Source organism: Streptomyces sp. NPDC090445 (genome assembly GCF_044769385.1).
Classification (GTDB): domain Bacteria; phylum Actinomycetota; class Actinomycetes; order Streptomycetales; family Streptomycetaceae; genus Streptomyces.
On record NZ_JBIVXV010000041.1, the window covers coordinates 1 to 53,684 of the forward strand.

A 53,684-nucleotide genomic window follows, 5' to 3' on the forward strand; every position below is an offset into this window, starting at 1 on the left:
GCATACGCCGCCGTCGTCACGTTCGCGGCAGCCGCCAGATCGGCAGGCGGAGCAAACCGCCGCTCCTCCTTGAGCAGATTGGCCAGGCTCTCGTTGCTCACGACATCTCCCTTTCCCAGGGTGTCCGTTGCGTCCCCGGGCATAGCTCATCAGTCAGAGGCCCAGGTGACAAGGGTTAGCCCAGAATTGGTTTAGACCTATGGCACGCCGGGGACACGCGCGCGAACGGCCCCTTCCCGCTGCAGGATGCGGAAAGGAGCCGGCCGGTGGCGCGGATACGGGAGGGTATCGGTTCAGGCGGCCCTGGATTCAGGCGTGTTGGCCGACAGTGTCAAAAACCCGACAGTCGAAAAAATCCTCCCCCTCCGACAGCAGGTAGGCCTGGGCCTCGCCCACGTGGAAGTACATTCCGTGCAGCTCCAGCGTGCCGTCGGCGAGTCGCCGGGCCACCGATTCGTGCGCCCTGAGGTGCTCCAGCTGCTGCACCACATTGGTCAGGCAGAGCTGTTCGACGGCGTCCGCGGGGAGCCGGCCCGCGATCCGGGCCCAGGCGTGGTGGCGGCTGTCCATCCGCCGCAGGCTGGGCCGGCCGTGCTGCAGCCACCGGTTCAGCGGGGTCGCCGGGTCCCCCGGGGCCGAGTTGAGCAGGGCCTGCATGGCACCGCAGCCGGAGTGCCCGCACACCGTGATGCTGTCCACCCGCAGCACGTCCACCGCGTACTCGATGGCCGCCGCGACGGAGTCGTCCGAGGTCTCGGCGCCCGGCAGCGGGACCAGGTTGCCGACGTTGCGGACGGTGAACAGGTCGCCCGGACCGCTGGCCGTGATCATGCTGGTCACGAGGCGGGAGTCGGCGCAGGTCAGGAAGAGCTGCGAGGGCCGCTGCCCCTCGCGGGCCAGCCGGGCGAGCTCGTCGCGGACGTGCGGGGCGGTGTCGCGCTGGAAGGCGGTGATGCCGCTGGCGAGCCGGCTGGCGCCGCGGCTGCGGGGGGCCGGGGCCCGGTGGTCGCAGTGGTTCTTCCACGGCGTCCAGGGCCGGCAGCAGTGGTGGCCGTGGGCCCCCTCCGCCGGGCGGCCCGTCATCTCCAGCGAACCGCCGTGCGCCAGATGGGAGTCCTGCCAGTCCTGCAGCGTCTCGTACGCGGCGTGGTCCATGAACGAGCCGTCCAGCTCGATCACGACGTGCCCCTTGTGCGGGATCTGGTTCAGCGTCCGGCTCAGCCGCGGCACCGCGAGGAAGGTCAACTGCCCGCGCACCCGCAGGTGGCGGACGCCGTCCAGCTCCTCCACCGTGATCCGGGTCCGGGTGAGCCGGTGCAGGGCCACGGCCACGGCGACCGCGATCCCGAGGGCGACACCCTCCAGGACGCCGCCGAGCACCACGGCCACGACCGTGGCGGCGTACACCAGGAACTCCCGGTGCCGGGTGATGTTGCGCATGTGCGTGATGCTGACCATCTGCACCCCGACCGCCATCACGAGGGCGGCCAGCGCCGCCAGCGGGATCAGGACCAGGGCCGGGACCAGCAGCGCGGCCGCGAGCACCACCCACAGGCCGTGCAACATGGCCGATTTTCGGCTGGTCGCCCCGGACTTGACGTTGGCCACGCTGCGTACGGCCACACCGGTGATCGGCAGTCCGCCGCAGGCCCCGGAGACGATGTTCGCCGCGCCCTGGCCGCGCAGCTCCCGGTCGAGGTCCGCACGGGGCGGCCGGTCGGCCGTGGACCGCTCGGAGGCGATCAGCTTGTCGGTGGCGACCGCGGAGAGCAGGGACTCCACGCTGCCGACCAGGGTGATCGTCAGGACGGCGGCGACGAGTCCGAGGACCGGGCCCTCGGGCAGCCCGGGCAGGGCGTGGCTGCTCCAGGACGGCAGGTCCACCCGCGGCAGGCTGAGCCCGGCCAGTGTCGCGCAGGCGGTGGCCGTGGCGACGGCGGCGAGCGCGGCCGGCACCTTGCGCAGGGCCCGGCCCGGCCGCCCGGGGAGCCGCGGCCAGCCGAGCAGGACGGCCAGGGTCAGCACGCTGATGCCGAGCGCGGTCGGGTGGATGTCGGCCAACTGGCCCGGCAGTCCGCGCACATTGGCCACGGCGGAGCTCTGCGGGGTGCCGCCGAGGACGATGTGCAGCTGGGCGAGGGCGATGGTGACCCCGATGCCCGCGAGCATGCCGTGCACGATGGCGGGGCTCACCATCAGGGCGGACCGGGCGGTGCGCAGGGCGGCGAGTCCGAGCTGGCAGAAGCCGGCGAGCACGGTGATGGCGCAGGTCGTGCGCCATCCGTAGCGCTGGATCAACTCGGCGGTGACGACGGTGAGTCCGGCGGCGGGACCGCTGACCTGGAGCGGCGCACCGCCCAGGCATCCGGCGACGATGCCGCCGGCGGCCGCGGCCACGAGGCCGGCCTGGAGTGGGGCGCCGGTGGCCAGGGCGATGCCGAGGGAGAGCGGCAGGGCGATCAGGAACACGGTCAGGGAGGCGGAGAGGTCCGCTGCGAGGCCGGTTCGGGGCTTCTTGCCGGGCGTGTTGCCGAGCTCGTCGGAGGGGCGTTTGGGGAAGGTGGCTGTCACGGGTCCCGTCTCCTCTGTGAGGGATGAAGCGGCGGGAAGTGGCGGAAAACTGTCAGAAGTATCAACACTCAGTAAATGAAAGGTAATGGAGAGTAAAGCTCCGCGAAAGGAGATACGAGCGAATGGCCTAGAGAATCCCACCCATGGGTGATTAAGCATTTTGTACGGCTTGTCACACCTTCTCCAGGGCGGACTGCGTGGGACGTTGCGGCGCGGAAGCGAAGTCCCGCGGTGCAACTGGAGGAGAGGTGGACGGATGATCGCCGCCACGAAGAAGACCGCCGGCGGCCTGGTCGCCATGGCCCTGGTGCTGGGGGCGGCCGGCTGCAGCAGTTCGGAGTCCGCCCGCCCCCCGGCGAAGAAGGGCGCCGCCGCCCCGCAGGCCCCCGACAGCGTGAACCGGCCCATCGGCGACGGCTCGACCGCGTACACGGGCCCGCAGCCGAACGTGCGGAAGGCGCGGAGGCTGAAGCCCGGCGAGAAGCCGCCGCAGTTCGTGGTGTTCTCGTGGGACGGGGCCGGCGAGGACGGTCAGAGGCTGTTCTCGCACTTCCGCGGCGTCGGCAAGAAGTACCACGCCCGGATGACGTACTTCCTCAGCGGCGTGTACCTGCTCCCGGAGGGGAAACGTTCCCTCTATACCGCCCCGCAGCATGACGCCGGCCGCTCCGACATCGGCTTCGGCGACCTGCAGGGCATCAAGGACACCACCGTGCAGCTCCGCGCCGCATGGCTTGAGGGCAACGAGATCGGCACCCACTTCAACGGCCACTTCTGCGGCTCCGACGGCGGCGTCGGCACCTGGTCCGTCGAGGAGTGGAAGAGCGAGATCCGCCAGGCGAAGTCCTTCGTCAAGAACTGGAAGACCAACGCGGGCCTGGAGCAGATGGAGGCGCTCCCCTTCGACTACGACAAGGAGCTCATCGGGGCCCGCACCCCCTGCCTCGAAGGCCAGAAGAACTTCATGCTCGCGGCCAAGGAGATGGGCGGCTTCCGCTACGACTCCAGCGGCATCAGCAAGCAGATCTGGCCGAAGAAGACCGACGGCCTGTGGGACCTGCCGCTGCAGCTGGTGCCCCTGCCCGGCCGCGCCTTCGAGACGCTGAGCATGGACTACAACTACATGGTCAACCAGTCCGGGACGACCACCCAGGGCGACCCCTCGCAGCACGCCTACTGGGGCAACCAGATGCGCGACGGCCTGATCCAGGCCTTCGAGCGCGCCTACGGCGGCAACCGTGCGCCCCTGATCATCGGCAACCACTTCGAATCCTGGAACGGCGGCACCTACATGCGCGCCGTCGAGGAGACCATCAAGACCGTCTGCACCCGCCCGGAGGTCCGCTGCGTGCCCTTCCGCGAGCTCGCCGACTGGCTGGACGCACAGGACCCGAAGGTCCTGGAGCAGCTGCGCACCCTCGACGTCGGCGAAGCGCCGAAGGAGGGCTGGACGAAGCTCCTGACGGCGGGGCCGCCGGCCGGGCCGGCCGCCCCCGCCGGGGTCAAGCCGGCTGCGGAGCCGGCCGGAGCGGCCGAGGGCGAGGACTGAGCGCTCCCGCCGCGCCGCCGGCCTCCTCCCGCAGGACGAAGCCGGGGTCGACCTGGGCCGCCAGGTCGACCCCGGTCTTCGCGTTGCCCCAGCTCTCCGCGTTCCGCAGGTGGAAGTGCACCATCTGCGCCGTGTACCGCTCCCAGTCGCGCAGGGCGTACGAGCCGTCGGCCGCCTCCCGCAGCACCTGCAGGGCCTGCCGGTTGTCCGCCTCCAGCCGCCCGAACGCGGGCGGCCGGCCCTTCTCCATCGCCCGCACCCAGTCCGACTGCCCGACCGTGACCAGCAGGTCCTCGCCGACCTCGTCCCGCAGGAACGCGACGTCGTCCGCGCCCTGCACCTTGTTGCCGACCACCTTGAGCGCAATCCCGAAGTCCCGGGCGTACTCCCTGTACTGGCGGTAGACGGAGACGCCCTTGCGCGTCGGCTCGGCGACGAGGAACGTCACGTCGAAGCGGGTGAACATGCCCGAGGCGAAGGAGTCCGAGCCGGCGGTCATGTCGACGACGACGTACTCGTCCGGCCCGTCGACCAGGTGGTTGAGGCAGAGCTCCACCGCCCCGACCTTGGAGTGGTAGCAGGCCACGCCCAGGTCCGACTCGGTGAACGGCCCCGTCGCCATCAGCCGTACGGGCCTCCCGTCGAGCGCCACCGGGCGCGCGCAGGCCTCGTACACCGGGTTGTCCTCGGTCACCCGCAGCAGGCGCGAGCCGGTGCCCGGCGGCGTCGTCTTGATCATCGAATCGGCCGACGCGATCCGCGGGTTGGAGCCCCGCAGGTACTCCTTGATCAGCGGCAGGTGCGCGCCGAGGGCCGGCAGCGCGGCCGCCTGCTCCTCGTCGAGGCCGAGCGCGGCGCCCAGGTGCTGGTTGATGTCGGCGTCCACCGCCACGACCGGAGCCCCGGCCGCAGCGAGGTGGCGGATGAACAGGGAGGACAGCGTCGTCTTGCCGCTGCCGCCCTTTCCCACGAAAGCGATCTTCATGTTCACGAAGCGTAGCCGCTCGATCGCTTTGGGTTGCGCAACCGAGTGAAGAAGGCCACTCCAAGGAGGGGTCGGTGCTATGGGCGTCGAGTGCGTAGGCTCCCTACCTATGAGTAGCGCTGCCGACCCGCTGGCCGCCCTGGGTTCGCTCCCGGGCGTCGCCGAGACCGTGGACTCCGTACGCAAGGCCGTGGACCGGGTCTACGGGCACCGGATCATGCGCCGCCGCAGCGCGGAGCTCACCTCGGAAGCCGCCCTGCGCGGGTCCCGCGGGAGCGCGGCGCTGTCCGGGGCGGACTGGGCGCTGGAGGAGGTGCGCCGCCGGACCGACTTCGGCGCGGACCCCGAGGCGCGCACCGTCGGGGCCGCCCTGCGGCTCACGGCCGAGGCCGGGCAGCTGCTGAGCATCTGGCGGCAGTCGCCGCTGCGCGTCCTCGCCCGCCTGCACCTGGTGGCCTCCGGGTCGACGGCCGACGGCGACGTGGTGGGCCGCCCCCGCCTGGCCGGCGAGCCGGTCGACGAACCCCTGGTCGAGCAGCCGCTGCCCTCCGCCGACGAGGTCGCGGGCCGGCTGGACGGCCTGTCGCGGCTGGTGATCGCCGGCTCCGCGGCCCCGGCACTGGTGCTGTCGGCGGTGGTGCACGGGGAGCTGCTGGCGCTGCGCCCGTTCGCCTCGTACAACGGGCTGGTCGCGCGGACGGCCGAGCGGATCGTGCTGATCAACAGCGGTCTCGACCCGAAGGCGATCTGCCCGGCCGAGGTCGGCCACGCGGAGCTGGGGCGGGAGGCGTACCTGGAGGCCTTCGCCGGCTATGTGTCCGGGACCCCGGAGGGCGTGGCGCGGTGGATCGTGCACTGCGGGCGGGCCGTGGAGCTGGGCGCCCGGGAGACGACGGCGGTCTGCGAGGCCCTGCAGCGCGGCGCGGCGTAGGGCGCTCACCCGCGGGGGAAGGGCGTAAAGGCCCGTACACAGGGTTGCGGCGACACCGTCTTGCTGTGGTGTCGCCGCTGGCATTCACGCCCAGTTACCAAGCGTCCTCGATATGTGCCCATCAGGTCGGGGTCTTTGCCCGGTTACCTGGTGCGGCTGGCCCGTAATCGACGGGTCGACGTCGCGTGGGTGCTCGGCGTTCCTGCATGCGGTCCGTGGGCCTCTACTGCGTTCTAAAGATGATCCTCTCGGATGTTCTTCGGTCTCGCGGGCCGTGACTCCTTTGTACTCCGCTTCGGTGACAAGCGGAACCCCTGGCTGCTTTTTTTACTTTCCGGGATGATCGCGGGCGAACCGGACAGGCGGTGTCCGTGCAGGTCACGGCCGCGGGCGGGGCGCGGCGGGCCGGCTGCGGCCGCGCGATACGGGCATGCGGTATGCGCACGCGGTAGGGCGTCCGGTGCGGGCGCGGTGCGGGTGCGGGTGCGGGCGCGGTGCGGGGTGCGGTACGGCTGCGCGGCCGCAGTCGGCGGTGGCTCAGGCGGAGGCGGCCGCGGCTGCGGCTGTGCCCGCGGCGGCGGCGGCAGCGGCGGCGGCGGCCAGCGCGCCGGAGCGGCGCCGGTTCGCGTACCAGACGAGCCCGGCGGTGGCCGCGGCCGCACCCACCGCCGCCGCGGCGACCAGCGCCGGGCGGGCGGGCATGGACAGCCCGGGGAGCCGCTGCTTCAGCCGTACCGGCCGGTTGAACACGAGCACCGGCCACTCGCGCGCCACCGCCTCGCGCCGCAGCGCGCGGTCGGGGTTGACGGCGTGGGGGTGGCCGACCGCCTCCAGCATGGGGATGTCGGTCACCGAGTCGCTGTACGCGTAGCACCGGGACAGGTCGTAGCCCTCGGACTCCGCGAGCTCCCGCACGGCCTCGGCCTTGGTGGGGCCGTACGCGTAGTACTCGATCTCGCCGGTGAAGCAGCCGTCCTCACCGATGACCATGCGGGTGGCGACGACCCGGTCCGCGCCGAGCATCTCGCCGATCGGCTCGACCACTTCCGCGCCGGACGTCGAGACGATCACCACGTCGCGGCCTGCGGTGTGGTGGGCCTCGATGAGCGAAGCGGCCTCGTCGTAGATCAGCGGGTCGATGAGGTCGTGCAGCGTTTCGGCGACGATCTCGCGCACCTGCTGCACGTTCCACCCCTTGCAGAGCCCGGACAGGTACTCCCGCATCCGCTCCATCTGGTCGTGGTCGGCGCCGCCGACCAGGTAGATGAACTGCGTGTACGCGGTGCGCAGTACGGCCCGGCGGTTGATCAGACCGCCGTGGTAGAAGGACTTGCTGAACGTCAGAGTGCTTGACTTCGCAATGACCGTCTTGTCCAGGTCGAAGAAGGCTGCGGTACGGGGCGACGAGTGCGGCAAGGGCTGGATTTCCACGCCCCGAGCATATGCGCCCACCATTCGGCGTAAGGTGTGGCGCGTGGGTTTGCCTGAGAAGGCTCTCGGGTACACCATGGAAGTCACGGATCGTTCGCGACCGTGCTAACCCGGTCTGGCTCCTCCCCCCCCGAGTCGGACCGTGGGGACGACCCCCGCTCTCCCCCCCGGCGGGGGTCGTCGCATGTCCGGACGCGGTTTGCGTCCGCGCCTCCGGCGCCAAGCGCCCATCCTTCCGGCCCTCCTCCCCTCGGCGGGCCTGCGTGCTGGAGGCCCTCACCCCTTCAGACTCGTCACGGTGCGTAGTGGTTCCGCCGCGCTCTGGAACTCACCTGTTGGAGTGACGGAGTTATTCACAAGGCTCCCGGTGTCCACGGTTTTCGAGCAAGATCCACTTCTTTTTCCGGATCCCTGCACGGTGATTCCGGGCCGCGAAGTCCGCGGCACCGGCATTTGCCGTGAGAAGGGGGCGGAGATCGTGGCTGGATCGAAGTCGTGTGAACCGGGCGAGCTCGTCGGGGCAAGCGGAATCAGGCCAGTGGCGCCGGAGGGCGGGCCGCCGCCCGCGGGCGGCCGACCGCTGATCATCACCGAGGACCCGCTGCTCCTCGACGACCTGCTGCGGCTGTGCGCGGCAGCCGGCGCCGAGCCCCACGTGCACCACGCGGTGCCCGGGCCGAGCGGAGGCGGTGACGGCGGCGGGAGCGCCGCAGGGCCGCCGGGGAGCGCCGACGGGCCGTCCGACGGCAGCGGCGGTCCGGCCGGAAGCGCCGGGTGGGAGACCGCTCCGCTCGTCCTCGTCGGGGACGACGCCGCCCGCCGGGTGCGCGGTGCACCGCGTCGGCCCGGGGTGCTGCTCGTCGGCAGGGACCTGGACGAACCCCTCGTGTGGCAGCGCGCGGTGGAGATCGGCGCCGAGGAGGTGCTGCGGCTCCCCGAGGCGGAGACCCTGCTCGTCGACCGCATCGCGGATGTGGTCGAAGGGGCCGGGAAGAGCGCCCTGGCCGTCGGCGTCATCGGCGGCAGCGGCGGCGCCGGGGCCTCCACCCTCGCGTGCGCCCTGGCCGTCAGGGCCGCCCGGGCCGGCGAGCGGACCGTCCTCATCGACGGCGACCCGCTCGGCGGCGGCATGGACGTGCTGCTCGGCGGCGAGAGCGCCGAAGGGCTGCGCTGGCCGGACCTCGCCGGTTCCCGCGGCCGGGTCGCCGCGGGGGCGCTGGAGGAGTCCCTGCCCGAACTGCACGCGCTGCGCGTGCTGAGCTGGGACCGCGGGGACCGGGTGGTGGTGCCGCCCGCCGCGATGCGCTCGGTGGTGGCCGCCGCGCGCCGCCGGGGCGGGGTCGTCGTCGTGGACCTGCCCCGCCGGGTCGACGAGGCCGTCGCCGAGGCACTGGCCCAGCTCGACCTGGTGCTGCTGGTGGTACCGGGCGAGCTGCGGGCGGTGGCCGCGGCAGGCCGGGTCGCGGCCGGGGTGCGGATGGCGGCCCGCGACGTGCGCGTCGTCGTACGGGGCCGGCCGCCGGGCGGGCTCGACGCCGAAGCGGTCGCCGGGCTGCTGGGGGTGCCGCTGGCCGGGGAGGTGCCGGTCGAGGTGGGGCTCCCGGGGCGGGTCGCCGAAGGGGAACCGCCGGGCGCACACGGGCGGGGCGCGCTGGCCCGGTTCTGCGACGGGTTCTGGCGGCGGGTCCTCGGCCCGGCCGCCGACCGGGGGGTGACGGCATGAGCACGGTGCTCCTGGACGCGGTGCGCCGGCGGCTCGCCGAGACCGGGGCGGAGCCTACCCCGGCCCGGGTGGCGGCGGCCCTGCGCGCCCAGGGCCGACTGCTGGGCGACGCGGAGGTGCTGGGAGCCGCGGCCGAGCTGCGGTCCGAACTGGTCGGCGCCGGCCCGCTGGAGGCGCTGCTCGCCGATCCCGAGGTCACCGATGTGCTGGTGGCTGCCCCGGACCGGGTGTGGGTGGACCGGGGCGGCGGGCTGGAGCTGACCGGGGTGACCTTCGCCGACGCCGACGCCGTGCGCAGGCTCGCCCAGCGGCTGGCCGCGGTCGCGGGGCGCCGCCTGGACGACGCCCGCCCCTGGGTGGACGCCCGGATGCCGGACGGCACCCGGCTGCACGCGGTGCTGCCGCCGGTGGCGGTCGGCTCGGCCTGCCTGTCGCTGCGGGTGGTGCGGCCCCGGGCGTTCACCCTGGACGAGCTGGTCGCGGCGGGGACGCTGCCGCCCGGCGGGCAGCGGCTGCTGCGGGACATGGTGGAGGCCCGGCTGTCGTTCCTCGTCTCCGGCGGGACCGGCACCGGCAAGACCACCCTGCTCAGCGCCCTGCTGGGGCTGGTCGGACCCGGCGAGCGGATCGTCCTCGCCGAGGATTCCGCCGAGTTGCGCCCCGACCACCCCCATGTGGTGCGGCTGGAGACCCGGCCCGCCAACCAGGAGGGCGCGGGTCTGGTCACCCTCGCAGACCTGGTCCGGCAGGCGCTGCGCATGCGGCCGGACCGGCTGGTCGTCGGCGAGGTGCGGGGAAGTGAAGTGGCGGACCTGCTGGCCGCTTTGAACACGGGTCACGAAGGCGGCTGCGGCACTGTCCACGCGAATGCCGCCGGGCACGTCCCCGCCCGGCTGGAGGCGCTCGGAACCGCCGCGGGCCTCGACCGGGCCGCCCTGCACAGCCAGTTGGCGGCCGCGCTGACCCTGGTGGTCCACCTGGTCCGGGACCGGGCCGGGCGGCGCAGGGTGGCCGAGGTGCACGTGCTGGAGCGGGATGCCGCCGGGCTGGTGGTCACCGTTCCGGCACTGCGCTGGTCGGCCCGCGGGTTCGTACGGGAGCCCGGCTGGGAGCGGCTGGGGCCGCTGCTGGGGGGTGCGCGGTGAGCGGCGCGGCGGCGGTACCGGTGCCCGTGTTCGCCGGGGTGCTGTGCGCCGGGACGGCCGCCTGGGTGCTGGCCGGGGGAGACCGGGTGTCCCGGCGGGCCCGGGTGGTGCTCGCGGGGCCCGGGCCGGCGGTGCCCGGCGGGCCGGTGCGCCGGGAGCGGCTCCTGGCCGCGGCCTGGACGCGGGCCTTCCGCCGGCGGGAGCGGGCCTGCCTCGGGGCGGGGCTCGCGGTCGCGGTGCTGGGCGGCTCGGTGATCCCGCTGGTGGCGGGCGCCGCGGCGGTGCCCCTGGTGCGGCGCCGGCTCGCCGCCCGGCAGCGGGAGCGGGACCGGTCCGCGCGGGCCGCCGGGGTGATCGCGCTGTGCGGGGCGGCGGTGGGCGAACTGCGAGCCGGGGCCCAGCCCGGGCAGGCCCTGACGGCGGCGATGCGCCGGACCGCCGCGGGCCCGGGCGGCCCGGGCCCGATGGAGACGGCGGTACTGGCCGCCGCCGCGTTCGGCGGCGACGTCCCCGCCGCCCTGCGCCAGGCGGCGCGGGAGCCCGGAGCGGAAGGGCTGGCCGGGATGGCCGCCTGCTGGGGGATCTCGGTGGACGGCGGCGCGGGCCTGGCCGCCGGACTCGACCGGCTGGAAGGGGCGCTGCGGGCCGAGCGGGACCGCCGGGAGGCCCTGCGCGCCCAACTGGCCGGAGCCCGGTCGACGGCAGCGGTGCTCGCCCTGCTGCCGCTGGTCGGGCTGCTGATCGGCACCGGGCTCGGGGCGGACCCGCTGCGCGTGCTGCTGCACACCCCGGTCGGCTGGGGCTGCCTGCTGGCGGGCGGCGTGCTGGAGGGGCTGGGGCTGCTGTGGTGCCGGCGGATCGTACGGGCGGGGGAGCGGTGATGGGCGGGCTCGCGGTCCACAGGCTGGGGACAGCGCTGTGCCTGGCGGTGGCGGTGCTCGGTACGGCATCCGCGGTTGCCGCGCACCTGAGAGCCCGGGCGGCCTCCCGCAGGATCGCCGCGCTGCTGCCGGCGGGGGCCCGGCGGAGGCGGCCGGCCGTCCTCGGGGCGCGGATACGGGTCCTCGCGGCGCAGTGGTGGGGCCCGGCGGGGGTGCTGCTGGCGGTGTGGGTGCTGGTCGGCGGGGCGCCGGGGGCGGCGGCGGGCTGCGCTGCGGCCTCCGGGATGTGGTGGCTGCGCCGCCGGATGCCGGGCAGGCGGCCGGACGGGGCAGAGGCGGAGGAGGCGGAGCGTCAGCTGCCGTTCGCGGCCGATCTGCTGGCCGCCTGCCTCGCGGCCGGGGCCGGGCCGGTCGAGGCCGCCGAGGCGGTGGGGGAGTCGCTGGGCGGCCCGGTGGGCGAGCGGCTGGCGCTGGCCGGGGCGGAGGTGCGGCTCGGCGGCGAACCGGGCGCGGCCTGGGGGAGGTTGGCGCGGATACCGGGCGCGGGGGCGCTCGCCGCGTGCCTGGAGCGGGCCGCGCGGACGGGGGCGCCGGCGGCGGAGCCGGTCGCACGGCTGGCGAAGGCCCTGCGGGAGGAGCGGTCCCGGCAGGCGACCGCGCGGGCGCAGCGCGCGGCGGTGCTCGTCACCGCACCGGTGGGGCTGTGTTTTCTCCCCGCGTTCCTTGCGGTCGGAGTGGCTCCCGTGGTGATCGGAATGGCCTCGGGCCTTCTCTCCGGAACGTGAGATCGAGAAACCCCGTCCGGTGTGGAAATCGGAACTGAGATCACATCAAGAACGAATATCAGCAGGAGGTTGTCATGAGGATCATCTGGGTTCGCCTGCGTGCGGCGGTCGGCGGCCGGGCGGGTGATGCGGGGATGTCCACGTCCGAATACGCCATGGGCACGATCGCGGCGTGTGCATTCGCGGCCGTTCTGTACAAGGTGGTGACGAGCGACGTGGTGTCCACGGCACTCCAGTCGACCATCGGGAAGGCGCTCGATGTGCCGTTCTGAGGGAAAACCGCGGCCTGTCGGAGGGCGGAGAGGAGACCGGGGATATGTGACGGCGGAGGCGGCGCTGGTCATTCCCGCGCTGGTGCTGTTCGCGGCCCTGCTGGTGTGGGCGCTGATGGCGGCCGCCGCGCAGATCCGCTGTGTGGACGCGGCCCGGGCCGGTGCCCGGGCGGCGGCCCGGTCGGAGCCGGCGGAGCAGGCGGTGGCAGCCGCCCGGGCCGCCGCTCCGCCCGGGGCCGAGGTGGCGCTGGAACGGGAGGGGGACCTGTGGCGGGTGCGGGTGGCGGCGCCGGCGCCGGGACCGGCCGGGCTGCCGGTACGGCTCGGGGCCCAGGCGGTGGCCCTGGCCGAGGACAGCGTGGGGCCGCCGCCATGAGGGGCGACCGGGGGTCGGCCACGGTCTGGGCGGCACTGGTGGCGACCGCGCTGGGGGCGGTGTTCGGCGGGGTGCTCCTGCTCGGGCAGGCGGTGCTCGCCCGTCACCGCGCGGCGGCCGCCGCCGACCTGGCGGCCCTGGCCGCGGCGGCGACCTGGGCGCACGGCCCGGAGACCGCCTGCGCCGCAGCCCGCCGGGTGGCCCGGGCCCAGGCCGCCGACCTGCCCGCGTGCGCCCTCCGGGGCGAGGTGGCCGAGGTCGCAGCCCGGTCCGCGGCCGGCCCCTTCCGGCCCGCGATCACCGCCCGGGCCGGCCCGCCGCAGGAAGCCGCCGAACCGGACGCACCGGGGGCCGACCCCGCACCGGGCCGGCCGCCGGTGGGTACCGGTTCAGGCCAAAACCCGCCGTCGGCGGGCACGGTTTCGGGCCAGGGCCCGCCGCCGGTGGACACGGGTCCGGGCCCGGGTCCGTTGCCCGGCCCGGCCCCGGCCCCGGCTGTGGCCGGGGGCGGCGGCGGGCGTCAGGCGGCCGCGGACAGGAGACGGGTCAGCAGGCGGACGGCGCCGCGCTTGTGGAGGGGGTCGTTGCCGTTGCCGCACTTGGGGGACTGGATGCAGGACGGGCAGCCGGCCTCGCACTCGCAGGCGGCGATGGCGTCGCGGGTGGCGGTCAGCCAGGCCCGGGCCGTGTGGAAGGCCCGCTCGGCGAAACCGGCCCCGCCGGGGTGGCCGTCGTACACGAAGACGGTCGGCAGGAGGGTGTCCGGGTGCAGCGGGACGGAGACCCCGCCGATGTCCCAGCGGTCGCAGGTGGCGAACAGCGGGAGGAGGCCGATGGAGGCGTGCTCGGCGGCGTGCAGGGCGCCGCCGAGGATCTCCGGGCCGATCCGGGCCTCGTCGAGCTGGTCCTCGGTCACGGTCCACCAGACGGCGCGGGTGCGCAGGGTGCGCGGGGGCAGGTCCAGCTTGGCCTCGCCGAGCACCTCGCCGGTGATCAGCTTGCGGCGGAGGTAGGAGACCACCTGGTTGGTGACCTCCACCGAGCCGTAGCAGAGCCGGGCACCGCCCCACGGGATCTCGGTCTCGGTCTCCAGGACGGAGATGGAGGTGGTGTCGCGGGCAGTGGTCGAGAACGGAGGGCTGGCCTCCTCGACCAGGGCGACCGAGTCCTCCAGGTCCAGCCGCTGCACCAGGTAGGTGCGGCCCTGGTGGAGGTGGACGGCCCCGTCGTGGACGGCGGTGTGCGCCGCGGACTCGTCCACCGTGCCCAGCAGGCGCCCGGTGGCGGCCTCGACGATCTGCACGGGGCGGCCGCCCCCGCCCCGGATGTCGGTCAGGTCCGTCGCCCGCTCCCGGCGCGTCCAGTGCCAGGCGGTGGCCCGGCGGCGCAGCAGCCGCGCCGCCTCCAGCTGCGGCAGCAGGCCGGTGGCGGCGGGGCCGAACAGGGCGAGGTCGTCCTCGGTCAGCGGGGCCTCGGCGGCGGCCGCGCACAGGTGCGGGGCCAGGACGTACGGGTTGTCCGGGTCCAGGACCGTGGCCTCCACCGGGCGGCGGAACAGGGCCTCCGGATGGTGGACGAGGTAGGTGTCCAGCGGGTCGTCCCGGGCGATCAGCACGGCCAGGGCCCCCTGCCCGGCGCGCCCCGCCCGGCCCGCCTGCTGCCACAGCGAGGCCCGGGTCCCCGGGTAGCCGGTGATCAGGACGGCGTCCAGGCCGGCGACGTCCACGCCCAGCTCCAGGGCGGTGGTGGCGGCCAGGCCGAGCAGCTCGCCGGAGTGCAGGGCCCGCTCCAGGGCGCGGCGCTCCTCGGGCAGGTAGCCGCCCCGGTAGGCCGCGACCCGGCGGGGCAGGGACCGGTCCACCTCGGCGAGCCGCTCCTGGGCGATCACCGAGATCAGCTCCGCCCCGCGGCGCGAGCGGACGAAGGCCACCGTACGGACCCCCTGGACGACCAGGTCGGTCAGCAGGTCGGCGGTCTCGGCCGTGGCGGTGCGGCGCACCGGCGCGCCCTTCTCGCCCCGCAGGTCGGTCAGCGGCGGCTCCCACAGGGCGAAGACCACCTCGCCCCGCGGCGAGGCGTCGTCGGCGACCTCGGTGACGGGGACACCGGTCAGCCGGGTCGCCGCGGCCGCCGGGTCGCTCGCCGTGGCGGAGGCCAGCAGGAAGACCGGCTCGGCGCCGTAGCGGGCGCACAGCCGCCGCAGCCGCCGCAACACCTGTGCCACGTGGGAGCCGAAGACGCCCCGGTAGGTGTGGCACTCGTCGACGACGACGTAGCGCAGGGCGCGCAGGAAGGAGGACCAGCGGGCGTGCCCGGGCAGGATCGCGCGGTGCAGCATGTCGGGGTTGGTCAGGACGTAGTTCGCGTACTGGCGGACCCATTCGCGCTCCTCGACCGGCGTGTCCCCGTCGTAGACGGCGGGCCGGACCGCGTGGCCCAGCGGCGCGGCGAGGTCCCGTACGGAGCGTCGCTGGTCGGCGGCCAGTGCCTTGGTCGGAGCCAGGTAGAGGGCGGTCGCGCCCCTTCCGTTGGGGGCCTCGGCGCCGTCCGCGAGGGCGGAGAGCACGGGGGCGAGGTAGGCCAGCGACTTGCCCGACGCGGTGCCGGTGGCGACGACCACGGACTCGCCGTCCAGGGCGTGCTCGGCGGCCGCGGCCTGGTGTTCCCACGGGTGTTCGATCCCCGCGGCCTGGATCGCGGCTACTACGTCCGTTCGGATGCGGTCGGGCCACACGGCATGACGACCCTCCCGGCGGGGCAAGTGCTCCGTATGGGTGATGCGCGCAGCTCGAAAAGACCCCCGTGACAGACGGTCCAGAACCGTGTCGGGAGCGGGTCGCGGGTCCTCAGGTGCCGTGGGACGACCGGGACGGTGAGTATTGGCCATTGGAACCGAGTGTGTCACCGGCGTGCGGGACAATGGTCAGAAGGCGTCGTGCGCGCCTGCCGGTAAGTGATTGAATGCCATCGCGGCAGCCAATCCCTCCCCCGCTCTCGGGTGGGGAGGCCCCTGGGGGGCGCCGCTCGATAGCAAGGTGCTGGAGGATCCGTGGACCTGTCCCTGTCGACTCGCACTGTCGGCGACCGCACGGTCGTGGAGGTCGGTGGCGAGATTGATGTGTATACCGCGCCCAAGCTGCGCGAGCAGTTGGTCGAGTTGGTGAACGACGGCAGCTACCACCTGGTTGTCGACATGGAGCGGGTGGACTTCCTCGATTCCACCGGTCTCGGTGTGCTCGTGGGAGGCCTCAAGCGCGTCCGGGCGCACGAGGGCTCGCTGCGCCTGGTGTGCAACCAGGAGCGCATCCTGAAGATTTTCCGTATCACCGGCCTGACCAAGGTGTTCCCGATCCACACGACGGTGGAGGACGCCGTCGCAGCCACCGACTGACGAGTTCCGCCCCCGGTGCGCCGCACGGCGGCGCCCGGGGAGGGAGCCGAAGAGGAGCGGGGGCGCGGGCCGCTGGACGGTCCGGGCCCCTGTAAGGCACGCCCGTAGTCAGAGGGGGACGCAATGGCCACCGTTGAACTCCGCTTCAGCGCCCAGCCCGAGCACGTCCGGACGGCCCGCCTGGTCGCGGCCGCGGTGGCGCGGCGGGCCGGCGTGGAGGAGGCCGTGCTCGACGAGGTCCGCCTCGCGGTGGGCGAGGCCTGCTCGCGCGCCGTCGGCCTGCACCTCAGCAACGGGCTGACCGCGCCCGTACGGGTCGTCCTGACCGAGGAGGAGAAGCTGTTCTCCATCGAGGTCGGCGACGAGGTCCCCGGGCCGGGCGGAGGGCCGGGAGACACCGTTCCCGGGCTTGAGGCGGCCCTGGACCCGGATGCGGACACCGAGGACGAGATGGGGCTCGCGGTGATCAGCGGGCTCGTCGACGACGTCGAGGTGACGAGCAGTGAGCGGGGCGGAACCATCCGGATGAGCTGGCCCGTTTCGGCGAACCCCGAACTCTCCTAGCCCGCTCCCGGCCCGCCCCGCGTATTATTCGATCTTATTCAAGGCCCTGCTGAGCAGGGCCTTTTTCATGCCCGCACGCAATTCCTGGATCCATGACCATGTGTCAATGCCTTTGTCCCATTACCTCTTTCGGGGGTAATGGAGTGGCGCGATCTATTGGTGGGGGGCGAGAGCAGGCCAATTCCGTTTCCTGCGCACTGTTTTGCTCGGGACCGGCTCCCTACAATCCGTCCACATCTTGAGCTCATCACGTCAAGGAGGACGAATGACGGGGCTCTTCACCCCTGAAGCGCCGGACGGCACAACCGATCTGGCCGCCGCGGTACTCACCGATGACAATCGGCTCATCGTGATGGTGATCGCGGCCGTGGCAATTGCCGCACTCGTCGTCGCGCAGATCCTGGTCCGCCAGGTTCTCTCCGCCGACGAGGGAACCGACAGCATGAAGAAGATCGCCGCGGCCGTGCAGGAAGGCGCCAACGCCTACCTGGGCCGGCAGCTGCGCACCCTCGGCATCTTCGCCGTCGTCGTGTTCTTCCTGCTGTTCCTGCTGCCCGCCGACGACTGGACGCAGCGCGCGGGACGCTCCGCGTTCTTCCTCGTCGGCGCCCTCTTCTCGGCGACCACCGGCTACATCGGCATGCGCCTCGCGGTGCGCGCCAACGTCCGCGTCGCCGCCGCCGCCCGCGAGGCCACCCCCGCCGACGGGGAGCCCGCCAAGGACCTCACCGACGTCTCCCACAAGGCCATGCGGATCGCGTTCCGCACCGGCGGGGTCGTCGGCATGTTCACCGTCGGCCTCGGCCTCCTCGGCGCCTCCTGCGTCGTCCTGGTCTATGCGGCCGACGCCCCCAAGGTCCTGGAGGGCTTCGGCCTCGGCGCCGCCCTGATCGCGATGTTCATGCGCGTCGGCGGCGGCATCTTCACCAAGGCCGCCGACGTCGGCGCCGACCTGGTCGGCAAGGTCGAGCAGGGCATTCCGGAGGACGACCCGCGCAATGCCGCGACCATCGCCGACAACGTGGGCGACAACGTCGGCGACTGCGCCGGCATGGCGGCCGACCTCTTCGAGTCGTACGCCGTCACCCTCGTGGCCGCTCTCATCCTCGGCAAGGCCGCCTTCGGCGACCTGGGCCTGGCCTTCCCGCTCATCGTTCCCGCCATCGGCGTCATCACCGCCATGATCGGCATCTTCGCGGTCTCCCCGCGCCGCTCCGACCGCAGCGGAATGGCCGCCATCAACCGCGGCTTCTTCATCTCCGCCGTGATCTCCCTGGTGCTCGTCGCCATCGCCGTCTACGCCTACCTGCCGGCCACGTACGAGGAGCTCGTCGGCGTCGAGAACCCGGCGATCACCCAGCACTCCGGCGACCCGCGCGTCCTCGCCCTCGTCGCCGTCGCCATCGGCATCGTGCTCGCAGCCCTGATCCAGCAGCTCACGGGCTACTTCACCGAGACCAACCGCCGTCCCGTCCGGGACATCGGAAAGTCCGCGCTGACCGGCCCCGCCACCGTCGTCCTGGCCGGTATCTCCGTCGGCCTGGAGTCCGCGGTCTACACGGCGCTGCTCATCGGCCTCGGCGTCTACGGGGCCTTCCTGCTCGGCGGCACCTCGATCATGCTCGCGCTCTTCGCGGTGGCCCTGGCCGGCACTGGCCTGCTCACCACCGTCGGCGTGATCGTCGCCATGGACACCTTCGGGCCCGTCTCCGACAACGCCCAGGGCATCGCCGAGATGTCCGGCGACGTCGAGGGCGCCGGCGCGCAGGTCCTGACCGACCTCGACGCCGTCGGCAACACCACCAAGGCCATCACCAAGGGCATCGCCATCGCCACGGCCGTGCTCGCCGCGGCCGCGCTGTTCGGCTCGTACAACGACGCCATCTCCACCGCGGTCAAGGAGGTCGGAGCCAAGGCCGGGGAGATGAACCTCAGCCTCGACATCGCCCAGCCCAACAACCTCGTCGGGCTGATCCTCGGCGCGGCGGTGGTCTTCCTGTTCTCCGGCCTCGCCATCAACGCGGTGTCCCGCTCCGCGGGCGCCGTGGTCTACGAGGTGCGCCGCCAGTTCCGCGAGCGCCCCGGAATCATGGACTACACCGAGAAGCCCGAGTACGGCCGCGTCGTGGACATCTGCACCAAGGACGCGCTGCGCGAGCTCGCCACCCCCGGCCTGCTCGCCGTCATGGCGCCCATCGCGGTCGGCTTCGTCCTCGGCGTCGGCGCGCTCGGCGCGTACCTCGCGGGCGCGATCGGCTGCGGCACGCTGATGGCCGTCTTCCTCGCCAACTCCGGCGGCGCGTGGGACAACGCCAAGAAGCTCGTCGAGGACGGCCACCACGGCGGCAAGGGCAGCGACGCCCACGCCGCGACCGTCATCGGCGACACCGTCGGCGACCCGTTCAAGGACACCGCCGGCCCCGCCATCAACCCGCTGCTCAAGGTCATGAACCTGGTGGCGCTGCTGATCGCGCCGGCCGTCGTCCAGTTCAGCTACGGCGCCGACACCAGCCCGACCGTCCGCGCGGTCGTCGCGGCCGTCGCCATCACCGTCATCGTCGTCGCCGTGTACGTCTCCAAGCGGCGCGGCATCGCGGTCGGCGACAGCGGCGACGGCGCGGGGACCGAGCGGGTGGCGCAGCAGCCGGCCGACCCCGCGGTCGTGTCCTGACACGGCCCGTTTCCCCGGGGTTCGAAGGCACAATCGAACGGCGGGCGGGCGGCGCGGACCGACGCGCTGTCCGTCCGCCGTTCTGCGTGGCCGGAGGAGGGCCGTGTATCTTCCGGGCCGAGAGCCTTGGAAGGGACCGATCCGGTGAACAAGAAGTTTGCGTCCGCGGTGTCCGGCGGTGCGGTACTGATGCTCGTGCTGTCCGGCTGCGGCGGCGACGACGGCGGCGAGAAGGTCAACGCGTGGGCCAAGAAGGTCTGCGACAAGTGGGCGCCCGAGCTGCAGAAGGTCGCGGTGGCCAGTGCCGACATGAAGCGCGTGTCCGGTACGACGAGCAAGCCGGACGAGGTGCAGAAGACCGACTCGGCGGCCTTCCAGGTCCAGTCCGACGCGTACAAGGCGATGAGCGCCGCGGTGTCGTCGGCGGGGGCCCCGCCGACCGAGGACGGCCAGGCGGCCCAGACCGCGGCGGTCCAGGGCTTCGAGGCCGCGTCCAAGGCCTACGCGGACCTGAAGACGAAGATCGACGCGCTCGACCCCAAGGACCAGACCAAGTTCGCCGATGGCCTCAGCCAGATGTCGGGCGCCATCGCGGAGGCCAACAAGGGCAGCAAGGAGGCGTACGCGAAGGTCACGGTGGGCGATCTGAAGAAGGCGGTCGAGAGCCAGAAGGGCTGCAAGGTGTCGTGACGCCCGGCCAGAAGGGCTGCAAGGTGTCGTGACGCCCGCCGAGGTGTCCCGGCGCCCGCCAGGTGTCATGTGACATCCGCCGAGGTGTTCCACGCCCGCCAAGTGAGCCCCGGCGGCCGCGCCGTGGCCGGTGCGGCGCACGGATCCGCCGTGTCAGCCGACACAATGGACGCGTGAGTACCACCAGCCTCCCCACGCCCGACCGCGCCGCCGAGCTCCGCGCGGCCCTGCTCTCCGCCGGCTTCACCGCCGACGGCGTGCTGGAGCTGCTCGGCGCCCCCGCCTACGCCGCGCTGGCCCGCAGCGAGACGGTCCCCGCCCTGCGCGCCACCCGAAGCCGGGGCACCGGCCCGCTCGCGAGCCTGGTGCGGCTGTTCCTGCTGCAGCAGCCGGAGCCGTACGTGCACGCGGCGGAGGCGCTGCCCGTCGAGGCGGCGCTGGCCGACGGCTGGCTGCGCCGCGAGGGCGATGAGGTGCACGCCACCGTCGACATCCGCCCGTACGGGGGCCCGGACGGCGAGGACTGGTTCATCGTCTCCGACCTCGGCTGCGCCGTCGGCGGGGCCGGCGGGATCGGCAGCCGCGAGGAGGACGTGGTCCTCGGCGTCGGCGGCGCCTCCACGACCCTGGCCGGGATCACCGTGCGCATCCCGGTCGCCGACGCCCTCGACCTCGGCACCGGCTCCGGCATCCAGGCCCTGCACGCCGCCCGGCACGCCACCCGGGTCACCGCCACCGACGTCAACCCGCGGGCCCTGGGCATCACCCGGCTGACGCTGGCGCTGTCCGGGGCGCCGGAGGCCGAGCTGCTCCTCGGATCGCTGTTCGAGCCGGTCGGCGAGGCCACGTACGACCTGATCGTCTCCAACCCGCCGTTCGTGATCTCCCCCGGCGCGCGGCTGACGTACCGGGACGGCGGCATGGGCGGCGACGACCTGTGCCGGACCCTGGTCCAGCAGGCGGGCGCCCACCTCAACCCGGGCGGGTACGCCCAGTTCCTCGGGAACTGGCAGCACGTGGAGGGAGAGGACTGGCGCGACCGGCTCCGCTCCTGGGTGCCGCGCGGCTGCGACGCGTGGATCGTGCAGCGCGACGTGCAGGACGTCACCCAGTACGCGGAGCTGTGGCTGCGCGACGCGGGGGACCACCGCACCGAACCCGCCGAGTACGTGCAGCGGTACGAGGACTGGCTCGACGAGTTCGAGGCCCGCAAGACCAAGGCGGTCGGCTTCGGCTGGATCACCCTGCGCCGCACCGACGCGGCCGAGCCGTCGATCGTGATCGAGGAATGGCCCCACACGGTGGAGCAGCCGCTCGGCGACGCCGTCCTCGCCCACTTCGCCCGCCAGGACTACCTGCGCGAGCACGACGACGCGGCCCTGCTGGACGGCCGCTTCGTGCTGGTCGAGGAGGTCGTCCAGGAGCAGGTCGGCCCGCCCGGCGCGGAGGACCCGGAGCACGTCGTGCTCCGCCAGAACCGCGGCATGCGGCGCGCCACGACGGTGGACACGGTCGGGGCGGGCTTCGCCGGCGTGTGCGACGGCTCGCTCACCGCGGGCCGGATCCTGGACGCGATCGCGCAGCTGGTGCAGGAGGACCCGGTCCTGCTCCGGGACCGGACGCCCGGGGCGATCCGGATGCTGGTCGAGCAGGGCTTCCTGGAGCCGGTCGCCGACCGCTGAGCCGGTACGCGTGCCGCGGCGGCCACCGCGGCGGGCCAGCGCGGCGGGCCAGCGCGGCGGGCCAGCGCGGCCGCCGCGGGCCGTCCGAGTCGCCGCGGGCCGACCGGGGCTTCGTGTGCCGGCCGGGTCGTCTCGGGGCGGCCGGGGCCGGTGTGCCGTCGCAGCCGCAGTTGTGATGTAACCCGCGGTTCGCCCGCTGTTCTCCCGCGGCTGGCAGGCTCCCCGGGTACGAGGCCGGCCGGGGGACCCCGGGATGCCCGGGGGGATTCCGGGGGAGCCCGGGCGCGGCCCGGCTCACGGCCCGGCATCGAGGGGGAACGGCATGGAACGCGGTCCGGCGATCTTCGCGGCAGCCGTTTTCCTGCTGTTCGGAACGGCTCTGCTGGCCTGGACGGGGGCGCGTGCCCGCCGCGGCGCGCCGGTGGCCGAGGACGTGCGCCCCGCTGTGGCCGTACCGCTGGCCCTGCTCGGCGGCGCGACGGCGGTGGCCCTCGGCGTGTGGTGCCTCACGCGGCTCTGAATCCGGGACGTCGGCGAACACATCCGCGAGCCCGACACCGCCCGGCACCGCGGGATTCCGGCCGGCCGGCCCGGCCGAATGCCGACCGAAGCCCGCCGACGCGGTCCTACGGGGGAAACCGGACGTCAGGCGGGGTGCGGCCCCGCGGCCAGACGGCCCCCTGGCCACTCGGGCCAGTGATCGAGACGGATCCGGCGGGGTATCCGGGCGGCAGGAATGGCACTTGTCGGGTTACCGTTCGAGTGGCCGTTGCGGGCTTGTGCCGTTTGACACGGGTGCGGGTTGTACCGTCACACTCCGCAGCGTCGCCGTACTGCGACCGAGTGCCGACCGGAGAGAAGAGCCAAGTTGTCCCCGACTAGCGAGACCGCACAGGGCGGCCGCCGACTCGTCATCGTCGAGTCCCCTGCCAAGGCGAAGACGATCAAGGGCTACCTCGGCCCGGGATACGTCGTCGAGGCGAGCGTCGGGCACATCCGCGACCTCCCGAACGGCGCCGCCGAGGTCCCCGACAAGTACACGGGTGAGGTCCGCCGCCTCGGCGTGGACGTCGAGCACGACTTCCAGCCGATCTACGTCGTCAACGCGGACAAGAAGGCGCAGGTCAAGAAGCTCAAGGACCTGCTGGCCGAGTCCGACGAGCTCTTCCTCGCCACCGATGAGGACCGCGAGGGCGAGGCCATCGCGTGGCACCTCCAGGAAGTCCTCAAGCCCAAGGTCCCCGTCCACCGGATGGTCTTCCACGAGATCACCAAGGACGCGATCCGCGAGGCCGTCGCCAATCCGCGCGAGCTGAACCAGCGCATGGTCGACGCCCAGGAGACCCGCCGCATCCTCGACCGCCTGTACGGCTACGAGGTCTCGCCGGTCCTGTGGAAGAAGGTCATGCCGAAGCTGTCGGCGGGCCGCGTCCAGTCCGTCGCCACCCGACTCGTCGTCGAGCGGGAGCGCGAGCGCATCGCCTTCCGCTCCGCCGAGTACTGGGACCTGACCGGCACCTTCGCCACGGGCCGGGCCGGCGACTCCTCCGACCCCTCGACGCTCGTCGCGCGGCTGAACACCGTCGACGGCAGGCGGATCGCCCAGGGCCGCGACTTCGGCGCGAACGGGCAGCTGAAGAGCGACGTGCTGCACCTCGACGAGGCGAACGCGCGCGCCCTGGCCGCCGCCCTCGCGGACAGCTCGTTCGCCGTCCGCTCGGTCGAGTCCAAGCCGTACCGCCGCTCCCCGTACGCCCCGTTCCGTACGACGACGCTGCAGCAGGAGGCCTCGCGCAAGCTGGGCCTCGGCGCCAAGGCGTGCATGCAGGTGGCGCAGAAGCTGTACGAGAACGGCTTCATCACCTATATGCGTACGGACTCCACGACGCTCTCGGACACCGCCGTCGCGGCCGCCCGGGCGCAGGTCACGCAGCTCTACGGGGCCGACTACCTGCCGGAGAAGGCGCGCGTCTACGCCGGGAAGGTCAAGAACGCCCAGGAGGCGCACGAGGCGATTCGTCCTTCGGGTGATCGTTTCCGCACTCCCGCCGAGACCGCTCTGACCGGCGACCAGTTCCGCCTGTACGAGCTGATCTGGAAGCGGACCGTCGCCTCCCAGATGAAGGACGCGACCGGCAACTCGGTCACCGTCAAGATCGGTGGCACGGCCGCCGACGGCCGGGACGCCGAGTTCACCGCCTCCGGCAAGACGATCACCTTCCACGGCTTCATGAAGGCGTACGTCGAGGGCGCGGACGACCCGAACGCCGAGCTCGACGACCGCGAGCGGCGCCTCCCGCAGGTCGCCGAGGGCGACGCGCTGGCCGCCGACGAGATCACCGCCGACGGCCACGCGACCAAGCCGCCTGCCCGCTACACCGAGGCCTCGCTGGTCAAGGAGCTGGAGGAGCGGGAGATCGGCCGCCCGTCGACGTACGCGTCGATCATCGGCACGATCCTGGACCGCGGATACGTCTTCAAGAAGGGCACGGCGCTCGTGCCGTCCTTCCTGTCGTTCGCCGTGGTCAACCTCCTGGAGAAGCACTTCGGCCGGCTCGTCGACTACGACTTCACGGCCAAGATGGAGGACGACCTCGACCGCATCGCGCGCGGCGAGGCCCAGGCCGTGCCGTGGCTCAAGCGGTTCTACTTCGGGCCGGAGGGCGAAGCCGCCCAGGCCGGGCCGGCCGACGGCGACCACCTCGGCGGGCTGAAGGAGCTGGTCACGGACCTGGGCGCGATCGACGCCCGGGAGATCTCCTCCTTCCCCGTCGGCGAGGGCATCGTGCTGCGCGTGGGCCGGTACGGGCCGTACGTGGAGCGGGGCGAGAAGGACGCCGAGGGCCACCAGCGGGCGGACGTCCCGGACGACCTGGCTCCGGACGAGCTGACGGTCGCGTACGCGGAGGAGCTCTTCGCCAAGCCGAGCGGTGAGTTCCAGCTCGGCAAGGACCCCGTCAGCGGGAACGAGATCGTCGCCAAGGACGGCCGCTACGGGCCGTACGTGACGGAGATCCTGCCCGAGGGCACGCCGAAGACCGGCAAGAACGCGGTCAAGGCGCGCACGGCGTCGCTCTTCAAGTCGATGTCGCTGGACACGGTGACCCTCGACGACGCGCTCAAGCTGATGTCGCTGCCGCGGATCGTGGGAGCCGACGCCGAGGGCGTCGAGATCACGGCGCAGAACGGCCGCTACGGCCCGTACCTGAAGAAGGGCACGGACAGCCGCTCCCTGGAGACCGAGGACCAGCTCTTCACGATCACGCTGGACGAGGCGCTGGCGATCTACGCCCAGCCGAAGCAGCGGGGCCGCGCGGCGGCCAAGCCGCCGCTGAAGGAACTGGGCACGGACCCGGTCAGCGAGCGCCCGGTGGTGGTGAAGGACGGCCGCTTCGGCCCGTACGTGACGGACGGCGAGACGAACGCGACGCTGCGGCGGGACGACGACGTCGAGACGATCACGCCGGAACGGGGCTACGAGCTGCTCGCGGAGAAGCGGGCGAAGGGCCCAGCCAAGAAGACGGCGAAGAAGGCCCCGGCGAAGAAGGCGACGGCCACGAAGACGGCCGCCGCGAAGAAGACGGCGGCGAAGAAGACGACGACGGCCAAGAAGGCGACGACGGCGAAGGCGACGACGGCGAAGGCGACGACGGCGAAGAAGACGGCCGCAAAGAAGACGGCCGCCACCCCGCCCGCGGAGTCCTAGCCCCACCGGAAACGCCGGCACCCTGATCCGCCCGGCCCCGGGCCGACGGCATGAGCGCCCCGCGAGGGGCGCGGGGAACTGCGCGAGCACCCCGATCCGTCCGGCACGGGGCGGCGGCGTGAGCGCCCCGCGAGGGGCGCGGGGACCTGCGCGAGCAACCCCGGCCGGCCGGCACCCGGCCGACAGCGGTGGCCCCGGCCGCGGGGGCGTGGGGCCACCCCGGGGCCCCGCCCCGGGGTTATCCACAGCCCTCCGCACCTGCCGAGCGCAGCGGATAGGCTGGGCGGATGACGCGAGCCGAACAGCCGACTGGCGTGACCGCCCCCCCGAACCCTTCCTACGACGAAGCCCTCGCCGCGGATTCCCGCGAGCGGGCGCTGCGTGCCCTGCTGCGCACCCCCAGGCTGCGCCGCCTGTGGAGCGCCCAGCTGGTCAGCGGCATCGGCGATGCCCTCGCCCTGCTGGTCCTGGTGGTGCTCGCCTTCCAGGCGGCCGTATCCCAGGGCACCTTCGGCACCGGCTACCGCGGCTGGGCCCTGGCCGTGGCCGCCGTGTTCGGGGTCCGGATCCTCGCCACCCTGCTCTTCGGCGCGGTCCTGCTCGGCCCGCTGGCCAAGCTCACCGCCCCCGGCGGCACGCTGGACCGCCGCTGGACGATGGCCGGGGCCGACGGGATCCGGATCGGCCTGTTCGTCGTCGCCCCGCTCTGGCTCGACTGGATCCCGGCGCACGCGCTGACCGCGCTGCTGGCCACCGTCTTCGTCGCCGGCGCCGCCGAGCGGCTGTGGACCCTGGCCAAGGACAGCGCCGCCCCCGCCCTGCTGCCCGAGGCGCCGCCGGAGGGGGCGACCGTACGGCCGCTGCCCGACCACCTCGACGCCCTGCGCCGGCTGACGCTGCGCACGACGTTCGCCACGATGCCCGCCGCCGCGGGCGCGCTGCTCGCCGCGACACTGGTCGGCAAGGTCCTCGGCCTCGGCGTCGACTGGTTCGCCGCGAACCAGGCCGCCCTCGGCTCGTACGTGGCGGCCGGCCTGTTCGCCGCGTCGCTGTCGCTGCTGCTGCCGCTGATCCTGCCCGCCGGGAAGACGCCGCGCCCGCGGTCCCCGCTGGAGGGCCTGCGGGCCCCGAAGGCGGGGGACCGGCCCGACAAGGGCCGTACGGGGGCGATCCCGCTGTTCGTCCTGGCCTGCGCCGCGGTCGCCGGGGCGGTGGCCTGTGCCGCCGCCGTGGCCGTGCTGCACGCCTTCGACCTGGGCGGCGGCCCGGCCACCTTCGCCCTGCTCGTGCTCGGCCTGCTCGGCGGCACCGGCGCCGGCATCCGCGCCGGCCAGTCCGGCAAGGTGCTGCCCACGCTGTCCCGGCGCCGGCTGCTGGCCCTCGCGATCGCCGTGACCGGCACCGCGCTGCTGCTGGCCGGCCTGGTCACGGATCTGGCGACCGGCGTGTTCCTGTCGCTGGTCGCCGGCCTTGCCGCGGGCGTGGCCGCCAACACCGGGCACACCCTGCTCGACCAGGAGACCGAGGAGTTCCGCCGGGCCCGGGCCACCGAGCACCTGCAGGCCGTCGTACGGGTGGCGGTGGCGCTCGGCGCCGTCCTCGGCCCCGTCGTGGCCGCGGGGATCGGCCCGCACCGGCTGGCCTTCGCGGGCCTCGTCTTCGCGTACGGCGGCGCCGCGTACACCCTGATGATCGTCGGCGCGCTGCTGCTGCCGGCCGCCGTCGTGGTGCTCGTCAAGGCCGACGACCGCGCCGGCGTACCGCTGCGCCGCGACGTGCGCGAGGCGCTGCGCGGCGGGGAGCCCGACCAGGCGCCGTCCGCCAGCGGCTTCTTCATCGCCCTGGAGGGCGGCGACGGCGCCGGCAAGTCGACCCAGGTCCAGGCCCTGGCCGAGTGGATCCGCGGCAAGGGCCACGAGGTCGTCGTGACGCGCGAGCCGGGCGCCACCCCGATCGGCAAGCGGCTGCGGGCGATCCTCCTCGACGTTTCCTCGGCCGGGCTGTCCAACCGGGCCGAGGCCCTGCTGTACGCCGCGGACCGGGCCGAACACGTCGACTCGGTGGTCCGCCCCGCCCTGGAGCGCGGCGCGGTCGTCATCTCCGACCGCTACATCGACTCCTCGGTCGCCTACCAGGGCGCCGGCCGCGACCTGTCGCCGACCGAGATCGCCCGGATCTCGCGCTGGGCGACCGACGGGCTCGTACCGAACCTGACCGTGCTGCTCGACGTGTCCCCGGAGACCGCCCGGGAGCGGTTCACGGAGGCGCCCGACCGGCTGGAGTCGGAGCCCGCGGAGTTCCACCAGCGGGTCCGCTCCGGCTTCCTGACCCTCGCCGCCGCCGACCCCGGCCGCTACCTGGTGGTCGACGCGGGGCAGGACCCGGAATCGGTGGCCACCGTCGTCCGGCACCGCCTGGACCGCATGCTGCCGCTGTCGGAGGCCGAGCGGGCCGCCCAGGCCGAGGCCCGCCGCAAGGCCGAGGAGGAGGCCCGGCGCAAGGCGGAGGAAGAGGCGGCGCGCAAGGCCGAGGAGGAGCGGCTGAGGGCCGAGGAGGAGGCCCGCACGGCACGCGAGGCCGAGGAGGCCCGGCGCAAGGCCGAGGAAGAGGCCGCCGAGGCCCGCCGGATCGCCGAGGAGGAGGCCGCCCGCCGGGCGGAGGAGGAGCGGCTGCGCGCCGAGGAGGAGGCCCGTGCCCGGGCCGAGGCCGAGCGGCGGCGCGCGGAGGCCGAGGAGAAGGCCCGCGCGGCGGAGCAGGAGCGGCTCCGCCTGCAGGTGGAGGAGGAGGCCCGGCTGCGCGCCGAGGCCGACGAGCGGCGCCGGGAGAAGCAGCGGCGGGCCGAGGAGGCCCTGCTGAAGGCCGAGGAGGCGCGCCGGCAGGCGGAGGCCCAGGCGGCGGCAGCCGCGGCGGCCGCGGATGCCCGGGCTCCGCAGGCCCCGGCCGAGCCCGCGGCCGCGCCTGCGCCCGCCCCGAAGGTGTCCATGAGCAAGGAACCGCACCCGGACGACGCGGTGACGGTCGAGACCCCGCTGGTCGCCCCGCCGGTCAGGACCCCGGTGGACAAGCGGCTCGTCCGGCCGGACGACGTGACCCAGACCGTGCCGATGCCGAAGGCCGTGCCGATGCCGAAGGCCGACCCGGCGGCGGAGACTTCCGTGCTGCCCGCCGTCGAGGCGTCCGGAGCCGCGGACGAGACGGCTGTACTGCCGCCCGTACGCCCTTCCGGTACGTCCGGTGCTTCCGGCTCGGACTCCCGCAAGGGCGGGGCGGGGGACCGGGCGTCCGCGCCGTCCGTGCCGTCCGGGCGGCAGGCGTACTCCGCCGTGCGGCCGACGGCCCGGCGCCCCGAGGAGGACCCGGCCGACCGGGTGCCGCCGGGCATCTTCCGGGACGCCGGCGACGAGGTGACCCGCGAGCTCCCCGTCCTCGACGGTGAGGGCCGCCCGGACCGGCCGCGCCCCTCCTGGGCGGAGGAGACCCCGCTGGACGACCTGCCGACCCTGGCGGACGAACTGCTGGGCTCCCACCGGGACGACGAGGACGGCGAGGACGGCGAGGGCGGCCCGCGCCGCCGCCGCTGACGGGGTGGTGCCGCGGCCGCGGGCGGCAGGGATTGTCGGCGGCAGGCGCCACACTGGGTGAGCGGCACGAGCGGTAGAGCAGTAGAGCAGTACAAGCAGGTCGGCGTGGACGGCATGGACGGCATGTGAGTCGGCATGGACGGCATGTGAAAGGCGGTGGGCGGGATGCCCGTGTGGGACGACCTGGTGGGCCAGGAGCGGGTACAGGCGCAGCTGGCCGCCGCAGCCCGTGACGCGGACGCCCTGGTCACCGCCGTCGGCGCCGGGCAGGAGCCGCCCGCCGCGTCGAAGATGACCCACGCATGGCTGTTCACCGGCCCGCCCGGCTCCGGGCGGGCCACCGCCGCCCGCGCCTTCGCGGCCGCCCTGCAGTGCACCAGCCCCGACCGCGCCCTCGGCGGCGAGCCGGGCTGCGGGTTCTGCGACGGCTGCCACACCACCATGGTCGGTACGCACGCCGATGTGGAGGTCGTCCGTACGGACCTGCTGTCCATCGGCGTCAAGGAGACCCGCGACCTGGTCCGCCGGGCCCAGCTGTCCCCGGCCGTGGGCCGCTGGCAGGTCATCGTCCTGGAGGACTCCGACCGGCTGACCGAGGGCGCGGCCAACGTGCTCCTCAAGGCCGTGGAGGAGCCCGCTCCGCGCACCGTGTGGCTGCTGTGCGCGCCCTCGATGGAGGACGTGCTGCCCACCATCCGCTCCCGCTGCCGGATGCTGACCCTGCGCACCCCGTCCGTGACCGCCGTCGCCGACCTGCTCGTCCGGCGCGACGGCATCGAGCCCGGCGTCGCCGCGTTCGCCGCGCGCGCCACGCAGGGGCACATCGACCGGGCCCGCCGGCTCGCCCAGGACGAGGGCGCCCGGACCCGCCGCACCACCGTGCTGAAGCTCCCGCTCCGGGTCGACGACGTGGGGGGCTGCCTCAAGGCCGCCCAGGAGCTCGTCGACGCCGCCGCCGAGGACGCCAAAACGCTCGCGGAGGAGGTCGATGCCAAGGAGACCGAGGAGCTGAAGGCCGCGCTCGGCGCCGGGGCCGGCACGAGCGGGCGGATGCCGCGCGGCACGGCGGGCGTGATGAAGGAGCTGGAGGACCGGCAGAAGCGCCGCCGCACCCGCACCCAGCGCGACAGCCTCGACCTGGCGCTGACCGACCTCACCGGCTTCTACCGGGACGTGCTGGCCCTGCAGCTCGGCTCCCCGCTGGCCATCGCGAACGAGGACCTCCGCGCGGACCTCGACCGCGTCGCCCGCACCGGCGGCCCCGAGCGCACCCTGCGCCGGATCGAGGCGATCAGCGCCTGCCGCGAGGCCCTCGACCGGAACGTGGCCCCGCTCCTCGCCGTCGAGGCGATGACGATGGCCCTGCGCGCCGGCTGACACACCGGTTGACCGGTTCACCCGTACGGGCGACCCGGCGGGGACGGGCACGCCCCGCAGGGACGGGGCGGCCACGGGGCGCGCGGCGGCCCGGGGCGGCTCGCGGCGGGCAGCCACCCGGCCGACCGGCCCGGCACGACGTAGGCTCCGGGGATGGACACCCGTCGCCTGCTGCGCACCACCGGAACCGTGATCGCCGCCGCCGGGCTGCTGCTCTCCGGTTGCACCTCGGACGGCTCGGCGGGCTCCCGGGCCGCCGCGTCCGCCACCCGGGGCACCGGGCCGTCGGCCCGGCCGACCGCCGACCCGGCCGCCCTGCGCCCGTACTACGAGCAGAAGCTGGAGTGGCGTGACTGCGGTGTCCCCGGGTTCCAGTGCGCCACCATGAAGGCCCCGCTGGACTACTCCCGCCCCGATTCCGGGCAGGACGTCGAGATCGCGGTGGCCCGCCGCCCCGCCTCCGGGCCGGGCAAGCGGCTCGGCTCGCTCGTGGTCAACCCGGGCGGCCCCGGCGGCTCCGGCATCGGCTACCTCCAGGCGTACGCGGGCATCGGCTACCCGGAGCAGGTCCGCGCCCGCTACGACATGGTCTCCTTCGACCCGCGCGGGGTGGACCGCAGCAGCCCCGTCGAGTGCCTGACCGGCCCGGCCATGGACAAGTACACGCAGGTCGACCAGACCCCCGACGACGCCGCGGAGCGGGCCGCGCTGGTGGCGTCGTTCAAGGAGTTCGCGGCCGGCTGCCAGGAGCGCTCGCGGCGGATCCTGCCGCACGTCTCCACCGTCGACGCCGCCCGCGACATGGACATCCTCCGCGCGGTGCTGGGCGACGAGAAGCTGGCGTACGTCGGCGCCTCGTACGGCACCTTCCTCGGGGCGACGTACGCGGACCTCTTCCCCGGCCGGGTCGGCCGGCTGGTCCTGGACGGCGCCATGGACCCCTCCCGCCAGGCCCTCGACATGAACCGCGACCAGACCGAGGGCTTCGAGACGGCCTTCCGCTCCTTCGCCCGGGACTGCGCCAAGCAGCCCGACTGCCCCCTCGGCAAGGGCAGCCCCGAGGCGATCGCCGAACGCCTGCAGGAGTTCTTCGGCACCCTCGACGCCAAGCCGGTGCCGAGCGGCGACCCGAAGCGCCCGCTCGGCGAGTCCCTCGCCACGACCGGCGTGATCGCCGCGCTGTACGACGAGAGCGCGTGGCCGCAGCTGCGCGAAGCACTCGCCGCGGCGATGGGAGGCGACGGCTCCGGCCTCCTCGGCCTCGCCGACACCTACTACGAGCGCGAGGCGGACGGCAAGTACGCCAACCTGATGTACGCCAACGCCGCCGTGAACTGCCTCGACCAGCCCCCGGCCTTCTCCGGCCCCGACGCCGTCGCCGAGGCCCTCCCCTCCTTCCGGAAGGCCTCCCCGGTCTTCGGCGCGGGCCTGGCCTGGGCCTCCCTGAACTGCACGTACTGGCCGGTGAAGGCCACCGGCGCGGCCCGCCCGCTGACCGCGAAGGGAGCCCCGCCGATCGTGGTGGTCGGCACCCTGCGCGACCCGGCGACCCCGTACAAGTGGGCGGAGTCCCTGGCGGGCCAGCTCGACTCGGGCGTCCTGCTCACGTACGACGGCGACGGCCACACGGCCTACGGCCGCGGCAGCACCTGCATCGACAACGCGCTGAACACCTACCTGCTGGAGGGCAAGCCCCCGGCAAACGGCAAAAAGTGCACGTAACGATCACATGGTTCGGGGCACCCTGTTCGAGCCTGTAGACTAGGCGCCGCTGCTGATGAGCGAACCCCCAGGGGGCCTCTCATCGCCCAGCGGTGCCGCCTTAGCTCAGTTGGCCAGAGCAACGCACTCGTAATGCGTAGGTCTCGGGTTCGAATCCCGAAGGCGGCTCAGAGAAAGGCCAGGTCAGATACCTTCTGACCTGGCCTTTTCTGTTGCTCGGGGCATGACGGGTCACACGGCCGCGGTGCCGTGACTTTGCCTGCGTGAGCGATGCGTGAGCGGAGGGGCCGTCAGCCCTTCTTGGCCGCCTTCTTGGCCTTGGCCTTCTTCTTCCCCTTGGCCTTCGCCTTCGCGGCGCGCTTGGCCTCCTTGGCGGCCTTGCGGACCTGCTCTTCCTGCTCGGCCTTGCGCTGGAGGGGGACCAGCTTGGCGGTGGCCTCGGCGGCGCTCTTGCCGACGTGGGGGAGCACGCTCTGGTAGATGTCGCGCGTGATCCGGGTGTCGCTGTGCCCGAGCGTGTCCGACACGATCTTGATGTCGATATCGGCGGCCAGCATGAGCGTGGCCGCGCCGTGCCGGAGGTCGTGCAGCCGGATCGGCGGCAGTCCGGAGGCTGCCACGAGCCGCTCGAAGAGATCGGTCACCTTGCCCGGGTGCAGCCATGAGCCGTCTTCCTGCGTGAAGACGAGCCCGGTGTTCACCCAGGCCGACCCCCACTCCGCGCGGTCGGCCTCCTGCTGCTTGCGGTGCCGCTCCAGGACGCCGACGGTGTCGTCGTCGAGCGCAACCACGCGGAAGCCGCTGTCCGTCTTCGGCTCGGACGCCTCGACCTCCCACCCGTCCTGGACGAGCTGCCCGGTCACGGTGAGGGAATGCCGGTCGAGGTTGGTCTCCGACCAGGGCTGCCCGCACGCCTCTCCACGCCGCAGGCCGCGGAAGGCGATCAGGTGCCACATCGCGTACAGGCGGTCGTCGGCGACGAAGTCGAGGAAGGCGCCTGTCTGTTCCGGCGTCCAGACCATCACCGGGGAGGGCTTCTCACCGGTCTGTTCCCACTTGGCGACCCGTTCGTCCGTCCACACGAGCGCCTTCGGCTTGCGCACCGGGTCGATCTCGACGTGGGCCGCCGGGTTGAACGTGATGATCTGCTGCCCGATCGCGTCGTTCAAGGACGCGCGGAGCGTGGCCTTCACGTGCTGGCGCGTGGCGGGCCCGGTCACCCGGCGGAAGGCCGGCATCGCGTCGATCGCCGCCTTCAGCGCCTTCCGGCGAGCACGGTTCTCGGCACCCTTCCACGGAATCGTCGCCAACTCCTCTACGGCAGCACGCCGCTGGGCGTTCTGCTCCAGGACCTCGGCATTGCCGTCGGCGATGGCCGTGAACATCTCGCTCAGGTGGCTTACCCGCAGCCGGTCAAGGCGCCGGTGCCCGATGTGCGGCTTGAGGTGCACGCGGATGTCGGTCTCGTACCGGCTGATGCCCGACTTTCGGATCCGCTTGCCCGCCAGCCACCGGTCCAGCCACTCGGCGACGGTCAGGCTGCCGACGAGGTCCTGGCCGGCCTTGAGCCGCCGCCGAGTCTCCTCCACGTCGGGTAGGGGCAGTTTCTCGCCGCTGACCTCGGCCAGCATCTCGGCGACCAGCTGGGTGCCTTCAGGGTCGTCGGCCTCCACGAGCCCCAGGAGGGCGCGTACGTGGTCGAGGTCGGCCTGCGCCGCCTTGGCGTTGGTGTAGCCGCCACGAGCGAAGGATCGGCGACTGCCGTCCTCGTGGGGCGGCAGCTCCTGGCGTATGGAGTACGTGCAGTGGTTCCTGCTGTTGCGCTTGGGGCAGGAAGTGCCGAGTTCTTTGCCGGTCTTGGGGTCGCGGCAGGAGCAACGGCGGTAGGTGGAGCCCTTCAATCGGTGTCTCTTTCGTAGCCTTCGGCGGGGTCGACGTCCGCGAGTGTGTCCGGCAGGTCGGGGAGCGGCTCGCCGTCCGCGGCGATTGCACTGCGCACTTGGCAGAGCTCGTCCTTTGCCCGCGCGGCGCGTTCGGCGAAGTCGGCTTGGGTGCGCAGGGCCTTCGCCCGCGCGGTGTCATCGATGGCTCTCTCGGCCGCCCACCGCTGCCGCTCTTCGCCCTGGACGGCGAAGAGGGCCCTCTCCAGTGCCGAGGCGTGGGCGATGTGGTGGTGGAGCATGCGGTGGTCGGCCTGGTAGTTCTCGTTCAGGCCTGCGAACCAGCGCATCGCCTTCGCGGTGTCGACCGGATACGTGAGCGGGAGCTGCTGGACCTCCTCCACGTAGCCGACCGGGTAGATCAGGCGGAGTGGATGGGTGTACAGGGCCTTGGCCAGCACCATCACCTCGACCAGCGGCAGCACCGCCCGCCGCCCGGACTCCATGTTGGCGATGACGTTGCGGGGGATCGGATACCCGATCTCCTCGCACCGGTCGGCCAGCTTCTGCGCGGTCCACTTCATCTCCTTCCTCCGCCGCCGGACTTCACGGGCCACGTCGGCCATGACTCGGTCGGCCCATTCCGGGACGTCGTCCTCGTTTCCATCATCGAAATCGCTTTGTGTCATGGAGACACATTTGCTTCTTCAGACTTGGTAATCAAGGCCTGGAGTCGAATGCGATGCCGTGTTCGCCGTGGGCTGTGAGGAGAGGAGCGCCGCGTGCGGGACGACGAGAAGGACGGTCCGGCAAAGGGGATGAGCCGGGAGCAGCTGCTGGCCCTTCCCGTGGCCGTTGACCTGGACACCGGCAACCGGGCCTTGGGTCTCGGTCGGAGCAAGGGGTACGAGCTGGCTAAGCGCGGCCAGTACCCGTGCAAGGTGCTTCGGCTCGGCAACGCCTACCGGGTGGTGACGGCCGACCTGCTGAGTCTGCTGGGCCTGGCCGCATGACCGCGTTGGTGCCGCATCGGAGAATCCTGCGCCGAGAGGACACGGAATGCTGGACTGTGGTCGGGGCCGTACGTCCTGTCCGTGCTGCCCCCTCGGCGGGCAATGGCCAGGACCGGATGGGGGATTCTCAGGCCCGGTGATGCCGCAGGCTCCCATGATCGGCGCCGCGCGGAACCACCTGGTGCCGGCCCGCGACCACCGGCGAAGGAGCTGCTCCCTGGCAGGCCCAGCCCACCGCTGAATCCCTACCCCATGACGCGTTCGCCGTGGGCTGTGTGGTTTCTCGGCGGAATGCTGGATCTTCGCGCGCAGGTGTGGCTGTGTTGGTGCTGCGCGCGGAGCGCCGGCATGCGGGAACAGAAACCCCAGCACGCCGAGGCCGGGGAATCACCTGCGGCCAGGTGATCCCTCGCACCAGCGCCCGCCCGGTCCTCACAGACGCATCCGGCCCCGGGACCGAGGCCCACTCCCCACCCCAGCACTGCCCGAAGAGGGCCCGTCGCACCTGCCTGCCCTGACCAAGGAGCCGCCACCCGATGAGCTACGACGCCCGCGAATGGGTGTGGGACCACAGCAGCAGCAAGGGCACCGCCCGCATGGTCCTCGCCCTGATCGCCGACCGGTGCCTCGATCGCCGCTGCATCGCGTACGCGTCCGTGCCCACCCTCATGAAGCGCGCGAACGCCTCCCGTACGGCCGTGCGAGACGCCCTTGCGAAGCTGATCGCCAGCGGTGAGCTGGTGCAGCTCACCGGCCGCAAGGGGCCGCGCGGAGAGACGTACTACCACCTCCCGATCGCCGCCGCCTCCCTCGCCGGCCAGGCAGACGAGGGGGACCGGAACCCGGCCCCCAAGGGGGATCGGAATCCGACCCTGGAAGGACCGGAATCCGACCCCGCTGACGCCTTCACAGGGGGGACGGATAACGGCCCCGGGGACCGGATCACGTCCCCCGGCGGGACCGGAATCCGGCCCTCAGGGGGCACGGATTACGGCCCCCAGAACGGTAGTGAACCAAAGCTGAACGGTAAGAGCAGCAGCTCTGCCCTCCTCATCACCGCAGCCGACTGGGAGATCGACGCCGCCACCCAGGCCTGGCTACGGGACCACGGGCACATCGCCCGGCTCGGAGAGCACGCCCTGCGAGCGGCTGACGAGAAATGGCGCACCTACCGGGCGACATGGCCGCCCCGCCCGGCCGCCGCGTGGGGTGCCGACTGGCGCACCTGGATCACCAGGGAACACGCTCCCGCCGCAGGCCGCCCGAACCTGCGCGCCCTGCCCGGCGGCGGCGCCCCGCTCGCAGGCGGCATGACCCGAGCCGAAGCACACACCGCAGCCCTCCTCGCCGCCCTCGACGAACCGACAGGAACGGAGTAACACACCCCCTTGGAACGCCGCGAAACCGCCGCCATCCTCGCCTACACCGGCCGCCTCGACCCCCGCACGATCCGAACCGACCCGGGCGAGGCCCGCGACCAGCTCGCCCAATGGCACGAGCTGGTCCACGACGTACCCTTCACCACGGACTACGGCTGGGATGTCCGCGAGGCGATACGGGCGCACGTCCTCGACTCGCCCTACCCGATCCTCCCCGTCGACGTCGCGCGCAAGTGGCGCAGCTACCGCCGCGACCGCCTCGACCGGCACACCGACCCCACCCCCGCCGCCGACCCGGACGACCCGGCCGCCTGGCAGGCCGAACTGATCGGTACCCGCAAGGCCGTGGCCACCGGAACGGCCGAGCCCTCGGCACACCGGCAGCTCCCCGCCGGCGGACCGCCCCCCGATGTAGAGGCCCGGCTGCGAGCTATCGGATCGTGCATCCCACCAGCGGCACGCGCCGACTTGGCCCGCTACCGGCCCGCCCGCGCCGCCCGCGAAGCCGCCATCGCGGCAGGACACCCCGACGCCCTCACCGTCCCATGCCACTGGTGCCACGCCCGTGAAGGCGAACCTTGCCGCAGCCGGCGCGTGGGGCCCGACGGCCGGGCCCGCGGGAACGCGCCCCGCGCCATGCCTCACCCGACACGCCTCGACCTCGCCGCAGCAGAACCCGCCCGACAGGGAGCTGCATGACCCACCCCCACACCCTGCCCCTCGCCGTGATCCCCCTCGACCCCGTGCCCCTCCTCGCGATCGTCGCGCCGTTGCTCGCCGCCACCATGCTGCTGACCGGATGGCTCATCCGGCGAGACCGGACCCGTACGGGCGGCAGGCGTTCCGGTAGTGCTGCGGTCAAGGTCGCGGGCCTGGCAGCGGTCGGCTGTACCGCCTACAGCGCGGATACCAGCTGGCGGTTCGCCGCCGACTACCTGGACATGGGCAGCACCGTCGAGCGCGCCTTCATGTTCGCCACCGCCGAGCTGGCCCTGTTCGCCACCGCGCTGATGGCACGCCAGAACTTGAACGGGCCGACGCGGGCACCGGGTGTGCCCGGCGTCCTGGTGTGGGTGATCACCGCAGTGCAGATCCTCCCCGCCTTCGCCGAGTTCGGGCTCGTAGGCGGCACTGTGCGCGCCTTCGTCGGCCCGGTCATGGCAGCGATGCTGTGGCACCTGGCCATGGGCATCGAACTGCGCCACCGCACCCCCGAGGCCGCCTCGCACAGCCTGGCCGCTGTGCTGGTCCGGCAGGCACGCGAACGCCTGCTGGCGTGGTTCGGCATCGCTGACCAGGACGCGGATGCCGCCCGGCTCATCCGCGAGCGCGCCCTGAGCGAAGCGGTCGCCCTGATCCTCCATGCCGAGACGATGACCGATCAGCAGCGCGGCCAGCGACGCGGGCGACGCTTGGCCGATCGCCTGCACCAGGCCCTGGAGCGTGCCGACGTCGACGGTGATCCGCTCCAGGACGAGCTGCTGCTGCGTAAGCTCGCCACCCGCAAACAGGCGCTCGGCCTCGCCTCTCTCACCCTGCCGCCGCGATGGCACACCCCGACCCCGTACCAAGTCCGCGACATAGGTCCCAGCCGCCCGCCTGTCGATTCCCCGGCGAGGCAGAAGGTGATGCGCCATCCGCATCCGTCGCATCCGTCGGATGCGGGCAGAGATGACGCCCACTGGGCTGCCGGCCCGGAACCAGCCGGGCGGGCAGCGGAAACGGCCCGCCCGCACCCGTCAGAGCCGAGCGGCGACCAGCCGCCCCCGACGGCCCGCCCGGAAGCAGCCCGCCCGCAATCTGCCCGCGCGGCTCCCGGAACGCCCTCACGCGCGGCGTCTGGTGTCCGCCCGCCCGAGGGCAGCCCGCTGCCCACGGGCGACACCTCTGGCAGCGCCCCGGGCAGGCGCACGCGAAAACGGGCGGCCCGGAAGAAGCAGGAGGACCGCAAACCCCGCGCCACCGAAGAGGCCATCCTCGACTGCACCCGCCGCATGTACGAGGAGACCGGAAGCGTCTCCCGCGACCGGGTGGAGAACTCCGTCCGCGCCGCCGGCTACACCGTCGCCAGCGACGACGTCGGACGGATTGTCCGCGCATTCAAGAACCAGACCAAGGCCCCATTCAAGGCCGCGCCCAGCAATCCCACCCCTGATCCCGAAGCCGCAAGGCTCCCCTAACCACGCCCCGAGACGGAGACCCCGTGCACGACCCGCATCACCCGGATCCTGCCCCCGACGACACCGGCGCAGCGAGCACGAAGTGGCCTCCGGCGATCCCTCGTTGGCGGCGTGCGTTCGGGATGACAGCGGCTCCTGGCGGAGCCAGTAGTACCCCGAGTCCGACTCAAGTCCGGTCTTCGGGAGTCTCCGCCCCGGGGGTGGCGGAGACGGCCCAGCGCCAGGGGGCGCCGGACCGTGAGGTCGGGGCCGAGGGCAGCCCCGACCAGGACACGCTCCACGCCGTCCAGCGCGAGATCCTCCACGCCGAACGCAGCGCCGAGCCGGCCGCCGGCGAGCCGACGGTGAAGAGCGTCCAGCCAACGATCCGCCGCTTCACCGGCAACAAGCGCGGCGACCGCGTCGGCCCCCTGCGCTTCACCGACGACGAACGCCCCCGCCTCCAGGAAGCAGCCGCTGAGCACGGCTACAAAGGCGAATCCGGCTTCGCAGCCGACATCGTCCTCGCCTTCATCAACGGGCGGTTCGCCGCCAACCTCCCCCTGTCCGAGGACCGCCGTCGCACCCACGTCTTCCGCGCCCAGGTCCTGCGCCAGTGCAACCGCATCGGCGTCAACATCAACCAGATCGCCCGCGCCCTCAACAGCGACCTCACCCCGCCCGACGTACGCCAGCGCCTCGACGAACTCCACGACCTGCTCACCCTGATCGCCGAGGCCCTTCGCGAGCCCGCCGACCCGCAGGAGGCCTGACCGCCGTGATCGCCGCCATCAAGCCCTCCGGCGCCAACACCCGCGGACTGCTCGCCTACCTCTACGGCCCCGGCCGCCACGACGAGCACACCGACCCGCACATCGTGGCCGGCTTCGCCATGCTCGCCATGCCCGACCCCGGCCGCGACGAGAACGCCACCCTCACCCAGCTCGCCCGCTACCTCGACGAGCCCGTCCGGCTCCGCAACAGCGAGTTCGGCAAGAAGATCACCGACTACGTCTGGCACTGCCCCGTCCGCGCAGCCCCCGAAGACCGCCACCTCTCCGACGCCGAGTGGGGCGAAATCGCCCAGCGCATCGTCGCCGCAGCCGGCATCGCCCCCGAAGGCGACGACCTGGCCTGCCGCTGGATCGCCGTACGCCACGCCGACGACCACATCCACATCCTCGCCACCACCGTCCGCGAGGACGGCCGCCGCCCCAAGCTCCACGACAGCGGCATCCGCGTCGGCGACGCCTGCCGCCAGATCGAGAAGGACTACGGTCTGCGCCGCCTGAAGAAGGGCGACCGCACCGGCACCCGAGCCCCCACCCAGGCCGAGATGCACAAGGCCCAGCGCCTCGGCTGGGAGCAGACCAGCCGCGAATGGCTCCAGGACCGCATCCGCACCGCCATCCCCCACGCCCGCACCGCCGAGGAACTCCTCGCCTACCTCGAAGCCGACGGCATCGAGATCAAGGCCCGCCGTGGCCCCTCCGGAGACCTCCTCGGCTACGCCGCCGGCCGCCCGGGCGACCTCAACAAGGACGGCGAACAGGTCTTCCATCCCGGCGGGAAGATCGCCCCTGACCTCACCCTCCCCAAACTCCAGGCCCGCCTCGAAACCGGCCGGCCCGAGGAACACCCCACCGCCCGCCGCAACCGCCCGAACACCGCCTGGCACCAGGCCACCGAAGCCCTCGACAGCTTCCGCACCGACCTCGCCGACGACACCCATGCCCAGGCGCACATCACCGCCCTCGGTGAACTCCTCGAAGCCACTGCCCAGAAAGCCCCCACCCACCTCCGCACCGAACTCCAGGCCGCATCCAAGGCGTTCGCACGCGCCCAGCGCTCCCAGATCCGGGCGGAAGACCGCGCCGCCCACGCCATCCGCAACGCGGCCCGCGACGTCATCCACACCGCCACCGGCCCCGACGGCAGCGCCCTCGCCGCACTCCTCGCGGCCCTCCTGTGGGCGGGCATCATCGCCAACCGCTGGCACGAGGCCAAGGGCCACGCCCACCAGGCTGACGCCGCCCGCCAAGCCCTCCACCACCTACAGGCAGCCGCCGACCAGGCCCTCACCCCCACGCTCGCCGTACTCGAACAGCGTCAGCCAAAGCAGGAGACCCGTCGCACGTTCGCCCACGACGTCCGCGCTGCCGTCCCCAGCCACGCCGACCGGATCCTCACCGACCCCAGCTGGCCCGCCCTCGCCGCCCTCCTGGCCGACGCGGAGGCCCGAGGCCACCAACCCCACCGGCTCCTGAAGGAGGCCGCAGCCCAGCGCGAACTGGCCACAGCCCGCCAGCCGGCCCGCGTCCTGATCACCCGTCTCCAGCACACCAGCCGGGACCCCGCCCCCAACCGCAGCGCTGACGCAGCCCGTCGACGCTCGACCTCCATGGGCGCCCAGGCTCCCACTCACACGGCCAGTGGCCGTCAGCCCGCAGTGCCTACGCCTCCTGCGAGCCAGCAACACCAACACCGCCGATAGCCGCAGTCGCAGCCGCCGGGAGCGGCTTCACAGTGCGCCCCGGCGGTTCGCGGAGGCAGAGCCGATCAGAGGGAGCACCCGATCGGCTTTGCCCGAAACCCAGTAGTCGACCGACCCGACGCGCTCAAGTCGTGTCATTAGGCGAGAGGCAACACGCTCTTCCCCTGTTATCCGATCCTCGGCGGTTACGGTGCCGCCCATGCGCGAGGTCGAATACAAGAGCCACGGCGTCCCACTGGAGGACTACCAGCTCACGCGACGCGACCACCGATGGCAGAAGGAGCTGGAGGGGATCTGTGACCTTGCCAGACGGCAGGTCGATGAACACCTTGCCGAGGTCCGGGCGAATCCCGAGATGGCGGAGCGCCAGCGGGAGAACCTGGAGGAGGTCTGCAAGCTGATGCTGTCGTTCAAGACACCGGAACACATGATCATGCGGTGGAGGGTTCGGCTCTACTGCGGGCACATCGTCGAGACCTCTCGTCACTGCGAGAATGCCGAACACAGCCGCAAGATTCGTTGCCCGGAGTGTGGGAAGAACCCCTCGACGATCGTGGCCTTCGAGCCCCTCGGATTCGCCGGCGAGCCACCCACCCCATCGAAGGCAGCGCCGCCTGCGCCGACAAGACGCAGTCGGGCTGAGCTAGAACGCCGCGTGGCTGCGCTGGAGCAGGAGATCGAACTCCTGCGGACGGAACGAAGCGGGGACTGACACGTCTCTGCTCACCCGATCACGGCGTCGAGGTGCTGTTGCACTGGCGCGAAGAGTCCGTACGGGACGTACCGCGGGATCTCCGCGAGGGTCGCCCAGGCGACCTCGGCTATCTCGTCAGCGTCCGCGACCTGCGCCGTCCCTGCCTCCACCGCGCACGCCACGTATGACACCAGCCGGCCGGTGACGGGGTGGACGCGCTCACCGAGCAGTGTCACCACGGTCACATGCAGGCCGGTCTCCTCCCTCGTCTCCCGTACAGCGGCGGCTTCCCCTGTCTCGCCACGCTCGACCTTGCCTGCCGGGAACTGCCAGGACAGTTGTCCCTCCGCCACGCGGCGTCGCACCAACAGCACCCGCCCCTCGTGGACGACCACGGCAGCGGCGACGGGTTGCTGCTGGACTTCGTCCGGGGAGAGGACTGGTCGCTGCTCACTCACCCTGGCTCCGTAGGTGGGACAAGACGTCGGCGAGCTCCAGGTCGTACCGGTCCTTGTCTCCTTCCCAGCGCGACATCACCGCCACTGCGGCCTCGGCCATGTCTGCTGGTAGACCCGCCGCGCGGAGGGTCTCAGCGATGTCCTTCATCTCCGGTGCCCAGCGCCAAGCGCGTGCGGCCACGCTGGGCAGGTATCCAGGGTCGGAGAGGATGTTGGACGCCATCGTCTGTGCCTCGGCCGTGAGCTCATCGCCGACGCCGTGGGCGTCGGCCAGCGCGTGGGCCACGCCCGCGAGGGTTCGGGCGGCTTTCTGGTAGCTGGCGAACGCCATCTTCAGCGCGGAGGCGGAGCCGACGCTGCCGCTCGCACGGCGGACGTGCAACGCGGTGTCCTTGAACAAGGGCTCCATCGTGTCCACGGCCTGGGCTTCGCCAGCCAGGTAGAGACGAGTAGTCCGTTGGCCACCGGGCGGCGGGCCAAAGATCGCTCCGTCGAGGACCGTGGCGCCGGGTCTGATCTCCTCCGCGATGCGCCGCATGCGCTGAGGGTTGATCGCGTTGGCATCCACGTACACGCCGGCGAAGGCGTGGCCGGCGACCGTGGAGGCCACGTCTTCGGCAGCCTGCGGCGGACAGATCGACAGGACGATCTCGCTGCGCTCCAGCGCCTCGGCGAGCGAGTCACAGGCGGTGGCGCCAGCTTCCTTCGCCCGCCGGTGGGTCGCCTCGCTTCGGCCTTCCGGCACCCACAGCACCTCGTGGCCTGCGGCGACGGCTTGGGCGGCGACCGCCGCGCCCATGGCGCCGGGGTGCAAGAGGGTCACGGTCGTCACTGGCTGCCTCCTGGCGGGAGCTGAGCGGGCATGCGTTCCTGATGAGCAATGATCACCTCACGGAGGCCGATCGCGGCAGGCGATCCGGCCCCGGGGTGCAGCGCGAGCTGACGGCTGAAGTGGCCGATCCGGCGGTCGACGCTCTCTGTGCGGCGCCGGGCACTGACCCCGAGGACCGCGTGGATCTGGGTCGCTGCTCCGTCGATGTCCCCTCGGCCCAGCCGAGCCATCGCCAGGTCCATACGGGCCAGGGACATCTCACCGAGTCGTTGCTGCTCCGGAGGCGCGGACTGGAACAGCTCCACTGCTTCGTCGGCGCGGGCTTCGGCGTCGCTGAGGTGCTGTGTGCCCGCCAGCCACAGGTGCGTGCTGCTGGAGTAGAACAGCTGCTTCTCGACCGGGAAGGCCATCATCCCGCCGGGCAGCTCGTCGCCTTCGACGAGCTGGTCTCGTAGGCGGTCGGCGGCACTGAGGGCCGCCAAGGCGTCGCCGGCCCGGTTGAGCTGGCCGAAGGCACGCGCCTTGATGCTCTCCAGCCGGATCTGCGCCGTGCCGGATTCCGGGGTGAACGCGCCTCCCGAGTCGGCGAGGCGTACGGCGTCTACCGGGCGCCCGTCCCAGTACGCGATGAGTGCCTGGAGCCCGCGCACCCAGGAACGCAGTCCGTTGTGGCCGGCGAGCTCGCCGAACAGGAAGGCGGTGCGGGCTTGTGTCTCGGCCGCGTCATAGCGGCCCAGGTCGAAGCTGGCATTCGCCAGTACGCCGCACAGGACACCGGCGCCTACGTAGAGATCGGAGGTGTACCGCGGTGGCTGACGTCCTTCGAGGAGTTCGAAGGCGCGGTCACGCAGGGCACGTACCTCGCGGAACAGGGGCCCGACGGGCCGGTTGGGGTACGTCATGACGAGGCGGCGGATGTCAGCTTCCAGCTGTTCCAGCGTGTGCGGTCCCACGTTGCTGCTCTCTGCCCTGGCCGCGAACTGCGCCGACTCGTTCGCCGCCGCCATGACGAGGTCTTCAAGGCCGTACTCGGATGGATCCACTGCATTGCGGTCGTCAGCCGCCGGGTGGTGCGGTGAGACACCCGGCTTGGACTCCGCAGGCCCGAGGAGTCGGGCGGCCGGGATGCCCGGGAACATGAACTCGAGGACGCGGCGTCCGACGGTCTGCGGGGTTCGGACCTCTCCGTGCGCGTACCGGAAGAACTGCCGCTTCTCGATCGTCGCCGTCGCGATCGAGGGTGGGCCCTCCAGCTCGGCTAACTGCTTGGCCGCCTGCTCGTACCGCCGCTTGAAGACCTGGTAGTCCTGCCAGCCCCGCTGGTTGATGAGGGTCTGGAAGAGGGTCGGTCCTGATGGCTCCACAGCCGCTCCCACATGCCGGGGTCCTTGTCCGGGATCCACGCTAGACATCAACAGCCGCTGATCGCAGATCTGTTGTCCAGAAATTCCAGGTGGACAGCGAATAGACATCGGTTAGGCACGAAAGGGCCGCGTTCGGCGTTGCTCAGGGCCTCGTTCAGGCAGAGGCCGCCGGGAACACTTCGTCTTCGCCCCGGCAAGACAGCGGCCCAGCGAGGCCGATCCTCCGCCGTGGTTACGCAAGCCAGGTAGCTCAGGAGGCCCGCTCATGGCAGCGCACCACCAGCTCGCGTTCACCGTCGCCCACTCGGCAGCCGGCGCCCAGCAGGCGCGACACCGCGTCGTCGCAGGCATTCGTTCCTGGGGCATACGGCTCGACGAGGAGGCACTGGACGGCATCGAGCTGGCGGCTGGCGAACTGGTCGCCAACGCCGTGCGCCACACCGAGTCGGGGCCGGTCACTGTGAGCGTCTGCCAGGAGGGCCCGGTGCTCGTGGTCGAGGTGCACGACGCGGCGAAGGTGCTGCCGCAGCCGGGAGCCTTGAGCTGGAGCGCCGAGTCTGGGCGCGGTGTGTATCTCGTGTCCGTGCTCGCCGACCGGCACGGTGCTGATCTGACGGCGACGGGCAAGCGCTGCTGGGCGGAGTTCGACCTGCCCAGCAGCCCGATTGGTCAAAGGGCAGATCAGGACAGCGGACGCGATCAGCGACTGCCCTCCGGTCGCGCCAGCGAAGTGGCTGATCGCGCGGCGACGACGGTTCGCACATCAGCAGCCGACTCGTCGTCGCACACCCGGATGCGGGCCAGGCGTCGGACCTTGGTCGCGGCAGCCGACAGGCACTACGCGCGTCATCTGATCGACTGAATACCGCTGATTTGACAGCCAGTTGGGGGCCTAGACTCGTGGGCTTCCCCAGGGCTCCGGCCGATCACGGTCGACCACGGGACACGTCGTCCCCGGTCCTCCACTGGGCCGGTCCCTCGAATCAGCTCCTGTACCAAGTGGAGGTTTTCGCTATGCCCGAGAAGGTCACGAAGGAAAAGGTCCTCGTCTACGTCGTGCGTGACGGGCGCCTGCTGGTGTTCCGCCACACCGACTACTCCTACGAGGAGGTCGGCATCCAGGTCCCCGCGGGCAGCATCCGCCCCGGTGAGACCCCGGAGACCGCCGCTCTGCGCGAGGCCCGCGAGGAGACCGGCCTGTCGGACTTCAAGATCGTCCGCAAGCTCGGCGAGACCGAGTACGACATCAGCCCGTACCGGTTCGAGATCCAGCACCGGCACGTCTTCCACCTGGAGCTCACCGAGCCGACCCCGGAGCGGTGGATGAGCCAGGAGGACCACGACGGCGAGCAGGAGCCGACTCACTTCGAGTGCTTCTGGATCCCGCTGGAGGCCGCGCACATTCTCCAGTCCGGCCAGGGAGCCCTGCTGGGGCGTTTGTCCGACTAGCCACTCACCCGGTCACGGCAGCGTAGGAGGGGCAGCCGATGAACTTCAGCACAGAACAGCGCCACACGATCGAGGGGCTCTACCGGAGCCTGGAAGCCGATGACACTGGCACCGCGGTGTCGGTCATCGTCAAGACGCGCGGCGAGACGTGCGACATCGACTGCCTCTACTGCTACGAGAAGCGCAAGGAGGCCCCTGGGGGTGCCCGGGTCAGCGCCGACCAGATCAGGCGCCTGGCCGACATCTTCAAGGGCCGCAAGCTCGCCGTCGAGCTCCACGGCGGCGAGCCCCTGACGGCGGGGCGGGAGCACATCGGCGAGATCCTCGCGGAGCTGGCCAGCATGCAGCAGGTCGTCCGCGTCAGCCTGCAAACCAACGGCGTCCTCCTCGACGCCGACTGGCTGGACATGTTCGACGCCCTCTGCCCGGACCTCCGGATCGGTATCTCCCTCGACGGTGACGCTCAGGGCAACGCCTGGCGTGTCGGCTACGACGGCAAGCCCGTGTATCCGCGCGTCGCCGCCTCCTTGAACCTGCTCGCGGAGCGGGGCCGGAGCGTCGGTGTGATCGCCGCGGTCACCCCGGCGGTGCTGGACCGCGCCGAAGAGGTGCTGGACCACCTCGCCGGCTTCGGTTCGGTCAACGCGATCAGTTTCGTCCCCTGCTTCGACTCCACGGTCCGCCGCTCCACGGCCCTGCCGAGCAGGCGCAAGTCGGCCAGCCGGGTGCTTCAGCAGGCTGCTGTGAACGCAGCCGATGGCCCGGCCTGGGCGATCCATCCCGACGAGTACGCCCAGTTCGTCCTTGCCGCCACCTCTCACTGGATCACGGCCGGACACTTCGCCCGCATCAAGCTCGAACCAGCCGTCTCCACGATCCGGCGATTACGGGGTCTGACGACAGGCTTCTGCCACTTCTCCGACCTCAAGTGCGATCACGTCTTCACCCTCTACCCCGATGGCCGCCTCGGGAGCTGCGACGAACTTCCCTGGCCCCAGGCCCGCCTCACCCAGCTGGAGTCCACGGCCGACGAGCACGAGGTGGTCCGCGCCCAGCAGGACTCCCTCCTCCTGGATCAGGGCAAGGCCCTCATGGACAAGTGCACGACCTGCGACTACCGCACCACCTGCGGCGGAGGGTGCATTGCTACCCGCTGGCGCCAGGACCCTGTCGACGATCACGATGCGTACTGCGACTACCGCATGCGGATGATCGACGGCGTCGCCGCGCTACTGGCCCAGCCGGCGCATCCCGTCGGTGCTTGGTGCCAGAACTTGCGCTGGCGCCCGCGCACCCCGAACAGCATGCGCGACGTGAACGCCTTCCTGACCAGCTGGGACGCTCCCGACCTCGCCCGAGGCGAAGTGAGGCTGCACACCAGTGAGCACGGAAACATCAACACCGTGGGCCTCGCCGGCATCCACGAGGCCGACGACCTGACCCCTGCCCACCCAATGTGGCGGGCGGCCATCGAACCCGGCGTCTGGCCCTTGGTCGACACGGTCACCCGAGCCTGGGGGCTCGTCACGTACGACAGCTGCCAGGGCCACCAGTACACCGGCGCGGACCTGGTTCCCACGGGGCTGCGCGTCGGGCTCCTCCCCCGCGACCGCCAGGAGTACGCCCGTACTGCCGCGGCCCTGTGTCGGGCCGCCGCCTTCGCGAGCGCCCTCCTCCCCGCAGGCATCGAGGTCAACGTCGGCCGCTCAGAGCTCACCTGCGAGAACACGGGCACCACCACCCCGGTCCTCGACCTGAGCCTGGACCCCGGCTCCGGTCAGGGGTGGGACGGATACTTCGCTCGCCTGAACGAGGCCGCCGCTGTATTGGCCGCAGCCCTCGACGCCGAACGCCCCAAGGCCGACTCCGCTTGCGCCTGCCCGCTGCCGGTGTTGCCGCAAGCCCCCGAGGGGGCGCTGCGGTGAAGCCCGGCGACACGGCCACCATCCACCAGCTCCTGGGACGCATCGCCTACTTCCACACCCTGTTCATCGAACCCGTCCTCGTCTCCAGCGAGCAGCCCGGAGCAGGCGAGCCTTGCTGCAACCACAACGACACCGCGGGATTCGGACAGCCAGACGTCGGTGCCGTGCTGGCCAGTACCGCTTGGGCGGTCCTCGACGAAATCGCAACCACGGTCGGCGAGCATCTCCTCCTCTGCCCAGACTCCGATCACCGGTGCTGCGCGGTCTGCCGCGTCGCAGCCTCCGGCGCCGCCATCGCCCAGGCATGGACGGTCACCGAGCACCGGGCATACGGCCTGCCGCTGCCCGCGGACCCCCTCGTGCGGGCCTGCCGCACCACGGCCGCAACTCGTCTCGCGCTCGTCTTCACCCAGCAGCACGGGGCCTCGTGCGGCGGCCTGGCCCAGGCCGAGGCACTTGACGCCGGCCTATTGCCCGACAGCAGCGACTTGCCGTTGACCGGAGAGCTCCTCGCGCTGTGGCAGGACCCGCTGGCCGCCACCCGCAGCCCGGTCGTCAGCTGGCTCAACCACTGCACAGACCTGAACGACATCCACAGCGTGCTCCAGCAAGGGGGAACCACGAAGTGATCCACATTGCCGAGACCGTCGGCGTCGGAAGCATCGAGAACTTCCTCAGCGATGCCGAGCGGACCCACCTCGCCGACCTGATGAACGACGTCCTGACCAGCGGCGGCACCAGCCGCTTCGGTGACGAGCGCCGTACCTCCATCCACGAAATCCCCGGTCACAGCCCCGAAGAGGCCATGGCCGTCTACGAGCCGGCCGGACGCGTCGAAATCCCCTCGATCCCCGAAGCTGCCGAGAAACTCCTGAGTGACGCCTTCGAACGCGCTCGTCCGGCGCTCTCCCGTGTCATGCCCTCGATCACCCTGTGCCGCCCGTGGACGTACGTCGAGTACGGCGTGGGCCAGCACATCACCAGCCACCTCGACGGCATCGCCCCCGACCCGCTCGCCTGGCCCCGCCAGATCGCCGGCATCAGCGTCGTGATCACCCAGGCCGACGCCGGAGGCGACTTCTACGTCGAGACCGCCTCCAGCAACCGGCTCTGGAACGGCAAGGCCCCCGATGCCGCCTCGAACGGCTACGCGGAGGGCATGTGGCTGGCCCACGACGGAGCCGACAACTCCGCGACCTGGTTCCAGCAGATGCCGCGCACCCGCTGGAGCGTCGCGCCGGCCCTGGGAGCAGCCCTGCTGTACGGCTCCCAGCTCGCGCACGGAACCCTCCCGGTCACCGCTGGCCGGGTCGCCAAGTTCATCAGCTGGCTCATCGCCGAACCCGCCACGGCCGGGTGAGCGCGTGCTCCTGGCCTTGGAAGGCATAGCCGGCGCCGGAAAGAGCACCCTCCGCGACAGGCTCTTGGCCACCGCCCACGCCGAGGACATCCCCCTCAGCCACATCGGCCAGTTCTCCTGGCTCTCCCACTCGGCCACTCGCACGCTGATCCGCCTGCGCGCCGGGCTCGGCGGCGACGAGCAGGAGGCCATCGAGGCCGCCACCACGGATCTGACCCTGCACTCCCGCTTCAACATCGCCGTCGCCCTCACCGAGGGCCCGGTCCTCGCCGACCGGCTCACCCTCTCCACCGCCTGCCTGCTCGCCCTGCTCCACCAGCAGCCAGTCGACGCGTACGTCGAGCGCCTCGCCGAGCAAACCCAGGCCCGTCCGCAGCTGACCGTTCTGCTGACCACCGAGCCCGACATCTGCCACGACCGCATCACTCAACGTGCGACAGAGCGTCGCTTCACCGAACAGCCCGAGGCCGCCGCACGGCTGGCCGACCTCTACAACGAGGCCGCCGACGCCTGGACGAAGGCCACCGGCCTGCCCGTGCTGAAGCACCCCTGCACGACCCACGCCGACCTCGAAGCCCTGGTGAACGCCTGCATGGAGGACCTCCGCTCGGCCGACGGTCCCACGCCCCCGAACAAGGAAGCGAGCCGATGAACCTGCACCCGATGCATCCCGCAGCTTGGGTCCTCGATCAGCTCCGCACGGACGGCTGGCACATCATCAATCTCCTCGCGTTCACGCGGGCCAGCACCTTGGTCAGAGCGAGCCGCCCCGGCCAGGAGGACGTCGTGCTGAAGGCGGGCTTCGGCAGCAACCACGTCCTGGCCGAGCTCGACCCCAGCGAGAAGCTCGCCGCGTACGGCTTCTACTGGTACGCGCAGATGACCGAAACCGAACGCGCCCTCACCCGTGAAGACTTTCGCCACGAGGCGGAGCTGACCGCCACCGCTGGAGGAACCGATCACATCGTCCCGCTGCTGGAACAGGGCAGCTCGGAGCGGTTCGACTGGTACACCATGCCGCACTGCGACGGCGGAAACTTCCGGGCCTTCATGGCCTCGTCGAAGGACACCGGCAAGGGCCTCAGCGTCCTTGCCGACGTCGCCGACGGCTTGGACAACCTGCACCAGCGCGGAATCGTCCACCGCGACGTCTACCAGGAGAACATCCTCATCGACCAGGACCGGGGCCTGATCACTGACCTCGGAGCTGCGCGCCGCCTGTCCACCCCTCGCGGGCCTGAACACCGCGGCCCCGAGGTCCACTGGCCGCCGGAGTACCTCACCGGCTACCACGAGGCCACCCCGGCAGCCGACGTGTTCAGCCTCGCCGTCCTCGTCTACCGCTACCTGTGTGCGGACATCCCCCGGCTGGCCGGTCACACGAAGCTGCCCCTCATCCCGGAGCCTCTGCGCGGCGTCGTGACCGCCGCGCTGTCCGACGTCGTGGGCGATCGGCCCGCCATGAACGACCTGTGCATCGCGCTCCGCACCGCGGCCGACCTGCACCAGCGCTGACAACGCGAGGGAGCCCTCATGCCCAGGGCGAGATCTCCGCCCCCTTAGCCAGCACCACAGCACAGCAAGCGGAACGAGCCGAAGCCAACGAGACCGAAAGGCGGAACACCCCATGAACCAGGACCGCATCGCCGACTTCCTCGCCAACGTCGAGGACCTGCGCGGCGAGGACGAGACCGTCCGTACCACCGCCCACACCTCCAGTGTCTCGGCCGAGGGCTGGCCGGCGGCCGAGGCGGAGACCACAACCGCCTGAACACCCTTAGCCGCTCGGCGCTCTGAGCGCCGCCGGTGAACACTCCCGGGGCCGGGCCGCCAGCACCTGCGGCCCGGCCCTGGGCCCACCACCGAACAGGAGAGCCCTCTCATGCACACCCTCGCCGACCTCTTCGACCTCCCGCCGATCGACCGCCTGCACCACGAGCGCACGCAGCGAATCCACGCGGTCATCCGCCCCGGAGTCCAGGAGCCTCAGTCCAGTACCAGTACGGCGGCCGACTACTGCCTGGCCCACCACGCCCTCGAAGGAGCCGAAGCCGCCGCCCGCGCCGGCGATGCATCGACCTTCGACTGGTACGTCGCCCACCCCGACGTGGGTGCCACCACGGGCTCCGTCCCCACCGCGGTCGGCGCCCGCGTGGTCGTCGCGCCCACACCCGCCGACCTGCCCCGATCTGCCATCTCCGAGACCCCCTACTACGTCCTGGGCCCTGGTACCGAACCCGCCCAGCCCCACCTGTGCAACCTCGCGGCCGACGCGTATGCCAGCGCCGCACGAGCGGGCTTCGGTGACCTGCTCGCCGCACACGCCGTCGTCCTGTGCCTGCTGCGGACGAAGAACCTCGGCGAGACCCTCGACAGCTGGACCATCAGCCGCCTGCCCGGCACGGTCTTCATGGACCACGTCGACAACCCGATCGTCCTGGCCCGCGACCTCATCCACGAGGCCGGGCACAACTGGCTGAACGACGCCCTCGCGGCAACGGGATGCAAGATCAGCGACACCGCGCACTTCCACTCCCCGTGGAAACAGACGATGCGGCCAGCGTTCGGCTTCCTCCACGCCTGCTGGGCGTTCCCCCTCACCATGCTGTTCACCGCCCACGCGCTGAACAGCACCACGGGAGACCTGCACCGGTTCCTCACCGCCTACCTCGACCAGCAGCGAAGCCTCCTCGCTGGCACCGCGCCCGATCATGCCCGCGCTCTGGAGCTGATCAGCGACGCCGGTCTCCGCCACCGCCTCGCTGCCGCCCACCACCAGGCCCTCGCCCTGTGAACGCTCCCCGCGACGAGCAGCCTGGCCTGTCCCTGCTGGTCCATCGGCCAGGCGAAGAGCCCACTCTTCTCCACACTGGTCTGGCCAGCCTCGAACACGGTCTGGCCATCGGACCGCACACCACGTTCAACGTCGGCTCGGTTGCGAAGCAGATCACCGCCCACCTGATCCTGCTCGCTGCGCGTGATGATCTCCTGCGCCTGGACCAGCGGGCCGCGGACCTGCTGCCCCGCCTCAAGATCAGCGATGTCACCGTCGCGGACCTGGTCAACCACCGGTCGGGCATACGCGACGCCGAATCCCTGCTCTCTCTCGCTGGCTTTCGGGACCTCGACCACTACACGGCCGACGATCTACGGACCCTCGCTTACCGCCAGGACCAACGCGCCGTCCCCGAAGGCAGCTTCCTCTACAGCAACACCAACTACCTCCTCCTGACAGAGATCCTGGAAACGGTCCACCGCACCACGCTGCCCGACCTCGCCCGGCACCGCGTTTTCGGCCCGCTCGGTATGCACGCCACCCACTTCAAGACGGACCCTCGCCAGGTCATCCCCAGAGCCGCATTCGCCTACCAGGCCACCCACCACGGCTGGCGGCACACAGAAGTGCCGGTCACCCTGCCCGGCCCCGGGACCCTGTGGACCACCGTCGGCGACCTCGACCGCTGGCTCACCCACCTCCTCCAGCGCTGGCAGCACCCGCACCAGCTCCCCTGGCAGGAATCTGTCGACTACGAGCCCAGCGACCACGAGCCCTACCTCTACGGCCCGGGGCTGTACGCCGACGCTCGCCCCGGCCGCCATGCCGTCTTCCATTACGGTCACGAACAAGGCTTCTCCGCGGCTGCCCACGTGGAGGCGCTGGGGCTACGCGTGATCGCCCTGTCCAACAACGCCGGGCTCTCGGCCGACCGCGTCACCGCCGCCATCCTCCGGAACCTCCACCAGCAGCCGACGCTGGCCCCGAACGAGGCCCTCGTCCGCGCAGCAGCCCGGGAGCAACCCCCAAGCGCTGCCGTACAAGATCAGCCCACACCCGACGACCTCGGCCAGCACACAGAGCTCGGCACCTTCACCTGCGACCAGGCCCTCGGCAACCTTCGCCTCACCCGCAGAGCCGACACTCTCCACCTGTGGCGCCGAGGGACATGCGACCGGCTCACCCCCACGGGTTCGGGAATCTACGCAGGCAACGGCTACAGCCTCACCGTGCCCAGCGGCACGGGCCAGGTCGACCGCTTCACCCTCGACCTCGACCGCGCCCCCGGACTCACGTACATCCGCCAGTAGCCACCGCCGGAAGGCGCCATCTGGATTGCCTACCCACAACCGGTAGAGACGCGAACCGAACTGGAGACTCCTGATGCTCAACCACCTGGTGATTCCCGGGATCGCGGCGTACGCCCACGAAGGTCTGCCCACGCCCGCCCAAACCGATGACTCGAACACGTGGGTCGACGGTGTCTGCTGGCTGTACTGCGGCCAACGCCGAACACGCGTCTTATGGATAGGGCCGGCGAGCGTCGCGGGCATGCAAGCCCCCATGTTCGCCTGCGGCCCGTGCATCTCCGAACTTTACGAGCGGGTATGGCAGTCCATCCGTCTCCGAGACGAACCTCACCGGAGCTACACCCATACGCGAGGCGAGGTGGACGAGCATCCCAGCCCCCGCAGAGGCCGCCACCGAGCCCGCACCAGTCCCCAGCGCGCACAGACCAAACACCCGCCCGAATAGCGATGGCGGATGATGATGCAATGCCACGAAGTTAAGAGTTCGGCGGCGGTGTCAAGGGTGGGCGAGATGCAGGAGGGGCCTCTGCTATCCAGGGGTTCGACCAAGATCTTCCT

At 72.2% G+C, this 53,684-nt stretch carries 43 protein-coding genes, 1 tRNA gene and 2 pseudogenes; 37 read left to right on the forward strand and 9 right to left on the reverse strand.

What is annotated here, in order from left to right; translation table 11 throughout:
* Positions 1 to 309 precede the first annotated feature (309 nt).
* The gene (locus ACIQUT_RS37205; RefSeq protein WP_403569773.1) at positions 310 to 2,571 is read right to left on the reverse strand and encodes a SulP family inorganic anion transporter; all 2,262 of its coding nucleotides are present in this window, start codon (positions 2,569 to 2,571) and stop codon (positions 310 to 312) included.
* 256 nt (positions 2,572 to 2,827) lie between these two features.
* Between ACIQUT_RS37205 and ACIQUT_RS37210 the strand changes: the two genes are divergently transcribed.
* The gene (locus ACIQUT_RS37210; protein WP_403569775.1) at positions 2,828 to 4,120 is read left to right on the forward strand and encodes a hypothetical protein; all 1,293 of its coding nucleotides are present in this window, start codon (positions 2,828 to 2,830) and stop codon (positions 4,118 to 4,120) included.
* Here ACIQUT_RS37210 and ACIQUT_RS37215 read toward each other — a convergent pair.
* Complete coding sequence (locus ACIQUT_RS37215; protein ID WP_403569777.1) at positions 4,074 to 5,105, reverse strand: ATP-binding protein; 1,032 nt, start codon at positions 5,103 to 5,105, stop codon at positions 4,074 to 4,076. The two genes, ACIQUT_RS37210 and ACIQUT_RS37215, sit on opposite strands and share 47 nt — an antisense overlap.
* Positions 5,106 to 5,214: 109 nt before the next feature.
* Between ACIQUT_RS37215 and ACIQUT_RS37220 the strand changes: the two genes are divergently transcribed.
* Complete coding sequence (locus ACIQUT_RS37220) at positions 5,215 to 6,036, forward strand: oxidoreductase (RefSeq protein ID WP_403569779.1); 822 nt, start codon at positions 5,215 to 5,217, stop codon at positions 6,034 to 6,036.
* Positions 6,037 to 6,573: 537 nt separating this feature from the next.
* On the opposite strand, the gene ACIQUT_RS37225 is transcribed toward ACIQUT_RS37220, so the two are convergent.
* Positions 6,574 to 7,491, reverse strand: a complete 918-nt coding sequence (locus ACIQUT_RS37225; protein ID WP_403569781.1) for an HAD family hydrolase — start codon at positions 7,489 to 7,491, stop codon at positions 6,574 to 6,576.
* Between the two features lie 505 nt (positions 7,492 to 7,996).
* Here ACIQUT_RS37225 and ssd point away from each other — a divergent pair.
* The 7 genes and pseudogenes from ssd to ACIQUT_RS37260 all read left to right on the forward strand — a co-directional run.
* Complete coding sequence (ssd, locus tag ACIQUT_RS37230) at positions 7,997 to 9,190, forward strand: septum site-determining protein Ssd (RefSeq protein WP_403569837.1); 1,194 nt, start codon at positions 7,997 to 7,999, stop codon at positions 9,188 to 9,190.
* On the forward strand, positions 9,187 to 10,335 hold the full coding sequence (locus ACIQUT_RS37235; protein ID WP_403569783.1) for a TadA family conjugal transfer-associated ATPase: 1,149 nt from the start codon (positions 9,187 to 9,189) through the stop codon (positions 10,333 to 10,335). Before ssd ends, ACIQUT_RS37235 begins: the two co-directional genes overlap by 4 nt.
* The gene (locus ACIQUT_RS37240; RefSeq protein WP_403569785.1) at positions 10,332 to 11,216 is read left to right on the forward strand and encodes a type II secretion system F family protein; all 885 of its coding nucleotides are present in this window, start codon (positions 10,332 to 10,334) and stop codon (positions 11,214 to 11,216) included. Before ACIQUT_RS37235 ends, ACIQUT_RS37240 begins: the two co-directional genes overlap by 4 nt.
* Positions 11,216 to 12,001 (forward strand): type II secretion system F family protein, encoded by a 786-nt coding sequence (locus tag ACIQUT_RS37245; protein WP_403569787.1) that lies wholly within the window; start codon positions 11,216 to 11,218, stop codon positions 11,999 to 12,001. The genes ACIQUT_RS37240 and ACIQUT_RS37245 overlap by 1 nt, the downstream gene beginning before the upstream one ends.
* A gap of 74 nt (positions 12,002 to 12,075) precedes the next feature.
* A complete protein-coding gene (locus tag ACIQUT_RS37250) occupies positions 12,076 to 12,273 on the forward strand; it encodes a DUF4244 domain-containing protein (protein ID WP_403569789.1) in 198 nt (65 codons plus the stop codon).
* Positions 12,260 to 12,649 carry a TadE family type IV pilus minor pilin gene (locus ACIQUT_RS37255; RefSeq protein ID WP_403569791.1) on the forward strand — a complete coding sequence of 130 codons (390 nt, stop codon included), beginning with the start codon at positions 12,260 to 12,262 and terminating at the stop codon, positions 12,647 to 12,649. The genes ACIQUT_RS37250 and ACIQUT_RS37255 overlap by 14 nt, the downstream gene beginning before the upstream one ends.
* Positions 12,646 to 12,906 (forward strand): annotated as a pseudogene (locus ACIQUT_RS37260) (Rv3654c family TadE-like protein); the annotation flags it as partial. The gene ACIQUT_RS37255 and the pseudogene ACIQUT_RS37260, both read left to right, overlap by 4 nt.
* Before the next feature lie 269 nt (positions 12,907 to 13,175).
* Here the strand turns inward: ACIQUT_RS37260 and ACIQUT_RS37265 are convergent.
* A pseudogene (locus ACIQUT_RS37265) lies at positions 13,176 to 15,536 on the reverse strand (DEAD/DEAH box helicase); the annotation flags it as partial.
* A 162-nt stretch (positions 15,537 to 15,698) separates the two neighbouring features.
* Here ACIQUT_RS37265 and bldG point away from each other — a divergent pair.
* The 11 genes from bldG (at position 15,699) to ACIQUT_RS37320 (ending at position 32,201) form a co-directional block, all read left to right on the forward strand.
* On the forward strand, positions 15,699 to 16,040 hold the full coding sequence (bldG, locus tag ACIQUT_RS37270) for an anti-sigma factor antagonist BldG (RefSeq protein WP_030152678.1): 342 nt from the start codon (positions 15,699 to 15,701) through the stop codon (positions 16,038 to 16,040).
* 123 nt (positions 16,041 to 16,163) lie between these two features.
* Positions 16,164 to 16,604, forward strand: a complete 441-nt coding sequence (locus ACIQUT_RS37275) for an ATP-binding protein (RefSeq protein ID WP_403569792.1) — start codon at positions 16,164 to 16,166, stop codon at positions 16,602 to 16,604.
* 265 nt (positions 16,605 to 16,869) lie between these two features.
* Entirely contained in the window at positions 16,870 to 19,275 is a 2,406-nt protein-coding gene (locus ACIQUT_RS37280) for a sodium-translocating pyrophosphatase (RefSeq protein ID WP_403569794.1), read from the forward strand.
* A 144-nt stretch (positions 19,276 to 19,419) separates the two neighbouring features.
* Entirely contained in the window at positions 19,420 to 19,965 is a 546-nt protein-coding gene (locus tag ACIQUT_RS37285; RefSeq protein ID WP_403569796.1) for a small secreted protein, read from the forward strand.
* A gap of 173 nt (positions 19,966 to 20,138) precedes the next feature.
* Positions 20,139 to 21,647, forward strand: coding sequence for a methyltransferase (locus ACIQUT_RS37290; RefSeq protein WP_403569798.1), 1,509 nt, complete (start codon positions 20,139 to 20,141; stop codon positions 21,645 to 21,647).
* A gap of 322 nt (positions 21,648 to 21,969) precedes the next feature.
* Positions 21,970 to 22,167 carry a hypothetical protein gene (locus ACIQUT_RS37295; protein ID WP_403569800.1) on the forward strand — a complete coding sequence of 66 codons (198 nt, stop codon included), beginning with the start codon at positions 21,970 to 21,972 and terminating at the stop codon, positions 22,165 to 22,167.
* Between the two features lie 348 nt (positions 22,168 to 22,515).
* Entirely contained in the window at positions 22,516 to 25,353 is a 2,838-nt protein-coding gene (gene topA, locus ACIQUT_RS37300) for a type I DNA topoisomerase (RefSeq protein WP_403569802.1), read from the forward strand.
* Positions 25,354 to 25,640: 287 nt separating this feature from the next.
* Positions 25,641 to 28,934, forward strand: coding sequence for a dTMP kinase (gene tmk / locus ACIQUT_RS37305; protein WP_403569804.1), 3,294 nt, complete (start codon positions 25,641 to 25,643; stop codon positions 28,932 to 28,934).
* Between the two features lie 165 nt (positions 28,935 to 29,099).
* Positions 29,100 to 30,311, forward strand: coding sequence for a DNA polymerase III subunit delta' (locus ACIQUT_RS37310; protein WP_403569806.1), 1,212 nt, complete (start codon positions 29,100 to 29,102; stop codon positions 30,309 to 30,311).
* Positions 30,312 to 30,464: 153 nt separating this feature from the next.
* Positions 30,465 to 32,033, forward strand: a complete 1,569-nt coding sequence (locus tag ACIQUT_RS37315; protein WP_403569808.1) for an alpha/beta hydrolase — start codon at positions 30,465 to 30,467, stop codon at positions 32,031 to 32,033.
* A gap of 94 nt (positions 32,034 to 32,127) precedes the next feature.
* Positions 32,128 to 32,201: transfer RNA gene (locus ACIQUT_RS37320), tRNA-Thr, on the forward strand.
* A gap of 122 nt (positions 32,202 to 32,323) precedes the next feature.
* Here the strand turns inward: ACIQUT_RS37320 and ACIQUT_RS37325 are convergent.
* The gene (locus tag ACIQUT_RS37325; RefSeq protein WP_403569810.1) at positions 32,324 to 33,934 is read right to left on the reverse strand and encodes a tyrosine-type recombinase/integrase; all 1,611 of its coding nucleotides are present in this window, start codon (positions 33,932 to 33,934) and stop codon (positions 32,324 to 32,326) included.
* Entirely contained in the window at positions 33,931 to 34,602 is a 672-nt protein-coding gene (locus tag ACIQUT_RS37330; protein ID WP_403569812.1) for a helix-turn-helix domain-containing protein, read from the reverse strand. Before ACIQUT_RS37330 ends, ACIQUT_RS37325 begins: the two co-directional genes overlap by 4 nt.
* A 129-nt stretch (positions 34,603 to 34,731) precedes the next feature.
* On the opposite strand from ACIQUT_RS37330, the gene ACIQUT_RS37335 reads away from it, so the two are divergent.
* From ACIQUT_RS37335 to ACIQUT_RS37365, 7 genes are all read left to right on the forward strand, one after another.
* Positions 34,732 to 34,926: a hypothetical protein gene (locus ACIQUT_RS37335; RefSeq protein ID WP_402570662.1), complete on the forward strand. Its 195-nt coding sequence runs from the start codon at positions 34,732 to 34,734 to the stop codon at positions 34,924 to 34,926.
* A 536-nt stretch (positions 34,927 to 35,462) separates the two neighbouring features.
* Positions 35,463 to 36,305 (forward strand): helix-turn-helix domain-containing protein, encoded by an 843-nt coding sequence (locus ACIQUT_RS37340; protein WP_403569814.1) that lies wholly within the window; start codon positions 35,463 to 35,465, stop codon positions 36,303 to 36,305.
* Positions 36,306 to 36,314: 9 nt separating this feature from the next.
* Entirely contained in the window at positions 36,315 to 37,004 is a 690-nt protein-coding gene (locus ACIQUT_RS37345; RefSeq protein WP_402570217.1) for a hypothetical protein, read from the forward strand.
* Positions 37,005 to 37,090: 86 nt separating this feature from the next.
* Positions 37,091 to 38,485, forward strand: a complete 1,395-nt coding sequence (locus ACIQUT_RS37350; RefSeq protein ID WP_403569839.1) for a hypothetical protein — start codon at positions 37,091 to 37,093, stop codon at positions 38,483 to 38,485.
* 200 nt (positions 38,486 to 38,685) lie between these two features.
* A complete protein-coding gene (locus tag ACIQUT_RS37355) occupies positions 38,686 to 39,237 on the forward strand; it encodes a MobC family plasmid mobilization relaxosome protein (RefSeq protein WP_403569816.1) in 552 nt (183 codons plus the stop codon).
* Between the two features lie 5 nt (positions 39,238 to 39,242).
* Complete coding sequence (locus ACIQUT_RS37360; RefSeq protein WP_403569817.1) at positions 39,243 to 40,958, forward strand: relaxase/mobilization nuclease domain-containing protein; 1,716 nt, start codon at positions 39,243 to 39,245, stop codon at positions 40,956 to 40,958.
* Between the two features lie 199 nt (positions 40,959 to 41,157).
* On the forward strand, positions 41,158 to 41,670 hold the full coding sequence (locus tag ACIQUT_RS37365; RefSeq protein ID WP_403569819.1) for a hypothetical protein: 513 nt from the start codon (positions 41,158 to 41,160) through the stop codon (positions 41,668 to 41,670).
* An 11-nt stretch (positions 41,671 to 41,681) separates the two neighbouring features.
* Here ACIQUT_RS37365 and ACIQUT_RS37370 read toward each other — a convergent pair whose 3' ends face one another.
* From ACIQUT_RS37370 to ACIQUT_RS37380, 3 genes are read right to left on the reverse strand one after another with little or no spacing between them, the layout of a single operon-like run.
* On the reverse strand, positions 41,682 to 42,110 hold the full coding sequence (locus ACIQUT_RS37370; RefSeq protein ID WP_403569821.1) for an NUDIX hydrolase: 429 nt from the start codon (positions 42,108 to 42,110) through the stop codon (positions 41,682 to 41,684).
* Entirely contained in the window at positions 42,103 to 42,942 is an 840-nt protein-coding gene (locus ACIQUT_RS37375; protein WP_403569823.1) for a DUF1932 domain-containing protein, read from the reverse strand. The genes ACIQUT_RS37370 and ACIQUT_RS37375 overlap by 8 nt, the downstream gene beginning before the upstream one ends.
* Positions 42,939 to 44,306, reverse strand: a complete 1,368-nt coding sequence (locus tag ACIQUT_RS37380) for a hypothetical protein (RefSeq protein WP_403569824.1) — start codon at positions 44,304 to 44,306, stop codon at positions 42,939 to 42,941. Before ACIQUT_RS37380 ends, ACIQUT_RS37375 begins: the two co-directional genes overlap by 4 nt.
* 265 nt (positions 44,307 to 44,571) lie before the next feature.
* On the opposite strand from ACIQUT_RS37380, the gene ACIQUT_RS37385 reads away from it, so the two are divergent.
* From ACIQUT_RS37385 to ACIQUT_RS37430, 10 genes are all read left to right on the forward strand, one after another.
* Complete coding sequence (locus tag ACIQUT_RS37385; RefSeq protein ID WP_403569825.1) at positions 44,572 to 45,168, forward strand: ATP-binding protein; 597 nt, start codon at positions 44,572 to 44,574, stop codon at positions 45,166 to 45,168.
* Between the two features lie 152 nt (positions 45,169 to 45,320).
* Positions 45,321 to 45,755: an NUDIX domain-containing protein gene (locus tag ACIQUT_RS37390; protein WP_267758472.1), complete on the forward strand. Its 435-nt coding sequence runs from the start codon at positions 45,321 to 45,323 to the stop codon at positions 45,753 to 45,755.
* A 38-nt stretch (positions 45,756 to 45,793) separates the two neighbouring features.
* Positions 45,794 to 47,680, forward strand: coding sequence for a radical SAM protein (locus ACIQUT_RS37395; protein ID WP_403569827.1), 1,887 nt, complete (start codon positions 45,794 to 45,796; stop codon positions 47,678 to 47,680).
* Entirely contained in the window at positions 47,677 to 48,309 is a 633-nt protein-coding gene (locus ACIQUT_RS37400; protein ID WP_403569829.1) for a hypothetical protein, read from the forward strand. The genes ACIQUT_RS37395 and ACIQUT_RS37400 overlap by 4 nt, the downstream gene beginning before the upstream one ends.
* Positions 48,306 to 49,040 carry a hypothetical protein gene (locus ACIQUT_RS37405; protein ID WP_403569831.1) on the forward strand — a complete coding sequence of 245 codons (735 nt, stop codon included), beginning with the start codon at positions 48,306 to 48,308 and terminating at the stop codon, positions 49,038 to 49,040. The genes ACIQUT_RS37400 and ACIQUT_RS37405 overlap by 4 nt, the downstream gene beginning before the upstream one ends.
* A gap of 4 nt (positions 49,041 to 49,044) precedes the next feature.
* Entirely contained in the window at positions 49,045 to 49,692 is a 648-nt protein-coding gene (locus ACIQUT_RS37410; protein ID WP_403569832.1) for a hypothetical protein, read from the forward strand.
* A complete protein-coding gene (locus ACIQUT_RS37415) occupies positions 49,689 to 50,555 on the forward strand; it encodes a protein kinase (RefSeq protein WP_403569833.1) in 867 nt (288 codons plus the stop codon). Before ACIQUT_RS37410 ends, ACIQUT_RS37415 begins: the two co-directional genes overlap by 4 nt.
* Positions 50,556 to 50,667: 112 nt before the next feature.
* A complete protein-coding gene (locus tag ACIQUT_RS37420; protein WP_167347301.1) occupies positions 50,668 to 50,811 on the forward strand; it encodes a hypothetical protein in 144 nt (47 codons plus the stop codon).
* A gap of 111 nt (positions 50,812 to 50,922) precedes the next feature.
* Positions 50,923 to 51,834, forward strand: a complete 912-nt coding sequence (locus tag ACIQUT_RS37425; RefSeq protein ID WP_403569834.1) for an aKG-HExxH-type peptide beta-hydroxylase — start codon at positions 50,923 to 50,925, stop codon at positions 51,832 to 51,834.
* Positions 51,831 to 53,126 carry a serine hydrolase domain-containing protein gene (locus ACIQUT_RS37430; protein WP_403569836.1) on the forward strand — a complete coding sequence of 432 codons (1,296 nt, stop codon included), beginning with the start codon at positions 51,831 to 51,833 and terminating at the stop codon, positions 53,124 to 53,126. The genes ACIQUT_RS37425 and ACIQUT_RS37430 overlap by 4 nt, the downstream gene beginning before the upstream one ends.
* Positions 53,127 to 53,684: the final 558 nt, after the last annotated feature.

Coding starts and splice junctions, on each gene's coding strand:
- ACIQUT_RS37310 (WP_403569806.1), top strand. CDS start 29,100: ATGCCCGTGTGGGACGACCTGGTGGGCCAGGAGCGGGTACAGGCGCAG.
- ACIQUT_RS37225 (WP_403569781.1), bottom strand. CDS start 7,491: ATGGTGGGCGCATATGCTCGGGGCGTGGAAATCCAGCCCTTGCCGCAC.
- ACIQUT_RS37425 (WP_403569834.1), top strand. CDS start 50,923: ATGCACACCCTCGCCGACCTCTTCGACCTCCCGCCGATCGACCGCCTG.
- ACIQUT_RS37280 (WP_403569794.1), top strand. CDS start 16,870: ATGACGGGGCTCTTCACCCCTGAAGCGCCGGACGGCACAACCGATCTG.
- ACIQUT_RS37315 (WP_403569808.1), top strand. CDS start 30,465: ATGGACACCCGTCGCCTGCTGCGCACCACCGGAACCGTGATCGCCGCC.
- ACIQUT_RS37420 (WP_167347301.1), top strand. CDS start 50,668: ATGAACCAGGACCGCATCGCCGACTTCCTCGCCAACGTCGAGGACCTG.
- ACIQUT_RS37395 (WP_403569827.1), top strand. CDS start 45,794: ATGAACTTCAGCACAGAACAGCGCCACACGATCGAGGGGCTCTACCGG.
- ACIQUT_RS37335 (WP_402570662.1), top strand. CDS start 34,732: ATGAGCCGGGAGCAGCTGCTGGCCCTTCCCGTGGCCGTTGACCTGGAC.
- ACIQUT_RS37215 (WP_403569777.1), bottom strand. CDS start 5,105: ATGAAGATCGCTTTCGTGGGAAAGGGCGGCAGCGGCAAGACGACGCTG.
- ACIQUT_RS37340 (WP_403569814.1), top strand. CDS start 35,463: ATGAGCTACGACGCCCGCGAATGGGTGTGGGACCACAGCAGCAGCAAG.
- ACIQUT_RS37350 (WP_403569839.1), top strand. CDS start 37,091: ATGCTGCTGACCGGATGGCTCATCCGGCGAGACCGGACCCGTACGGGC.
- ACIQUT_RS37210 (WP_403569775.1), top strand. CDS start 2,828: ATGATCGCCGCCACGAAGAAGACCGCCGGCGGCCTGGTCGCCATGGCC.
- ACIQUT_RS37255 (WP_403569791.1), top strand. CDS start 12,260: ATGTGCCGTTCTGAGGGAAAACCGCGGCCTGTCGGAGGGCGGAGAGGA.
- ACIQUT_RS37245 (WP_403569787.1), top strand. CDS start 11,216: ATGGGCGGGCTCGCGGTCCACAGGCTGGGGACAGCGCTGTGCCTGGCG.
- ACIQUT_RS37390 (WP_267758472.1), top strand. CDS start 45,321: ATGCCCGAGAAGGTCACGAAGGAAAAGGTCCTCGTCTACGTCGTGCGT.
- tmk (WP_403569804.1), top strand. CDS start 25,641: ATGACGCGAGCCGAACAGCCGACTGGCGTGACCGCCCCCCCGAACCCT.
- ACIQUT_RS37385 (WP_403569825.1), top strand. CDS start 44,572: ATGGCAGCGCACCACCAGCTCGCGTTCACCGTCGCCCACTCGGCAGCC.
- ACIQUT_RS37250 (WP_403569789.1), top strand. CDS start 12,076: ATGAGGATCATCTGGGTTCGCCTGCGTGCGGCGGTCGGCGGCCGGGCG.
- ACIQUT_RS37365 (WP_403569819.1), top strand. CDS start 41,158: ATGCGCGAGGTCGAATACAAGAGCCACGGCGTCCCACTGGAGGACTAC.
- ACIQUT_RS37275 (WP_403569792.1), top strand. CDS start 16,164: ATGGCCACCGTTGAACTCCGCTTCAGCGCCCAGCCCGAGCACGTCCGG.
- ACIQUT_RS37235 (WP_403569783.1), top strand. CDS start 9,187: ATGAGCACGGTGCTCCTGGACGCGGTGCGCCGGCGGCTCGCCGAGACC.
- ACIQUT_RS37295 (WP_403569800.1), top strand. CDS start 21,970: ATGGAACGCGGTCCGGCGATCTTCGCGGCAGCCGTTTTCCTGCTGTTC.
- ACIQUT_RS37415 (WP_403569833.1), top strand. CDS start 49,689: ATGAACCTGCACCCGATGCATCCCGCAGCTTGGGTCCTCGATCAGCTC.
- ACIQUT_RS37330 (WP_403569812.1), bottom strand. CDS start 34,602: ATGACACAAAGCGATTTCGATGATGGAAACGAGGACGACGTCCCGGAA.
- ACIQUT_RS37220 (WP_403569779.1), top strand. CDS start 5,215: ATGAGTAGCGCTGCCGACCCGCTGGCCGCCCTGGGTTCGCTCCCGGGC.